Annotated in this window: 31 protein-coding genes, 2 pseudogenes and 1 riboswitch; of the genes and pseudogenes, 11 read left to right on the top strand and 22 right to left on the bottom strand. The window is 42.4% G+C overall.

All coding sequences use genetic code 11. From position 1 onward, the window contains the following. From DOT_RS01070 to DOT_RS28150, 9 genes and pseudogenes are all read right to left on the bottom strand, one after another. Positions 1–1,355: glutamine synthetase family protein (locus tag DOT_RS01070; protein ID WP_009612948.1), on the bottom strand; the 1,355-nt coding region annotated here is incomplete at its 3' end. A 23-nt stretch (positions 1,356–1,378) separates the two neighbouring features. Continuing rightward, positions 1,379–2,800, bottom strand: a complete 1,422-nt coding sequence (locus DOT_RS01065) for an APC family permease (protein WP_009612947.1) — start codon at positions 2,798–2,800, stop codon at positions 1,379–1,381. Between the two features lie 471 nt (positions 2,801–3,271). After that, a complete protein-coding gene (locus DOT_RS01060; protein ID WP_009612946.1) occupies positions 3,272–4,762 on the bottom strand; it encodes a hypothetical protein in 1,491 nt (496 codons plus the stop codon). A 161-nt stretch (positions 4,763–4,923) separates the two neighbouring features. Beyond that, the gene (locus tag DOT_RS27615) at positions 4,924–9,183 is read right to left on the bottom strand and encodes a cell wall-binding repeat-containing protein (protein WP_009612945.1); all 4,260 of its coding nucleotides are present in this window, start codon (positions 9,181–9,183) and stop codon (positions 4,924–4,926) included. A 243-nt stretch (positions 9,184–9,426) separates the two neighbouring features. Continuing rightward, entirely contained in the window at positions 9,427–11,697 is a 2,271-nt protein-coding gene (locus DOT_RS27610) for a cell wall-binding repeat-containing protein (protein WP_009612943.1), read from the bottom strand. Positions 11,698–12,163: 466 nt separating this feature from the next. Continuing rightward, the gene (locus tag DOT_RS29450; RefSeq protein WP_242833736.1) at positions 12,164–12,517 is read right to left on the bottom strand and encodes an antibiotic biosynthesis monooxygenase; all 354 of its coding nucleotides are present in this window, start codon (positions 12,515–12,517) and stop codon (positions 12,164–12,166) included. A gap of 198 nt (positions 12,518–12,715) precedes the next feature. After that, positions 12,716–13,897: a DUF5009 domain-containing protein gene (locus DOT_RS01040; RefSeq protein ID WP_083823879.1), complete on the bottom strand. Its 1,182-nt coding sequence runs from the start codon at positions 13,895–13,897 to the stop codon at positions 12,716–12,718. Between the two features lie 82 nt (positions 13,898–13,979). Continuing rightward, positions 13,980–14,123, bottom strand: a complete 144-nt coding sequence (locus DOT_RS30125) for a hypothetical protein (RefSeq protein WP_009612932.1) — start codon at positions 14,121–14,123, stop codon at positions 13,980–13,982. Positions 14,124–14,646: 523 nt separating this feature from the next. Then, positions 14,647–14,754 (bottom strand): annotated as a pseudogene (locus DOT_RS28150) (YjbQ family protein); the annotation flags it as partial. 228 nt (positions 14,755–14,982) lie between these two features. Between DOT_RS28150 and DOT_RS01035 the strand changes: the two are divergent. After that, positions 14,983–15,933 (top strand): PocR ligand-binding domain-containing protein, encoded by a 951-nt coding sequence (locus DOT_RS01035; protein ID WP_040410880.1) that lies wholly within the window; start codon positions 14,983–14,985, stop codon positions 15,931–15,933. Between the two features lie 87 nt (positions 15,934–16,020). Next, on the top strand, positions 16,021–17,187 hold the full coding sequence (locus DOT_RS01030) for a C4-dicarboxylate ABC transporter (RefSeq protein WP_009612928.1): 1,167 nt from the start codon (positions 16,021–16,023) through the stop codon (positions 17,185–17,187). A 263-nt stretch (positions 17,188–17,450) separates the two neighbouring features. Here the strand turns inward: DOT_RS01030 and DOT_RS01025 are convergent, their stop codons facing one another. The 4 genes from DOT_RS01025 to DOT_RS01010 all read right to left on the bottom strand — a co-directional run bounded on the left by DOT_RS01025 (position 17,451) and on the right by DOT_RS01010 (position 20,912). Then, entirely contained in the window at positions 17,451–17,849 is a 399-nt protein-coding gene (locus DOT_RS01025) for a nucleotidyltransferase substrate binding protein (protein ID WP_009612927.1), read from the bottom strand. Beyond that, complete coding sequence (locus DOT_RS01020) at positions 17,821–18,135, bottom strand: nucleotidyltransferase domain-containing protein (protein WP_009612926.1); 315 nt, start codon at positions 18,133–18,135, stop codon at positions 17,821–17,823. The genes DOT_RS01025 and DOT_RS01020 overlap by 29 nt, the downstream gene beginning before the upstream one ends. A 551-nt stretch (positions 18,136–18,686) precedes the next feature. Continuing rightward, complete coding sequence (locus DOT_RS01015; RefSeq protein WP_009612925.1) at positions 18,687–19,097, bottom strand: hypothetical protein; 411 nt, start codon at positions 19,095–19,097, stop codon at positions 18,687–18,689. Between the two features lie 294 nt (positions 19,098–19,391). Then, on the bottom strand, positions 19,392–20,912 hold the full coding sequence (locus DOT_RS01010; protein WP_009612924.1) for an L-lactate permease: 1,521 nt from the start codon (positions 20,910–20,912) through the stop codon (positions 19,392–19,394). Positions 20,913–21,678: 766 nt separating this feature from the next. Beyond that, positions 21,679–21,829: riboswitch (FMN riboswitch) on the top strand. Positions 21,830–21,992: 163 nt separating this feature from the next. Between DOT_RS01010 and DOT_RS01005 the strand changes: the two genes are divergently transcribed. Continuing rightward, on the top strand, positions 21,993–22,925 hold the full coding sequence (locus DOT_RS01005; RefSeq protein ID WP_242833737.1) for a DMT family transporter: 933 nt from the start codon (positions 21,993–21,995) through the stop codon (positions 22,923–22,925). A gap of 128 nt (positions 22,926–23,053) precedes the next feature. Here DOT_RS01005 and DOT_RS01000 read toward each other — a convergent pair whose 3' ends face one another. Further along, positions 23,054–24,334, bottom strand: a complete 1,281-nt coding sequence (locus tag DOT_RS01000; protein WP_009612921.1) for an amino acid permease — start codon at positions 24,332–24,334, stop codon at positions 23,054–23,056. 118 nt (positions 24,335–24,452) lie between these two features. Here DOT_RS01000 and DOT_RS00995 point away from each other — a divergent pair, with 118 nt between their 5' ends. Further along, positions 24,453–25,361, top strand: a complete 909-nt coding sequence (locus tag DOT_RS00995; protein WP_009612920.1) for a LysR family transcriptional regulator — start codon at positions 24,453–24,455, stop codon at positions 25,359–25,361. Here the strand turns inward: DOT_RS00995 and DOT_RS00990 are convergent. The 7 genes from DOT_RS00990 to DOT_RS00960 form a co-directional block, all read right to left on the bottom strand. Then, entirely contained in the window at positions 25,348–26,115 is a 768-nt protein-coding gene (locus tag DOT_RS00990; RefSeq protein ID WP_009612919.1) for an NRDE family protein, read from the bottom strand. The genes DOT_RS00995 and DOT_RS00990 overlap by 14 nt on opposite strands. A 1-nt stretch (position 26,116) precedes the next feature. Further along, positions 26,117–26,749 (bottom strand): hypothetical protein, encoded by a 633-nt coding sequence (locus tag DOT_RS00985; protein ID WP_242833735.1) that lies wholly within the window; start codon positions 26,747–26,749, stop codon positions 26,117–26,119. Next, the gene (locus DOT_RS00980) at positions 26,743–28,875 is read right to left on the bottom strand and encodes a DUF3160 domain-containing protein (protein ID WP_192807791.1); all 2,133 of its coding nucleotides are present in this window, start codon (positions 28,873–28,875) and stop codon (positions 26,743–26,745) included. The genes DOT_RS00985 and DOT_RS00980 overlap by 7 nt, the downstream gene beginning before the upstream one ends. A gap of 380 nt (positions 28,876–29,255) precedes the next feature. Beyond that, the gene (locus tag DOT_RS00975; RefSeq protein ID WP_009612916.1) at positions 29,256–30,215 is read right to left on the bottom strand and encodes a U32 family peptidase; all 960 of its coding nucleotides are present in this window, start codon (positions 30,213–30,215) and stop codon (positions 29,256–29,258) included. Positions 30,216–30,240: 25 nt separating this feature from the next. Further along, entirely contained in the window at positions 30,241–31,149 is a 909-nt protein-coding gene (locus DOT_RS00970) for a hypothetical protein (RefSeq protein ID WP_009612915.1), read from the bottom strand. A gap of 409 nt (positions 31,150–31,558) precedes the next feature. Continuing rightward, complete coding sequence (locus DOT_RS00965) at positions 31,559–31,738, bottom strand: aspartyl-phosphate phosphatase Spo0E family protein (protein WP_009612913.1); 180 nt, start codon at positions 31,736–31,738, stop codon at positions 31,559–31,561. A gap of 247 nt (positions 31,739–31,985) precedes the next feature. After that, positions 31,986–32,186: a helix-turn-helix transcriptional regulator gene (locus DOT_RS00960; protein ID WP_009612912.1), complete on the bottom strand. Its 201-nt coding sequence runs from the start codon at positions 32,184–32,186 to the stop codon at positions 31,986–31,988. Between the two features lie 158 nt (positions 32,187–32,344). Between DOT_RS00960 and DOT_RS00955 the strand changes: the two genes are divergently transcribed. From DOT_RS00955 to DOT_RS00925, 7 genes and pseudogenes are all read left to right on the top strand, one after another. Then, positions 32,345–32,911, top strand: coding sequence for a helix-turn-helix transcriptional regulator (locus DOT_RS00955; RefSeq protein WP_009612911.1), 567 nt, complete (start codon positions 32,345–32,347; stop codon positions 32,909–32,911). A 736-nt stretch (positions 32,912–33,647) separates the two neighbouring features. Continuing rightward, the gene (locus DOT_RS00950; RefSeq protein WP_009612910.1) at positions 33,648–34,499 is read left to right on the top strand and encodes an AraC family transcriptional regulator; all 852 of its coding nucleotides are present in this window, start codon (positions 33,648–33,650) and stop codon (positions 34,497–34,499) included. A 157-nt stretch (positions 34,500–34,656) separates the two neighbouring features. Further along, positions 34,657–35,067: a helix-turn-helix domain-containing protein gene (locus tag DOT_RS00945; RefSeq protein ID WP_009612909.1), complete on the top strand. Its 411-nt coding sequence runs from the start codon at positions 34,657–34,659 to the stop codon at positions 35,065–35,067. 438 nt (positions 35,068–35,505) lie between these two features. Beyond that, positions 35,506–35,978 (top strand): annotated as a pseudogene (locus tag DOT_RS00940) (DUF2975 domain-containing protein). Positions 35,979–35,988: 10 nt separating this feature from the next. Beyond that, positions 35,989–36,198 carry a helix-turn-helix transcriptional regulator gene (locus DOT_RS00935; RefSeq protein WP_009612906.1) on the top strand — a complete coding sequence of 70 codons (210 nt, stop codon included), beginning with the start codon at positions 35,989–35,991 and terminating at the stop codon, positions 36,196–36,198. 23 nt (positions 36,199–36,221) lie between these two features. Continuing rightward, positions 36,222–37,469 carry a DUF4153 domain-containing protein gene (locus tag DOT_RS00930; protein WP_009612905.1) on the top strand — a complete coding sequence of 416 codons (1,248 nt, stop codon included), beginning with the start codon at positions 36,222–36,224 and terminating at the stop codon, positions 37,467–37,469. A 534-nt stretch (positions 37,470–38,003) separates the two neighbouring features. Continuing rightward, positions 38,004–38,558 carry a hypothetical protein gene (locus tag DOT_RS00925; protein WP_009612904.1) on the top strand — a complete coding sequence of 185 codons (555 nt, stop codon included), beginning with the start codon at positions 38,004–38,006 and terminating at the stop codon, positions 38,556–38,558. A gap of 326 nt (positions 38,559–38,884) precedes the next feature. Here the strand turns inward: DOT_RS00925 and ppsA are convergent, their stop codons facing one another. Further along, on the bottom strand, positions 38,885–41,500 hold the full coding sequence (gene ppsA, locus DOT_RS00920; RefSeq protein ID WP_009612903.1) for a phosphoenolpyruvate synthase: 2,616 nt from the start codon (positions 41,498–41,500) through the stop codon (positions 38,885–38,887). Positions 41,501–41,569 lie beyond the last annotated feature (69 nt).

The following is a 41,569-nucleotide window of genomic DNA, read 5'->3' as shown; positions in this document are numbered from 1 at the left end:
TAGGAGTAAGTATCCCATTCCCAGTCAGTAACAAATTTGGCAAAACTGTCAACTTCTCGAGTTTTTAGATTCACAAAAATATCGATCAATTCATGATTTACACAATCACATAGCCATTGATCCTGTTGTAATAAGGCCAGCGCTCTAAACAAGCTCCTAGGCACTACCTCCTGTTGTCGTGCTTCATCGTGGTAAAGATCAGTGGTGATCACTTCCGGTGGTTCGATTTTGTTTTGAATTCCATCCAATCCTGCTGCAAGCATGCCGCCTAAAGCAAGATAGGGATTGGTTGCTGCGCTGGCAGCTCGGACCTCCACACGTGTGGACTTGCCTCGTTCCTGCGGTATCCGGATATAAGTGGTTCGGTTATCATAACCCCAGCCGATATAAATGGGGGCAAAGGAATCAGGCTGAAAACGTTTGTAGCAATTGACGGTGGGTGCCAGGAAGGCCGTTAAGGACAGGGCATGTTTGCAAATGCCGCCTATGAAATATTTCATAATCTCAGCGATACCATCGTCTTTGCTGGCATCACCAAATACGTTTTGGCCGGTTTCCAAATTATTAAGGGAGATATGAAAATGACATCCGCTGCCGCCGTCAGCAATCTTAGGTTTTCCCATAAAGGTAACCATCATATTGTTTGATTCAGCAATATCTTTACTAATACCCTTGAATAACGTTGTTTCATCAGCGCAGCGAAGTGCTTTAGCGTGTGACCAGTTATACTCGAACTGACTAGGATAATATTCATGGTTCATATAGAGCACATTAAAGTCCATTCTTGTAAACGTTTTAGTCAGTTTCGACAAGAAGTCGAGGGGGTCACTGCGTTTATTGCTCGTATAACAATTAGCCGGCTGGTTGGTGTATGGTTCAATACTGCCATCAGGCTGTTTCCTATAAACGAAAAACTCAAGTTCGCTGGCAGCGATCGGATCCAGACCTAGTTTGTGATATTCCTGGATTATGCGCTTGAGAAACGCCCTGGGCGATTGTTGCATTGGTTGACCGTGATAGTACATATCTCCCAGCAATAACGCGGTTCTTTTTTCATGGGGCAAAACAACAAAAGTCGATGGATCGGCAACAACCTTCATATCATCGATGGTTTCCAGAAATCCTTTGCTTAGGGAAACACTGTTATCAAATCCAATACATAGGCTGCCTGCACCAAAACTGATCCCATTCTCAAATACTTCGTCAATCATTTCCACGGGCATGAGTTTCCCACGGTTAATACCCAATATATCTGTGTATTCCAGGCGAATCATTTCAATATCGTTTTCTTTAATCAAATGTTTAATGTCCTCAAAGGTATGTATTATACTGCCGGTAAAACTATCGCGAGCCATAGAATCATCTCCTTTGAATTCAATCAAATTGCTTTAACAGTTGGCTGTACCAATTCCAGGGATTCTTCAGCGACCGGCCCGCCCTTGAGAACTTCCTCAATTGGCACTGCTTCGAAAATGCCTTTCTTCATCACGAACTTGACCCAGGCAACGGAATAGACCGTCAATATTAGGAGGGCAATACCGAAGATCTTAAAAATTAGCTTTTTAGCATCCGGATCCGAACTGATATTGGCGATCATGTACAGGCAACCGATTATTCCAAGCACTTGAGGTAACCCTAGCAACACGAGTTTTCGGTTTCTTTCCATGGCCGGGTATCGTTTGCGCAGAACCAATACATTGATGTGGGTAATGATGTAAGCAACCAGCCAGAAACAAGCACCAGTCAGAATCACAGTAACCAAATCACTCGATGAGCCCAGTCCAGATGACACGGTTGCTATGATTATAACGCTGAGCAGAATGATACCGGCGTAGGGAACATTATGCTTGTTTTCGACTGCAAATAAATCGGGAAGCATACCTCCTTGAGCCATTCCGGCCATGATTCTGGTGCAACTGGCCAGGACGGTATTCAGAGTACTGACAACTGCGAAAATTGTCACAAAGCCCATCCAATACTTTCCGACAGATCCCATAAGATTTTCAGCAAATAACATATGCGGCATGGGTGCGCTGGCCAGATCGGAGAGTACAACATAATGAGTCATACCTAAACCGAGAAACATCTGGACCACGAACAAGATAACCAAACCAATGACCATCGCGAGAAAAACATCTCGTTTGGGGTTCTTCAAGTCATTGGAAATCGGAATGACAAATTCGATCCCGATAAATAACCAGAATGCCAGAGCCGAAAGTCCGGCTAGTCCGGGAACATCGGTGATTGCTGGTGTTGTTTGGGCGGCAGCAGTTACCACTTGACCTGTACCTAAGTCGAAAAAGCTGATGAAGGCCATCACAACTAGTGACCCAACAAGCAGCACGACGGACAGGTTTTGGATTTTGGCAAACATGTCAATCCCCCGAATATTCGTAATCAGTAAAAGGATCGTTAAGACTGCGCTGGCCAACGCCGGGTTCAAACCGGGAAAAAATGTCTGGGTGAACACGATGCCAAACATAGCAGCTTCGGCACTCGCTGCAAAAGCCATGCAAAGTACGTAGGCAGAGACGTTGGAAATGATTGAAGGAACCGGTCCGAGCGCGGTTGCCGTATACTGACCGAGACCGCCCTCAACATTAGGCATCAGGGAATGAAGTTCCGTAAAGGAAAAAGCGACAAATACGTTTAAGATAACAGCGATTGCTAGAGGCAAGACAAAACCTGAACCTGCTAAACCTACTCCAGTTCCCAAAGATACGAGACAGCTTGTGGCGACAATCAAACCGATACCTGTTGCTGTAGCACTAAATAAACCTAATTTCTTTGTACTTCTCATCTCATTTTCCTCCCTTAAAAATACAAGGACGCAACCTGAATATTATTCAAATATCGCCCTTGTTATTTGGTAATCGAAGCGATCATGATCAAAGCGTTGAGCAAGAAGTAACCTTCATTTAATCTTCATAACCGTACCTCCTTTGCAGATAAAGAAAACTTGGCGGGCGCCCACGAAGACACTGTCTTCGCACGGATTAGCCTTCTTGTTAGCCTCGCGAAGGCAACCGCCTTAGTTGCACTTATGCTTCCAGAAAGTATTTAACGAAGTTACTTTCTGACTAGTATAAAGAAAACAAAGGCGCTATCTGAATCGACCGAAATCGATTCAAATAACGCCTTTGTCATTTGAAATGATGAACTAATTGCTATCATCTTAATATGTCGCCAATATTTTGTCAATAACAAATTCTATATTTAATTATGCCAACTTTTTGCCAATATAGGATTTCTCTTTCCTTCCCTTTAATAATTATTTGAGCATTTCGATTAACCGCTTAAACTGTTTATCCGTCCATTCTTTGCTCTTGCAAACAGGAGGTATCGCCTTCCATAATTCATCCATATAGGTGTAAAAGCCATTCACAACGACAATTTCACGACAATACATGCGGCGTGAATATTTTTCTGAGTTCCAGGCGACAACCAGGCTGTCATCCTGTACAATCATGCTGATCTGGGTTGTAATCAGACCTAACGAGGAAAATGAGGTTAAGGTAATCGAATAATCCTTGGTGTGTTCGATGCTGAGCAGATGTTCAAGTTGCAAACGCAAGTGTTTTTTAGATACTAGTATTTCTTTACCACAGATGACGGATAAATCATAATCAATTAGGCGTTCCTTATAAACCGCCGCTTCAATGGCATCTAAATCATAAATTTGGAGATATTGACACCGCTCTCGGATAGCTCGTGTTTTTCGATTGGCTTCGAGACAGATATTTATTATTTCTTCTTCTACCTGGTTTTCCCTGAGAATACTGGTTAACAATTCCACACTCATATTTCGAAATGTAGGGACAGGATTTAACATGTAGGTTAACTGTCTGGACTTCAAGTAACGATCCAGAATTTCAAGCATGTTCAAAACGTCAGAGCTATAAATTGTTTCAATCATTTTCTCTGATTTCATTAAGGTGGCCCGAACACTTTTTTCCCAAAAGCTGACGGTTGCTTTATCCTTGAAAAGGATATTCTGATGCTCGTCTGGATAAGAGTCGATGGCCAGGCTGTTTAAAACCATTTCATTGGGTAAAACAAACGTGCTCATTCTTGTTTCTCTCTTAAAGTAATCAGGAAAACGCCAGACCTCCACATTCTCAGACAGATACATCGGCAACCAACGGAAAATTGCCAGATAGGGCCTGGCCTCATCTGTAGCACAGTCAATGATTTTTATGGTATGTCCATACTTGGCAGCGTTAATAAATAACCTCATGAGGCGCTCAATTCTGGCCTGATCTTCGATGTCAAAGTTGATATCCCGGTAATCAGCAAGTAAAATTTCTTGACCAGGCGGAACTCGAAGTGTATACTTCCAGAATTCTTCCAGAGACTCCTCAATCCCTAGATACCCAGTATAGACGATTGACTGAGTTAGGTATCCGTTAACCGGATTTTGGCTGTTCAAAGGCTGCAGTTTTAGGATATCTGTTTCATCGGAATCTTGTTCCGTGAGCCAAATACGCAAGGCTTCGATGAGTTGCTGGGAACTATCGGTATTTAAATCCGGCATAGAAAGCCTGAGAAGTTCAATAATTTTGGTGTGTTTATTCTGCAAAGGGCTTTGCAAAAAATATTCAGCAATCTGACGGGAGTATTTTGATTTATAGGTTAACTTTCTTTGATTATTTTTCCACTTGCTAATATTGGTGATATCAATCACAAGCTCATTAGCAAGTTCCCTTCCCGAGATCTCCAACAACTTCATTAAATATCCCAGTCGTGATAGATTGGTTTCCATGAACGTACCTGTCCTTCTACCCCTAGGCGGTTAAACTATCAGTCGCGGTATTATGCCTTGATAACCGACCCACGTTTTTATTTTATATCTATTATAAAGGTATATTCTAGGCACAGCAAATGTTGAAGTTTAGAGAAGGCGCGGCGATAGTTCAAAGGTGATTAACGCACTGTAAACGTTGTCTCAGAAATTTGGCGATCAGCCGGAATAAAATTATAGCCTCCGATCGTTGCTTCAATTCCAAGCCTGTACGTGTGGCCCGTGGCCAGCATTGAACTGGGTATAGTTAAACTATTCCTGCCGATCTCATGATCTGAGAAACCATCTCCTGACTGATTAATTGTCAAATCTTTAAGAAGGTAACGATATGAAACAAGCAACATGCCATAACGGTCTTTCCAATTAGGGTTATCCCAGGTTATAGTTAAATCTTTTTTAGGTACAATTGCTTCGTTGGCAGGAGAAGTAATCGTAGGTGGCTGTAACGTATGAATCATCACGAGCACCCCGGATGAAGGGTAAAAACCTGCTTGAATATACCACTCCTTGTAACCAGGCGCCAAGCGATCAGTTCCAGTGGTTCCTGCAACCGATATGCGACAATCGTTTCCTTCAGTAAAAATTGACGCTGACAACGTGTAAGTGTTTACGTCACCAACATAAGCCCAGAAGACGACCCCGTTTTTGGAATCACTCACTCTGACAAGATAATTCGGAGTTGAAAGCGATGACCATTTAAGGGTTAAATCTTGCTTGGGATAAACGCAGTCGTCCCAGAGTTTATCCAAGGAACCCCCATTTTCATAGGGTCCTTTGAGACTGGGGTCGGGATTGGAAGCCCCTAAAATTTGTGGTTCGGTCACTGTTGGAACGTAAGCAGGGGGCATTGAAGGAATAGGCGCAACTGTCGGCGGAGAAGCATTCGGGATATGCATCGCAGGATGACTTGGATCCAAGGTATCCGCAATCGACTCCATCACTTTATCAGACACAACGCCCGTTCCCCCTAAAACCATCATTTCTCTAATCCGTCCGATATTAGATTTTAGAAAGTTATCAGCGACAGTCGGCAATACTTTGTTCACAAGGACAATCGGACTTTTAGTTCGAGCCGCCAAAGCTGAACCTGCTAAAGCGTCAGGAAAGTTCTCTCCTGTGGCCACAAATACCGTATTCAGATCGGCGTTCATACCTTTGGCAATGGCAATAGCCGTAGCATATTTATCCATGCCTGAGAAACGTTCCATCCCCGGGAGTTGGTTGGCAACCTCAGTACTAATAACGGCAGTTCCTCCAACGACCGTTGTCTTCGACACTTGCAACACTTGGAGGGCGTCCTGTGTAAAACTGGGCAGACTGTGCGTTTTAGTCAAGAGAATAGGAATATGCTGAAACGCTGCTAACGAGGACACCGCTAAGGCATCCGGAAAATTTTCACCATAGGCTACAACGGCTTTGCCGGGAGCAGCTAGGTTCTGTTCTTTTAAATAGCGGGCAATCATTGCCGCCGTTTCATATTGATCATAGCCGCCAATCCTGATAACGTTTTGATACTCAGCTTTTAACGTTTGCTCAATTTGCGCTGATACAACCGCCCGGCCTCCCAGGATGAAGATTGTCTTAGGCTTCAAGCGTTGCAGTTCATCAAGCGTTGCTGCTCTTAATTGTTGGGAGTTGGTCAGAAGAATAGGGGCATTGACAGCTGCGGCTAATACCGTCCCTGGCAACGCATCCGCATAAGATTTTTCATTGACCAGAATCGCTGCTTCTGCGCCATACGCCCAGCCAGTCTGGGCAATCTCCGAAGCGGTATCCGGCGCAGCCTGACCCGCTTTGCGGAAGTACTCCGGAGTTGGTGGGGATGATATTGCCTCTGGTATGGAAATGTGTTCGGTGATGCCCAGTCCTAATTGTCCAGACGCATTATAGCCCCAGGACCTCGTGCCCAGTGTACCACAGAGCGCATGATATCCACCGGCAGATATACTTTGGTCCACTACAGGCACGAGAGGCATATTTTTGATCTGTACAGGGGTCGACTCAAATTTTGCAGCGCTGCCATCGCCCAATTGATTAAAATCATTGCGTCCCCAGGCTTCTGCAACGCCTTGATTAGTCATGGCCAAACTGAATTGGTTCCCAGCAGAAATAGCCGTAACACCTGATAAGCCCTTAACTTGCGTGGGTACCGCACAATAAGCGTCAGCACTTCCTGTACCCAGGATACTCTGACTATTGTCACCCCAGGCCCATACCCCTCCGTCACTCTTAAGCGCCAGACAGTGAGTCCATCCGACAGAAACAGTGGTAACATCTGATAGTCCTGGCACGAGAACCGGTGTTGATTGGTTATTGGTTGTACCATCTCCCAGTTGACCGTCTTGATTATTACCCCAGGCCCAAACTTTGCCATCGGCTGTGATTGCCAGGCTGGTGTCTCCTCCGGCAGCAATCTTGGTCACCTGACTTAAACCTTTAACTTTTACTGGGGTAGAGCGTTCCTTCAATGTGCCATCCCCTAATTGTCCGGAACTGTTATCTCCCCACGCCCACACAGAACCATCGCTTTGGACAGCTAAGCTGTGCCGTTCTCCCGCTGCTATGCCGACGATATCGCTGAGTCCGTTCACCGTGGCCGCCGTATTGCGGTTTGTAAACGACCCGTCTCCAAGTTGACCGTGGTCATTATTGCCCCAAGCTGCCACACTTTTGTCCTGTAATAACGCCAGACTATGAGTCCCTCCTGCAGCAACCGAAGATGCCTGGCCTTTTAGCCCTTGAACACGGACCGGGGTCGATCTCTGAATATTGGTTCCATCCCCTAATTGTCCATAGGTATTGCTTCCCCAAGCCATGACATATTCCCCGGCAGACAAGCTATGCGAGTCCCCTGCGCTAACTCCCCCTTGAAAAGTATTGAAAGGAAGTGAGACTGTAAAATCGTAGGTATAGTCCGGCAAGGTTAAGCCATCAAGATCCATAAGGTTGGCAAGGTGCAAAGTATAATGCTGACCCAGTGACAAGGGTGCCACTGTCTTAATAAGCATTCTACCCAAGTCAGGACCTTCTTGGGTTAAATCTAGAGCGACTTCTTGGCCCTGATCATCTCTGAGGGTGACGTTACCCTGAGTGTTAAATGTCGATTGAAGCATAGGTTTTGTAAAACGAATCGTGATTGCATACGGCTCGCTGTAGAGTGTATTCACCAAGGATACATTACCAACCGTAGCCGCCATGGGGGTTTTATCTGCGAAATTTTGACTAGGCACGAAATGATTGTCCTTAGTACCATCGCCCAGTTCGCCATTCATGTTATTTCCCCAAGCCCAGACTGTGCCGTCCGTTTTGAGCGCGAGGTCGTACCAACCCAGACAAGCAACGGCACTATACGTTCCACTTAGCCCCTGCACTTGCACCGGTTGGGGAGTGACTGTATTCATAGACCCGTACCCAGGCAGCGCATTACCCCAAGTCCAGACGGTCTGATCCTGGAGTATCGCCATAAAATTGTTTTGTCCGGCAGCTGCTGACACAACATGGCTAAGCCCCGGTACTTGAACCAGAGTGTATTCAACATCATTGCTTACCGAGCCATTGACACTGAGCCCCAACTGCCATAATGAGCCATCCTGCTTGATCACAGTTAAAGAAAATCCCCCTGGAATTAGGGATTTGATATTACTAAGCCCCGTATTGATCGGCAACCATTGATCTTTGCTTAAACCATCTCCCAGCTGACCTTGATCATTCAAGCCCCAAGCCCACACAGTTCCATCGGACTTGATAGCATAACTGGAATGGTAATTAGCGGCAATGCTGACAACACCACTCAGTCCAGAAATTTGAACCGGAGTTTTTCTGTCGTCGGTAGTCCCATCTCCTAATGCTCCGTTCTGATTCGACCCCCAAGCCCACACCGTTCCGTCATTTTTGAGGGCCAAACAATAACTATAACCTGTCGCGATCGCAGAAATTCCGCTGAGACTTGGAACCGGCGCTGGGCTATTCCTGTTAGTAGTCGAGCCATCTCCTAGTTCACCATATTGATTAGATCCCCAGCTCCATACAGTCCCATCATTTTTGAGGGCGAGGGCGACATCACCCCCGGCACTAATCGCTATAACATCAGTCAAATTTTTTGCTTGAACAGGAACTAACGCCGAGTTTGAATCGGCGTCATTATTTCCCAAGGGACCAGTTCCCCATCCCCAAACCGTACCGTCGCTTTTCATAGCTAAGGCATAAGCCTCATTAGCGCTAATGGCGGTAATCTTGGCACCTGAAGCATAGGCCGTTTGCGGAAGAACCATGATGCTGGGTAGAGAAAGAGAACAAAGCAGTGCGACTATAGTCAAGACCGCCGTGAAACTGGCTTGAATTCTTCCATATCTGAAATCTTTGTCTTTGCTATTATGTTTCAAATTTTTCTTCCTCCTGCAGGCCGACGTCAACATGTGAACTCGTTCAACTAAAGTTGAACATCGAGTCTTCGGTGGGGGAGTCTACCTCCTTCGCCGCCAAGTGTTCCTATTGGGAAAAGGCGGCTCGGCGAAACCCTCCACTGGAGGCTTTCGTCACCGAAGCAGAGTACGGGGTACCACTCCCACTTGTAGAAGTGGGAGTCTCACTATTGGATGAAAATAAAAGGATAGAGTGAGCATTACCTATGGATTATAGATGATATCGACGGAACCTTGATACTGCGTAATGTCACCCGATTCACTGAGAGTCACAGTGACGTGATTAACTCCCGGAGTCAAGGCATTCATATCCTTTTGTATTGCCCTGTTTATATTTTCTCCGTTGTAATATCCCGAAGTATAACCTAGCGATGAAGTTATTCTAACATCAGCGTTTAGGAACGTAGCGAATTTGGGAACATTCCACTTTAGAATCACCGGTTCGTTCCCTGTTACTGTAATATTATTGGTGGGTGACACAATCTGAAGCGGTATGATGTTAAGAGGTGGCGGCGAAACGATACTCGGATCAGCTTTTGGGGCATTAACAGTAATTAGGTCTCCGTCTCGCAGGAGGTTATCAACCTCTGCTCGGACAAACATATGATATTGACCATCGGATAAAGGATAGAGTTGGAAGCTTGTCAAGGTACCGGTATGGAAAAAACCTACTCCTTGAGTTATAGAACCGTCTTCTCTATAGACACTGATACTGTAATCTGTCGCCCCCGCGACGGGTTTCCAAGTTACAGTAAGAGGATGGTTCGGGTCTATTGTTGAGCCGGTGCTTGGAGTCAAAATATCTGGGGTGTCGCTCATGGGCGAGCTTGGGATCATCGTTATATCCAGAGAGCCTTGATATAAAACAGCGTCGTCGCTCTTTAGGGAAACGGTGACATGGTTTTTTCCTTGATACAAATGTTGAGAGATATCCTGCCCGTTCTGGATGGGAAATTCAGTGATAATATTACCTTGAATTAGGACCTCAGCATTGAGTTTGCTGGCATCAGATGGATCGTTCCATTGGAGTGGAATTTGTGTCCCGAAGGAAAACGTGGCATCAGAGCCCGGGGAGGTTATGACCAAGGGGGAAATGTTAGGACTTTTTCCGATCTGAACCTGAATTGGAGGCATTGATCCCAATCCAGCAGAGCCAACATCGGGATCGATCGGCATTTCATAGTGAACTGTAATAACATAATGATGACCCGTAGTCGTAATACGGTATTTGGGTAAAGTAAACGTTTGAGTGCCAGCCGGTATATTTGTAACCCAATCGGCAAGGTAGGGCCAGGGATTGTCCAAATCATGGACTTCTACCGTATATCCGGTTGCCCCAGGAACTGCAGCCCATGTGACAGTTACCTCACCATCATAGTCCAATACCGCCCCATCCTGTGGTGCAGTAATCTTCAACGCAGGATTTTTGTTCTCATAAGACGACAACTGATCTAAAGTTTCCTGATTAACCACGGCTTTTCCACCTAAGGCAATGACATTTAGGGAAAGGTTTGTTTTGGCATAATTCAGGAGAGCGGGATCCATCGTTTTAGCGGTAAGAATGATTGGCGCCGCATCCAGAGCCGCTAAGGGAACCCCGGCTAGGGCGTCGACAAGGGTTTCGCCGTTAGCAATATAAACAACTTGGTTTTTTAGTTTATCGGCGCACTTTTTAAGGACGTCCAAATTAGTATCGTATTTCGTATTACCATAGTACCGTTGTTGATTGCCAGGGAGGCTGTTCTTGACCTCATCAGAAACCACGGCTGTCCCGCCAATTACATAGCTATTCGTAATTGAGCCACTGAGACTGTCCACATAGTCTTTCACCTTGGCGGGAAGTTCATTTTTCGTTGTAGTTAAAATTGGTGTTTGTTCGGAAGCAGCTATCGAACCGATCGAAAGTGCATCGGCAGGACTAACCCAACCGGCCACAACGTAGAGTTTCGTAAACTTATCTCCCAGCGACTGCATCTCTTTGGCAATATTCACAGCCGTTTCATACTGGTCATAGCCGCCTAATTCAACAGGCGTTACTCCCATCGATTTTAGTTCTTCCAGAACTGCCGGTTTAATGACGGCCAGTCCACTCGTTATATAAGCTTTTTGGGGTTTCAGGCGGGTGATTTCAGCCTTAGCAAAAGGGTTTAACTGATTTCCGCTGTCCGTTAAGACAAGGGGGGCCATTAGCATAGCCGCCAGGGGACCAGCCGACATAGCGTCAATAAGGTTGGGTTGCGTTCCAGCAGCAAGAACAACAGCATAACTAGTTCCCTTCCAACCGGCTTCAGCTATTTTAGCGGAAGTTTCATACTGGTCTATTCCCCCGAAACGGGAATCAGGTTTTCCTAAATCAGTAGCTTGCAACGTATTTGTATTCGTTTCGGCCAATACATTTACTGGTGCAAAAATTGTAAATAACATTAAACTAAGAACAATTAGGATCCCTAATTGTCTTCTGTTTGATCGTTTCACTACCTTCCTCCTCGTTATGAATCATTATTGCAATCACAACGAATTAATTCGATTTTTTGTTTTACTTTTCCTTTGTACTCTAGATGGTAATACTTGTTAAATCAATCGCCAGGAAAGGTCTCAACAAAAACGCTTCGTTACGCATAACGTAGTCTCACACATCAATTCACCTTTTTCATATTTCCAATCCATGTCTTTCCTCCTAATCAACATCAACAGCCTGAAAACAGGCTGAAAAGTCCTCGCGATCCATAATATATAGAAAGTATAGCTAGGAGGTTGCATTCGGCGAAAAACGCAAACTAGAACAATCAGAATTTAATTAATGAGTCCATACATAAAGTGAACCGAAACTGAAAACTATATCCTCACACAACATGAAAGAGCCCTCCCATAGTAGAGTAAATTTCTACTTTGGGAGGGCAACCATTTTTCTGCCAGAAAAATAAACATTAGGCCATACGTGTCAGTTTAAAGGACGGAGTCTTGAAAATTTACACAATGTATTATTTAAAGTAATCGGAGGCTTCAACGCACGAAAGCTTCTATTACATTTTGTATGTCTAACATTGCCGCCACTGCCGATTAAACTTCCCAGGGCTTTGAAAGCCTCTTTATCCTTGTACTTTTCAAAGAAGACTATTTCAGTTGGGTCATTCATGACCACATGGGGTATGTACATCAAACAATCCTCTTCGTTAGAAAGAACCTTCTTGGCAATTGAGTACAAATTTCGGTCACTACGGCCTCTTTGCCAGGCTTTACTTTTAAGGTTGCCAGTAAAGTAAACAATTCCACACAACTCCTTTGTTTTTTTCACTCGGAACACTGAGTATCCGCCTTCGAAACGCCGATTTATGAATTTACTCTTCTTTGTAGATATTCAACACGAGGCAATTTTTCTTTCTAAAGAAAAAATAATTACCACATTTAACCACGTACCTATGAATTCTCCAGAAATTAGCATGAGCGATTAGGACGTGAGCATCATGGGTGAAAGTTTCTGAGCGGGAGGGGCTTACAATTTAATATAGGAATTCTTTCTAGATGAACTGCTCACTATCTTTATCCACAAAATGGTGTAAAACAAGGAGAAATAGAAGGAATCTAATCGATCACCAGCCCAAGGAGTAAAAAACCGTGTCGTAATCCATACATTTAAGTTCATGGAATCACCGGTTGTTAAATTCACCATGGGAATAAGCCAAAGCGTTTTACAGACTATTTGAAAGCCTACATAAACAAAGATTGGGTTACTTCCTAGAATCATTAAGGGCTTAAATAACGCCTTAAATCCAGCCACATCGATGACCAGAAATAACATAGAAATCGTTAGATATGCTATCCCGGCAGTGATTAAAACATAGGAGCTCGACCATAGATTTTTATTATAAGGAAACCATCGTTGGATTATTGAAGCAACGATTATTGTGACAACCCCATAAATGAAAATAGTGATAAATTTCTTACGAGCCTTATTATCTCGGTTGAACAAGATGTTACCAGCAATTGAACCGAAAATTGCCGTAGCGATGGATGAAAATGTCGTTAAAATGCCTTCAGGATCCCAATCCGGGGTATATAAATGCCCTTTCAAAAAATATAAATCAATAGTCTGGACGAGGTTCTTATAGTCTGGAAATGAGTACTTAATCAAGAGTACTGAATAGACGGAAATAATGCTGAGTGCTAAACTGCTCTCAACAATTATTTGTAGGTAACTCTTTTTCACAGTGGCCTTGACGATTAACTCTATAATCCCGGTGCAAAGATAAGCAATCGCTATCCGCTGTAGAACTCCGGGTATTCGTATTATGGATAAATCATATACTGGAAACCCGTTTAACAAAATCCCAATACAGAATAAACCGATACTTCTGATGAGTATATGGTTGAAAATGCTTAAGTTTGACTTTCCCTCTTTGATACGCTTATCAACAGCATAAGGGATAACCATCCCCATGATTAACATAAAGAAGGGAAATGCTAAATCTGCGACAGTATATCCATTCCAGGCTGCGTGTCTTAATTGTGGGTAGTTACGTAGGGGGTTTCCCGGATTAGTGACAATGAGCATAATTGCGACTGCGATACCTCTGAAGACATCAATACAATTTAAGCGACCAAATTTGCCCTTTTCTTCAGGGGCAATTGAATTTTCCATGTCATTAAGTCCTCCGCTTTCTGTAATTATTTCCATTTTAAGGGCTATAGGGACTATATAACCGTTCTATCAATTGTTCTTTGGAAGGGCGAACCGACCTTTTCAGCAGGATCAACCTTTATGCTAGGCTCTCTTCCGGCAATGCTAATGGTTCATAAACTGCTAATGATTCTCCTGTAGTGGATCCCTTGGAAGACAGTTGAATCCTTTGTTTCTTTTCGTCTTCCACAATAAAATTGCCTACTATGATATACTGCTTCAATATATCGCCCCCTTGTCTGTGTTATAGACTTAATACGAACTTGTTAGCTTAAACCTCCTTTATTGGCACATGGAAGTCATTCTCCAGCAATGAATATTTACCTTTATTTTGAGTCCGATAACGTCATAGACATTATTAACACTTGTACTTTTGTGATTCCGCATTTACCAAGATCAGGATTCATAGCCTAGTTGGTAATCGCAAACCTACACTTTGGATAATCGTTATACCCTTAAAATCTCGCGCTTGATCTGGACCAAAGGCATCACAAAAGAGCTCATCAAAGAGATCTTCGGATACTACAAAGGCTTCCCTTCTGCTAAATCTTTTTCTGTCAATTTGATTCAACCCCTCAATCGTCGATAACCTTCTTTAAGCAGCAGTTTATCTCGGAAAGCCCCTCTCTTTTCAATTATCAAATTTTTCAAATTATTCTCTTCGGCAAATAAAACAACAAAAAAATGTTGCAGCTATTACATAAAATAGATCCCTTCTTCTAAGTCAAGAAAGAATCTATTGTCTATTACTTAAGAATTTTCACATAATACTTACACGTCCTAGGACCGTCAAACTCACAAAAATAAATACCCTGCCAGCAGCCTAGGAACAATTGGCCGTCATAAACAATGACAATTCCGTAAGGAAGCCACGAACAAGGCTGTAACAAAAAATTGTACCTTATCCAATTATCCTAAGAATTATATCCTTCGAAAATACTCCTTCTGGCAAATTACCGTTTATGTTAAACTTAAGATTATCAAGATACCACCAACACCCTATATAGCAAATATCATTCGAGTACAGGTGAGAAAGAATATCAATTTCCGTAAAAATTTTAAATAAGATGGAGATGACGAGCTTGGATTCAAGTCAAACAGTTCTCCTACGCCAAAACTTTGACACAATCCAACCAGTACTGGACAACTTTAGCGCCCTACATCAGCTTTGGTTAAAATTTGTCAGCTGCAGCGGAGATTATATCCTTACACCAAAAACTAAACCTCAAAACAATTTCTGCCGACTGATTCGTGCTCACCCAGAAGGTCTGCAAAGATGTAGGGCTTCCGTGCGTCAGTGCGTGCATCTCGACCCGTATCAAGCCCATCTTTTTCCTTGCCATGCGGGCTTGTATATACTCGCAGTTCCCCTTCATGGTGAGCGGGAATTCCTTGGAGCCCTAGCGACAGGAGAAATCAGGATTAATAACATGTTAAATGATAGCAGAGAAATCTTAAAGAGAGTCCGAGACATGAATTTGAATGAGGTAAAACTGCTACAATTTTACGAACAGATGCCTATCAAAAAGCATGAAGAAATGCTGATTCTTGGTACAGCCCTTCATACCATCAGTAACAATTTTCTTAAATTAGGGATTACACACGGTAATAACCTCATTACGCAGAATCATTCCGGAGAAAGAGCCAGAACCGAGTGTTCTTTTAAGGATTATCCGTTATCCCGGTCTAGTCAGTTGGTTCAACAGGCAATGGTATATATTTTACAAAATTATGTTCAACAACTTACTCTTGAAGAAGTAGCCAGGCAGGTTCATCTGAGCCCAACTTATTTTTCTTATCTCTTTAGTAAAGAACAGAAACAAACCTTTTCGAATTTCTTAATAACAACCAGGTTAGAAAAAGCCAAGGAACTTTTAAAACAAAATCCTTCCGTATCTATATCTGAAATATCCCAGCAAATTGGATTTAAGGACGCCAACTATTTTTCCAGGGTTTTCAAGGAAATAATCGGTATCCCTCCTGGCCTCTACCGAAAAAACTTATTGGAAAATGAATCTCGGCAAACTTCGTAATAATATCGGCCTTAGGGACCGGTATTTTTCTTTAATTAATATTCAAAAAGTAATCCAGAATAATAGAAATAATGTGCAGAGAAAGAAATGACAAAACCAGTTAAAATACTTTGCAGGGGCAAAATTTATATTCGAGAAATGGCCAAACAAAGCCCCAAGGAAGGTGTTATAACGATGAATATACCGCTCACAACGAATAAATTCCCAGGGGTAATAAAGAATTTTTCCCCTACCTGGTTTGCTTCCGTCATGGGAACGGGAATCTTCGCTGTCACAAGTAAATACTACGCCTGTTATTGGTCATTGCTGAACAACGTTGCGGTATTTCTATGGATCATCAATATCGTTCTCTTTCTCGTCCTCATAGTCCCCTGGACCTTGCGCTGGATAATATTTTACGACAACGCACTCAGGGATCTCAAGCACCCCGTTACTGGGCAATTTTACGCCACCTTGCCCATCGCCTGCTTAGTCTTGGCGGCAGACTTTCTTTTGCTGGGATCAGGTTATATTGGAGCGGCTTTAGTGGTGAAAATTGCTCAAGGTTTATGGATTACTGGAGGAGTTCTCTCTCTAGCCACAGCTTTCATCATTCCGATTCTTAATGTCTTGAATACAATAACTATTGAAGACATTAATCCGGCGTGGTTTATGCCCCCGGTGAGTTTAATTGTGGTTCCCATTGCCGGAGCTAAACTGATTCCGTACTGGCCACAGTCCTTTCAAAAGTCATTGCTCATACTTAATTATGCATCTTGGGGATCTGGTTTTTTCCTCTTTATGTTGATTGCGGTCATTTGCATCTATCGATTTTTCGTGGTTCCTCCCCTGCCCGGCTCTTTAATTCCTACTATTTGGATTTATCTGGGTCCAATCGGGGCGGGGACAATGTCACTGCTGAACTTAGGGTCCGTTAGTGCACCCTTTTTAGGCAGTCTGGTAACACCCACTCTTAATCTTTTCGGATTGCTTTACTGGAGCTTTGGTTTTTGGTGGCTGATTGCAGCTGGTGTGATTACTATTATGTACATCCTTAAAAAGAACCTGCCCTATGCTTTATCGTGGTGGGCCTTCACCTTTCCCCTCGGCGCTTATACAGGTGCTACCTATTTAATTTCTGTTCTTTTTCAGTCCGAGGCTGTCAGGCTCTTTGGTTTCCTTTGTTATTGGTTACTGGCATTTTGCTGGATCATGGTATTCAGTAATACCTTTGTTCGAGTCTGTACCGGTGCGCTTGATTTAAAAGAGCCGTAAGTTTTAATATTGAATATCCTGCGATTCGTATCTTGCCATAATCCCGCTTGCAGCAACAGTTTGTTAAGTTCATTAAGGTATTCCATTTCATAATTAAGTTTTCGTTTATGCCCAAATTGTAACAATCTTGTAATAAAGGGACATGAAAAAAAGCCTATACCATTTTGGTACAGGCATAAACTTTTATAGGTTTTTGATCTATATAATAAGAAACATGTGATCTATAGTACCTAAAGAATTATGATCATTATATTCCATCCAGATTAGTCACTAAGCCTCTTTTCAATTTTCTCAAGCAAATTCTCAAGTGCGATGATATATTTTTCTTGTATGTTATAACATATCTCAATAGCCAGATGTTCATTGTAGATGTGTGCAGTTGAATTTCTGTCATTAAGCATGGCCAGCCACAATTCATCCTCTTTAATAAGCTCTGCCGCAAAGGCCTCTCGTAATACCATCTTCGGAGAATTTAAACCTATTAATCCCTCATCTTCAAAGACTGCCTTTAAGGTTTTCCAGGCAAGCTCAAAGGTAAACTCAAAACGCTGTATTACCCCATCTCTTAATAGATCATCAGTTCCATTATATTTGACGATCCCTTCTTTCAATCTGGAAAGTGCATTCTTGAAATTATTGACTTTTATGTTTGGTTCGCTCATATAGAAGTACACCTTCTTTTTTGATATTCTCCAATAATTTAGGGTCAATGTTTTCATTAATAAATATGGTGTCTATTTTAAAGAGTGTATTAAGATCTTCAATATCACTGGTCAATCGCCCAGTGCAATTAGACTCTGGCAATAACAAAACCGCTAGATCAATATCGCTTACAGGCTTATGATCCCCTCTTGCACGTGACCCAAAAAGAACGATCTGTTCTACGGCATAATTTCGACCAATTTCTCGGATGCTTCGAATTAACCCTTCGTCTATATTAAAAGCCATTCATGAGCCTCCTCAAAAAGCGTTCATTTGTTCACCATATTATACCACGGTATTGAGGGCAATCAAACGTTCAATGCACACTATATGACCCTTAACTCCATTTTGTCCGCCTTCTTTAAACTCGGAGAAAAAATACAGATCCTTTCTTATCAGACTAGAAAGGACCTTTTCATAACTGATATTTTGATTTCTGCAGCATTTTGTTAAATCCTACCTGAAGGCTGGACAAAAAATGAAAACCCAAGTGAAATAGCCTGTGATTATAGCGTTAATTAACAATATTAATTTTTAGGGAGGGTAAGATGAGAGTAAAGAGAAAAACCACGACATGATCTATGTTATCACGTCGTGGTTAAAAGTAACTTAAAACAAATAAAATAAATGTTGTTTCTTCTTGATTGTGATTTACATCTGAGTAAACAGGTTGAATATTGTTTCCATTCGTTCCTTTTCGTTGTTTGTTGTTTGCTTCGTTGATTTAGAATAATCATTTTGTGGCGGAGTATTAAACAGTGAATTGTCACCAATCTTAGCGGCAGTGAGGATTGGTGCTAACCAAAAGCAAAATGAGAAATCATATATGAGAGATTACTCCAAGCATCTTTTGGTTTTACCTTGTTACTACTTAAACCACTAAGAATAGTTGTGATGATTGAACCAAATGTAGCTCCAAAAAATAAACCCTTGGGAACTAGTTTATCTCGTCCAAAAGTAGTTAACAGTTTTACCACGGATACTCCACCGACCATGCTTAATCCGATATTCATCATTACTCCAAGTATTTGTCCTGGCCATTTATCAGCTTGTCTACGGGAAGATAGCCACACTCCTGCTCCTGTCGTTCGAAAAGATCGTTGTGAAATCTTCACCCTTGATGAGATAACATCAAGGATGGTTAAAGCTATGAAGCCGACAATACCAGATATCATGCCAAGATAAATGCGATTGTTTATTTTCCTCATTAAATATCACACTCCCTTCTCTACAATTTGCTTTAATATAAATTAAGATACTGGGAAGTTATGTTATTAAAGTTGTGAAATATCACTATACGTGATAACAGAGACATACGCCATGTGAATTAGTCTCGGAAATATAATGAAATCGGCAGGAGAAATATCATGTAGTCCCCACGTGAAATACCTCGATTATTAAAGTTTTGTACTCCAAAATGTAACGGCCTGATTCAGCAGATGCTTTAAGTTCGATCAAGCTAGTGGAGATTAAATCAAGAGATGAGCAGATTTATACAAATATTACATTCCAAAGAATCGAGCTCCAAGGTATACAACCATTCCCAAGAAGAAAACATACGCAAAACAGAATTTTAGAGTGGCCTTTAATATTTTGCCTTCAGATCCAACAATTCCAGTTGCTGCAGTAGCAACAGCAATACTTTGGGGAGAGATCATCTTACCGGCTGTAGCCCCACCAGTATTTGCTGCTGCTAACCAGTAAGGACTCATGTGCAAATTGTTTGCCACTTGAACCTGTAAGGGACCAAACAAGATATTTGCCGATGTGTCACTGCCTGTAACAAAAGTTGCTAGGGCACCCATGACAGGGGCAATGATAGGGTAGAAACTTCCTGTGGCTGTTACAAGCACTACTGCAATGGAAGCAATCATTCCGCTATAACTCATAACCTTCGCCAGAGCTACAATCCCCAAGATGGTTATGGCAGATTTTATCATCTGCTTACAAGTTTTGAGTAGTACATTAAAGATTTCAAGAAACTTTGCACCTTGAATTAAGCCACCAATAAACGTTGCAATAATGATAAGGGTTCCAGGATTTGCGATCCACAAAAATGAATCCGGTTTAGCGTGAGGACCTGTGTATATTTTAAATGTTGTTTCAATGGAGGATAATGGTCCTTCTATGCCCGGGAATAAGGAGCTTGTGAGCAGAACAAACAAAAGTACCAGCATGAAAGGCACCCAAGCAAGGAAGCCTTGTTTTAATGAAATGTGCTCTATTTCTGAAGTAGTATTCTTATAAAATACTTTTGCTATCACGACCGTCACTATAATACAGATAACTGAGCCGAGGAGTGCCGGAAGCGCTGCACCCATATAACGAGCTATTAGAACTTCGGGAATTGCAAAGGCTAACCCAGAAGCAAGCGAAATAAAGAAAACACCCTTTACAGCTTTGACACTTTTACCAGTGAGCATTACTAATATTATGGGTAATATGATAATAAAACCAGCTAATTGAATCCCTACTGAGTAGCTTAAGGTTGATGCATTAAGTCCTGCTACCTGAGCTAATGTTGTTACAGGTAAACCGATGGCCCCAAATGCGGTTGGGGTAGTATTGGCAATCAGACATATAATTGCCGCAAATACCGGATCGAAGCCTAGCGCAGCCATAATACTTGCAGGTATTGCAACTGCAGTACCAAAACCTGCTATCGCTTCAAGAAATCCTCCGAAACCCCAAGCCAGAATCAAGACAAGAATTCGTTTATCGGTAGTAATACTTGTCATCATTTTCTTGATGACTTCCATACTTCCTGTATAAAGCGAGAGATTGTATGTAAACACTGCTGCTATGATGACGATAATAATCGGCCAAAAGGCTATAGCAAATCCTTCAAGAGTAGCGGTAAGAGCTTGATTAATGGGCATCTTCCAAACTAAAACAGCGAGCAGGATGGTTATGAATAATGTAATTGTGCAGGTTTTATGACTTGGCAATTTCATAACCCCAAGCGAAATCATTAGCCATACTATTGGGATTAGAGCCGTGAAAAATAGTACATATAAGTTCATAGTATTTCTCCCTTTATTTCAGTTTAAAAGTCTCATTTCGTATTTTCTAGAATAATTAGAGGATATACACTTAGCTTAAAATTTAAATTATTCACTTTTTCTTGACAAATTAACTGTTCATTGAATCCCCCCAAACATTTAACATTAAGCTAATAGCAGGTCTGACCATCATACCAATTTAAATAATAGCACGCGACTCGCACTTGTTCAAATTTATTAATTTACTGTTATTTACGAGCCTCCATAATTGGCAAAAATCTTAACATTCAAAATAAAAACTACATTTGGTGTAAACAAACAACCCAAAGACTGTCCTCAATCATCATATTCCTCTCTATTTAAGCTTTTTCATTATCTATGGGTGCTTAGAAGAAAAAGATTTGCTGCATTTCTACGACATAGGCCAAAATCGATAACAGAATAGACAGAAGAAGAGGCTACCATACAATGGTCATCTCTTCGTCTGTCTATTGCTATTGAACTTTCCTCCTATTTCTCTGCATTCTTTGAGTAAGCCAATTGAAAATTTCTTTAGCACAGTTTACACATAACATAATCCTGCTTTTTTCTGCCAAACCCTGCCAGCAGTTATTCTATTTGTATAAATGATAGCAAACAAAAGATTGCAAAACCTGCGATAAAATTCACTCTCACGAATGCGGATAAAAAAACGCCAACCGAGTCTTTCAAGTCGGGCTAGGCGGGCCATGCTCCAGATATATGCTACCACTGTCTTCTATATTATGTTATACTTCATTAACTGAATATGAACCTTCGGGGCAGGGTGAGATTCCCTACCGGCGGTGACGATTGCCCGTGCAATTCAGCCCGCGACTCGACGTAACCATTATTGTTGCGCCGATTGACTTGGTGAAATTCCAAGGCCGACGGTATAGTCCGGATGAGAGAAGGAACAAACTGGGTTAGACTAAGAGGTCTTTCCTAGTTGAACTTGTTGCCTCGAGAAACTTCTCGAGGCCTTCTTCATGCACACCGTTCCGTTCGTATTATGGGTTCAATTCAAATATCAGATCAGTAATGGAGGTTTTTCAATTGGTCCAGAAAAAACAAACATTCCACATGGGCATATGGTGGATCGCCCTTGGATCTGCTATGTGGGGACTCGACGGTGTCTTTATCGTGACGTTGCTAAACTATGTGACCTCTTCCCAGATTGTCTGGCTAGAGCACATATTATTGTTGCTCTTCGCAGCGCCCGTGCTCATCTGGAAGCGCCATGAGCTCAAGTGCCTGAATCGCGGCGACTGGTTAGCCGTCCTGCTCATCGCATGGGGCGGATCGGCTCTGGCCTCCATCCTGTTTACTGCCGGATTTACGTACGGTAATCCGAACGTGGTGCTTATCCTGCAAAAGGTGCAACCCGTTTTCACGGTTCTTCTCGCCGCCTGGATACTCAGAGAGCGCATGGTGAAGGCTTTCTGGATGATGTTGGTTGTGGTGCTCATCGGTGCCTACCTACTCACCTTCGGCCTGCACATTCCAGCTACCGGCGATAGCAAGCAGCTCATGGGATCGTTGTATGCCATAGGAGCCGCAGCTCTGTGGGGAGGTTCGACTGTTATGGGCAAACGCCTCGTTGGCAAAGTGTCGTTTAGCACCGTAACGGCACTAAGATTTGCTGTTGCACTGCCGCTGTTGACTCTCATCATCTTACTACAACACCCGAACTGGCACAGCCTCGGCCAGGCACTAAGCTTGGCACCGGTTTGGGCAAACCTACTGTTCCAAACCATCGTGCCAAGTCTATTGAGTCTACTGCTATATTACCGAGGGTTGAATGGAGTCAAGGCCTCTCATGCAACTATTGCAGAGCTCGCATTCCCTGCAACTGGCCTGCTCCTCAACTGGCTTATATTACATCAGACCATCGACCTTGGCCAATGGATCGGTTTTGCCATCATCTGGATGGCCGTACTACATTTATCGCGATTGCGCAATGAATCGGAGCTACCGCAGACGTCCACTTCTCACCTTTCCGATATAGCATGCTAGGTGCCTTTCATTGAACAATGACCAACAAAGACCGATCACCTCATTTGTGATCGGTCTTTGTTAAGTTGCAAATGTATTTGAGTGTCAGAGCAAAGCAAAGATATCTTCGAGGACTTGGGATAATGTAGTTACTCAGAGATATTTCGAAAATACTGGGTTCTACTTCTTATTTGCCTGCTTATCCAAAACCCTGCTGTGATGACAAGCGGATAAAGAACCGCCCAACCAACAAACGGGAAAACAATAATCGTTGAAAGAAAAGACAACCAACAAATACCGACTCCCCAAACGCTCCCTTTGAGCAGTCGTATTCCTGCTGCACAACCACCTAGATAGGTTAAAATAAACGTCGCATTGGGTAGTTGAATGAGGGTAGTCAGGGACACTGATCCGCTATAATACAGAGATAGCACGACTATAAAACAGAAGGTAAGAAAGCCTAATCCTCCGATTGGTGTGCTGTATCGTTTAGATAAAATACCCATCTGGCGGGGAGCATCTCCCTGTCTTGCCAAAGCAAAGGCCAGACGTGAAGCTGCACCCACATAAGCGATAATGGTTGCCGTGCAAATAAAGACACTGGTTAAGCCGGCAATCATTGCTCCCGTTTCTCCAAACAGTTTCCTGATCAGTAGTACAAGTGAAACGTCCGAGCCAGATTCCTGGTAACTATGTGTTCCAACAGTGACAAAAGCCGTTAGAAAATAAAGCAGACCAATGATCACAGCTGTTATGAGTACTCCTTTTATCGCTGCTCTTTGTGGGTCGAGAAATTCTTCTGATAAATGGGAAACAGCTTCCCAGCCAATAAAACACCAGAAAAGAATTGCTGCTGTCTGACCAACACTCATCCAACCATGAGGCATAAACGGTCTAAAATTTGCGGATTTGATATAAGGCATAGCCCCAATAATGGCGATCACTAACACCGCAATGATGACCACTTCAACAACAATTTGCACTTGCCCTGCTACCTTCATGCCGATAAGATTGATCAATAACCCAACGACAAGCATCCCTGCCGCCAGTGCTACCCGGAGACCGTTACCCCATCCCATAGCTGCCGTCATATAACCTGCCCCTGTCAAGGCAACCACGGGAGCGCCGATGGGTACGGACATTAGGAAAAACCAACCCACAAGTGATCCAGCCTTAGCTCCGAAAGCCTGTGTAACAAAATAGGAAACACCACCCGCGTTCGGATACTTAGCAGATAGTAATCCCATGGACAGGGCTAGAGGGATTACTAGCAAGGTCATGAGACCCCAGGCCAACAAAGAAGCTGGACCTGAGATCTCTGCTGCAATACCAGGCACAATAAGTACGCCGGAACCTAACACAGCTCCGATATATAGGGCTATGGCCTGCGGTAAACCAATGGTTCTTTTCAATTCATTGTGATGATTCATCATTCTCTCTCCAGTCCTTGTATTTTCCCTAATTGTATCAGATAATTATGCTATCAGAAAAACGGAAGATTTCGATTGCATTGATCGATATATCCGATAATAAGAGGGGAAATTGGGAATGGAATTACGGAATTTAAATACGTTTATTGTCGTAGTCGAGACTGGTAGTTTTACGCGCGCCGCCACTAAGCTCGGTTATGCTCAGTCCAGTGTAACCGCCCAAATCCAAGCCCTGGAATCTGAGCTTGGATTTCCTTTGTTTAACAGGCTCGGTAAAACGATTTCTCTAACTGATCCGGGAGAACGCCTTCTCCCGTACGCCCAGGAGATCACTAGAATGCATACTTTGGCTAAAGATGCACTCCGATCAGAGATTTCGTTTGCTGGAACACTGATGATTGGGGCTCCTGAATCCTTGGCTGCCTTTCGTTTGCCTAGGATTATTCGTGAATTCAGAAACAAATTCCCGGAAGTCAAAATCATATTGAAGCCCGGTGTGTGCTGGGAATTTCCTGACCTTATCCGTACAGGGGATCTAGATCTGGCCTTCCTTCTCCAACCGGAGATCAAAGATCGGGATCTCTACATTAAAACTCTTGTCCAGGAAAAAATGGCACTCATAGCGCCACCAGATCATCCGCTTGTTAATTATGCTCATGTCGAACCTGAGCATTTAAAAGATGAGACCATACTTCACACGGAACATGGCTGCAGCTATCGTGTTTTATTTGAACAACAGCTCAACAGCCACGGAATTTTCCCCAATCCTTGTCTTGAGTTTTGGAGCATTGAAGCTATTAAAAATTGTGTAATGTCCGGGCTTGGCCTTTCTTTTCTTCCCCTGATCACTGTGGAAAAAGAAGTACAAGAAGGCAAACTTAAACTATTAGCTTGGGATGAGCGACCACAACGTCTTACTACGCAAGTCGTATATCACAGAAAAAAGTGGCTCTCCCCAGCGCTTCGTGAATTCTTGTCTCTTGTTGAATTGCATGCAGCACAGTGGCCGGAAGCTATATTAGATTAAACTCATAACTAACTTCGGATAAATGTTCCTGACTTTTAATAAAACTTCTTTCCGTAAAAATCACATGATTATGACGATCTATTAGGATAACCGTGGAAGATCTTGTTCCATAATCAGTCCCAGGGATAAATATAGAGGATAACAGTCTTTCTCGCTCTTGACTTAGCCCAGTTTCAGGCAAGTCGCGATCCTGAGCCTGTTCAATATCCGCTAAAATCTCAAAGAGACTGTGCGGTTTCAAAAATGGCTGCTTTGCCAGATAATTCGCCAAGGCTTCTTTGCTTTTTTGAACTTTTGGCCAAGGCGTATTTAAAAAATGATTGCTAAGACCATAAATTCCTGGTTTAAGTACTTCTGCTGAAGCTGAAAGTTTATTGAAGTATACGAGACTTTTTAAATCACCAACTAATAGGTTAAAGCCGTTGTAGAAAGTCCGGTTATTGACAACCTCTAACATATACTCCTTGGGTGATTCCGTATTACATAGGAAGTTACTAACTAAAAACCCACGGGATTTTGCACTCAGGATCTGTGAAGAAGGATCACGATAGTTCGTTAAAGCTGCCAAACGGCCTGTGCTCGTAATTCCCATCCAAGTTCCTAACATTTCCAAATCTCTACCGGCTAAAACTGAAGGGCACGACGTCCAGAAATGGGCTGCTTCTGTAGGCCGTTCATAATACTCATCTCTATTTGCGGCCAATACTAAGCGATAGTTCGGATGACATTCGTACGCCAAAGTAACCAAACACATATTACATTCCCCTTTCTGAAGCTGAGGGACGAGTTCCCATCATCCTGCTATAGGATAAACTAAACCCCCATTCGTCCCACCGCCAGACAGTAGTTCGGACTAGGGCCTTTGTATCTAGGATGTAATGTTCTTCATCTATCTTCTGGTACTGCCCTTCCTTGACAACTAACTCATTCAGACCGTCACCATCGTAATCCTCAATCATAAAAGAGATTATGGGGCGATCCAGGTCGGACGAACACCAAACCTGCTTCATGGCCTTGTCCATTAATCGGTAAACAAAAAGGTGGTTTTTGTAGTCGTCATCCTCACTGGTCAGCCAGAAAGGTTTGACCGATCCAAAACTGCCTTTTTTCCACAAGGTTATCACCATGTTGATCGTCCCATCATTGTCGGCATCACCCAAGGCAAAGTTGTCAATGCGCCAGTCATTGGGTGACCGCCAAAGCTCCTGGTCTCCTTCCCTAATAGTAAGGCAGTGATCGTCTAAGTTGTATGCCTCTGTAATCCCGTCACCATCCAGGTCACCCACAGCATGAACTTGGAAGCCGGACCCTCTTGTTGCTGGAAACGACCCGAAAACGGCCAAGAGCACAAAAATAACCCCGCAACAGAGCCCCATTCTGTTTACCACGCTGGTACTGAATACGCCTGCATCCAGGATGGTTGATCAACCTTCTCGACGCTCTCCAGCATTTCCTTCCACTTCTGGTCGGTCAGTCGATCGCTAGCAGGCCAAGGAAACTCGTAGTAGGAGTAGACCGCTCCCTTAGCAATACGCAGCTTACCTTCCACAGGAACTACCGCATAGATATCACTGACAAACCCAGTGGCCTCCTCAAGTACCTGTCCGTTGGGATCCGTTGCCACATCGGCAATCAGGGCGGCAGAATTCTCCTCGATGGCCGAAGGATGATCAACGCCCTCGTCACGCAACGCTTCAAGCCAAAAATGCTCCAACTGCCCGCCAAAGCCCCGGATCAGCTCGTAGTCCTGGTCGTCGAGGAGCTGGTTGGTCAATTCTTTATCCGCAATATTATTGAGTTTTAAAGCCAATTCCTCCAACCGTTCGAGGGAAGTCTGATCGCTTTCATTCAGTAAGCCTCTGGTGTTTAGACCTTCAATGGTCATCCTCGTCAGTGCGGCCAGGCGCGCATAAACCACCGGGTTAGGTTCAACATAGCCCCGATCATCAAGCGGTATCTCTCCCCCACCACATTCAGCATAGACCTGCTTGGCATAGAGGATGGTATCATGCTTGAGCTCAGTCCAGCTTCCAAGAAAGGTCTCCAATTGCTTGCGTGTCCAGGCCTGGTTGTTCATGAACGCTGGATACCCATCGCCTTTTGGTTCTGTCAGGGGTGCCAAGGTGTGCAGCCAGGACCAATACAGGTTTTGTGTCCAGGCTGCACTATCCGACGTAGCGAAATGACTCTGGATCTTCTTCATATTCTCAGGGTACTTCTCGTACCCGGTCTCACCCAGAACATCCAGGATAGCATAAGCTTCTTGAGAACCCATAGAAGCAGGGATATCTAGACCTTTCGGCAGCATTCGACGCTGCCCTTTGTTGTTCTCCTCAACTTCCCGATACACGAGGTTCTGGAAAACTGCAGCGTCAACGGTAAATCGCTGGCCCATAAAACGAAAACCCTTTATTTCCTTGTCGCGGTCAGGTTGGAGAGTCTTGTCAAAGATAGGCATCGAGTTGATTGCCGGAGACTCCAGTTTGGCAAGTCCATCACCAAAAGCCTTCCATTTATCCACATTCCCAGTCAGTTCATTCAGGTCAATTATCTCGCCATAGGTTTTCATTAAAAGCTCGTAATATTGACTAAAACCGAGGTCGTCGCTCTTCCCGACGAAGAAATTAGTCGGCTCAAAAATGTTGTTCCAGTGATCATAAACCTGTTGGCGGCTGAGTAACAGGGTAACTAGGGCAGCTGACTTCGTTTCATCCTCGTTCTTGGCACGGAAGGTCATTCGCCCGTACCACATCATAGCCTGGAAATAGGTCTTCAGCTCATCTGATTTGGCATAATGCCCGCGAGGATTATACTGGGTATAGTCTTCTTTTAAGGCTTCTGCTAAACCAATGTTAGAATTTCCGATATTCATGACCGGCGACGGTATAAAAATTTCTTGGTGATCCGTAATAAGCTGAAGTTCGTTATCTACCTCCTTGCTCACGTAGGAAGGAACATCAGCCTTTGGATCAAGCAGCCGGGCAGCCACGGCAAAATAAGCCACGTTGCGTGTCGCTGCGTCTTCCCAATCCGTTCCCTTAAGGGCCTTGTACTGTTTTTGACTTTCAGTTAACATCAATCCAGTCAAGGTATTCAACTCACCGCGCAGTTTGTCTTTCTCCAACGTCCGCAGCAGGTGATCAAAATACAGATGATAATTGTGCAGCATAGCGTCGGTTGTGATGAAGTTGGGAGTTGAATCATAACGATTGTTTTCGTAGCTACTGAAAAACTCACGGTAGGGACCTGGGACCACGACAAAACCATTTTTACTCAAGATGTTTTCTGCTTGGGGAGAGAATTTATAGCGATCTCTGTTCGTGATGTTCTGCAGATCAGCCGCGATCTGGTAGCGCTTTACCGACGGCTTGATGCTAAGCGGGATCTCGTTATACGGCGCAAAAGCAGCGCTCGACCGCGCCAACGAGCCGAGGGGTACAGCAGTCTGTTGCGGCAGAGCATCTGGGGAAGAAGATTGACAACCTGTGAGACTTGCCAGTAGTACAATAACCATAGAAATGCACAGAACAGTGCTAGATCTTCTGACTTTCAATTTAACAGCTCCCTTCTTGAATTAAGAGATAAGTCTTTCTGCCTTTCAATATTAACAACCTAGTTCTGCACTGTTTTGATAAATCCTTCCAAACAGAATGATTTTTGTATTAAATAACTGGTCTTAATCGAATACCGTACAGCAGGAGGCAGCCCACGCTGTTAAAACAAGGTGCTCCGCGCTCAACACGCGAAACACCTTGTTCTTATATGTTCTGGTGGCAAGAGTAAAACAATACTGATTGGCGCAGAACCATCATAATTTGCCAGTTCACCGGTAGTAACACATATACCCACTTTCACACAAACCTTTAACTCCCTTGACCGATTTAGCCTTCAGCCTTACCTCTTCAGGAGAATGACCCGCTGCGATAAAATCCAGCATTTCCTTAACAAGCTTGACACTTGCTGCCTTTTTTTTAAGGGGGCCTCACGACCGACAATTTTTAGAGATTCAACACCGATTTCTTTTAATTGAGTCAAAGCACATAGCCCACACATCCCTAAAGGGTATCCCTTTGGGCCAGGCATCTCACCCCGATTTTTTATTCCGATCCAAAGCCAGCGCCGATATTCGTCCATGTGCTCCCCAAACGTTTCCTTATTAACTCGAAGCAGCCTCTCCCTTGGGCATTTTTGATCGGCGTTCCCTTCTTCCTTGATCTTAATTGGCTTATAGACCCAAGCTGGGTTATGGCAAAATGCCCCTCCAAAGGCATGACTGACATGGCAGTATCCTTCTTCAAAAACGCAGCCATCATTTAGAATAAAGGCTTCATACTCGAGATGATCTCCGCCCCGCTCAATAATAGATTTCATCGTTTCTATCTGAACATAACGAGGGAAAATTATCCGTTTTACACCCAGCTGACTAAAAAAAGAGACCGCGGCACTGTTCAAGACTGCAGCTAAGCTGCTAACATGAATAACTACAGCAGGCAAGGCTTCTTTCAGCAAACGAATAAGCCCCGGATCTGCCACTATAAAGGCATCAACGCCGCAATATTCCTGAGCCTGACGAACTGTCGTAAGAATATCCGTGTAAAGTTCCGGGGCATATCCCGGCTGATTCAACGTAAGAAATACCTGTGAGCCCGCTCTATGGGCGACAACCACTAACTCTTTTAATTCTTCTAGACTCCCCACATTGGCTTTTCCGAGTTCTCGACGATTTAACCAAAATTCTTGTCCTTGGCTTTTGCGCCAAGCTTCAGGACTTAAACCACAATAAAGCTCCTCTGCCCCTAGGTTTACTAGAGTCTCAGCCTCGTGTACCGAATTAACCGGGACCAAAATCTTCATCGTATAGTCACCTCAGTTCTTTACCCTATATCGGTTCCCGTTGGATAACCAAACGCGAAATACCAACCCTTGTCGCTTTGTCTAATCCCTCTTTCAGAAACTCCTTTTGCTCCCGGTAGAAAATGGTATTTCCCTTTTGCAAGATTACCCAGTCCTTACTTTTCCTCACCTGGTGACTGGGATCGGACATTTTCAGCCAGTAGAAGCGGCACTTGCGGTCACATCCGCCGGAAAACGGCTTAAACTTCTGGTGTTCTTCAAGCCCCCAGGAATGAAGCAAACAAATTCGTCCAGTCATTATGACGGCATAAGGCAGATAAAGAGACAATCGATATCCCCAATCCGTCAGATGATTATCTAGCCCTTGTGGAGAAAGATCCAGTTCAATTCGCCGGACTTTATACTGATCAAGTAAGACCTGCATAGGTGTCCCTGCTAAGCTACACGTGCGGAAACGCACCAACGCCTCCTCTTCTGGCTCCTTGCGCTGAGTCATTATTCTAGGATCTCTCAACAGTTTATTAAGTAAACGACCTAATACAGGGGTTAATGTTGGGCAATCATCAGCTATGGTCTGAAGTACACCCCAATCATTAACTACGACCTCCGCTCGTGGTTGCACCTGCATCAGCTGCTGGAGTAAAACCTTAACTGCTTCAAGTCCCGTTTCAGTCACATAAGGTGTGACCAAAGTAAAGTTCATCCCCAGCTGCTCGGCCAAAGCCAAGGCCTCATCTAGTTCCTTTTGGCTCGGGAGTGCTTTTTCACAAAACTCCTGACCAAAATACATCCTGGTAAACTTTATTGAACCAAACCGCCCCTCACATACCTCTCTGACATCCGCCAGAAAACCAGGACCGGTCCCCTTGGCATCCCACGGCTCGTCTATACACGCTAACGCCTGCCCCCGGGGGATTGACAGTGCCCATTCCATCACCGTCACCTCCATACATTGCCATAATAGTCTATGCTCAGGCCTGATAGGCGTTCCTTTAGGTTGATCTGTCGGCACGTAAGGCAAAAAAAGGGTAAGCGCGATCTGATAATTTTCATCAGGTCGCGCTTACCCTTTTTTTTGCCTATTATATCGGTAATCTGCAGGAACCCTCTTTACAGAGAAATTATTCCCATTCACCACAAAACTCGATTCCTTTTTGTTTGACACACTTTACCATAACATCTTGAGCCTCTTCCCCCGGCAATAGCTTTCCCTGAAAGAGAGCTCCTCTTTTGCTTCTCATAAACTAGCAATAGGTTCAGCAGAGTTTAAACTGTTGAACCTATTGCTAATTGTAAATTTTCTCTTACCCAGTGTCTGTTCAGATGTAGTTCATCGGCTATTATTAAGCATTTGTTGGAACCGCTTTTTTCATTAGCATCTCTTGATACCTGTCTAAAACATCATCCAACTCTTGACTTGCAGCTACAACTACCGGATCCGTATAGGCTCTTCCCTCTTTTGTCTTAATCATGTTCAGACGTAATTCTTCAATTCGCTTTATTAATTCGTTGATCTCAGACATACTATCCTCCGTTAATTTTTATTTGGGGATTAGTGCGCCCAAAAATTAAATCCCCGGCAATACCGAGGACTCTATATTATGTCTTATAGTTGAAAGAAGAATAAACAAATAGGGGTAGAGCTTAGGACAGCCCTCCTCCAATATTTTTTGCGTTCTTCATCATTAACTCCAGTTCAACCTATACTCGGTTAGTTTAGATGAGTTTTTAGTTCAATATTATGAGAACCTTCACTTTGATACATAATTCTCATGATTTATAAAAAATAGTCCAATCAAACATTAAAACGCTGCTAAGTCTTTTAGCAGTTTTAACACCAGGGTTTTTGTTGCCTGACTCTATTTCTGCATAATATGATCTACTTATTCCTGCTTTATTTGCAACTTGTTGCTGTGTTAAATCTCCCCGATATTTTATTAGCCACAGCCTCGTCTTGCCAAATTCAGCCACATTTCCCCCCCTTTATTTCGTTGCATAACGCGACTTGAATTTACCTTAATAATACAGTCGCAGTTCGCGACTGTCAATGTTTTTGTTGAGATTTGCAACACTTATTTTAAATGTCGCTTATTGCGACTATACTATATTGGAGAGGAGGTATGTTTGTAATGTTAGGGAAAAGGCTACTATATCTAAGAAATAAACTCGAACTCACACAAGAGGAACTAGCAAAAATACTTTGTATGTCCCGAAGTACATATGCACAGTATGAAGTCGATAGGCGAAAACCTGATTATGATACTCTACAAAGAATTGCGGATTATTTTAAAGTCTCTACTGATTTCTTATTAGGACGGACTGAACATTCTGTCATTGCAGAAAATAATTTTCCAAGCAGGCTAAAGATGATTCGTGAACTAAATAGTATTTCACTAAACCAATTAGCTGAAAATCTTAACATATCTCCAACCGACGTATCTCAATTTGAAACAGGTGAAAAATATCCCGACCCCTCGACTTTAAACGTTTTGGCAGAAAGCCTCAATTGTTCTCTTGACTTTCTACTCGGGCGAATCACTGACCCAAGACCTTATCTACTTGAAAGCCAACAAGGTTACACTACTTCAGCTGCCCACCCTTCAGACGACCCAATGGAGAATCTTCCAGAAGAAGCGAAAAAATCCCTTGAAGAATTCAAAGAGTTCATTCTTAATAAATACCGTAAAGACAATTAGGGAGCGTAGACGTCACTGCATTTTAGGCCTTGAAACGCAAGACCTCAAAACCTCAAACAGAAATAAAGAGAAGGTTTTACTGACCATATCTGTTAAGTAAAGGTAAATACTGGTATAATGATCTTAGGGATGGTGGAAAACGTCAAATTTCTCCAGATTTAGTCTATAATATTATTCATGACAATCTTGAAGACTTCAATCAATATCTCAAACAAATTGCGCTCTATATAACTAAAAATAAGCTCTGAAACCCGCAAAAAAAGTATAATACATTATTTAAAAGTGACAGCCCCTAATGCCGTTCTGGTATTAGGGGCTAAATATTGGTTGACAATTATGCTCTGAAACCTGAATTCGGTCATTTCCGGTATCTTATCTGCAATGTAGATAAGTAGGAGTAAGACCCCTCTTCACTTCTTCAAGTGTTTCATTACATGCGCCGTGTTGTCCTGCCGTGTGGGTAACAATTCCCAAATGTAATCCTGGGCTTGTAGTTCTCATTTCCAGCGCATGTTGTAGGTGCGCCCTATAAAGCACAGGAAGCCACAGAAATCAAGAGCATCCGGATTACTCCAGCGAAGGGATATGAACCATAGAAGCTGGCGCAAGAGCGAGTAATCGACTTTGCTGCGAGAAATTAGATAAAACTATATAATTCAAACCTGTCATCAGGACGCATTTAAAGACAGGAAAAGTAAGTAGAAACCATTTAATATAGAAATAAAGGAGGGGCTTTATGGATTGGCTTGACGCAATGAACAGGGCAGTAGAATATCTAGAGGCTAACCTTACTGAAAAGTTGGATATTGAGAAGGTGGCGAAAATTGCCTTGTCATCCCCGTTTCACTTTCAGCGTATGTACCATATGATAACCGGTGTTACTATAGCTGAATATGTGCGTAGAAGAAGGCTTACACTCGCTGCGCAGGATATTTTATCCGGTAAAAAGATCATCGATGTAGCATATAGGTATGGCTATGAAACGCCCGAAGCCTTCACCAAAGCTTTTGGAAAAATGCATGGAATATGCCCTTCGGCTGCGCGCGAGCTGGGAGCAAATCTCAAGGCATATCCAAAACTCTCCTTTCACATTTCAATAAAAGGAGATAAAGATATGAATTATAAGATTGTTGATAAAGGAAGCTTCACAGTAGTAGGTAAACAAAGAAGGATAAGTTTAGTGGACGGAGAAAACTTTATACAGGGGGCTAAATTCTGGGACGATTGCGTGAAGGATGGTTCATACCAGTGGATCAGCTCAAAGGCAGGCAAGCTTGGTGTCCTTGGTGTATTTAAGGATTTCGGTAAAGATGACTTTAATTATATAATTGGAGTTGAGGAAATCAAAGATACCCTTCCGAAAGGATATGTTTCGGCAACTATACCTGCTGCAACCTGGGCTGTATTTGAATCAGTTGGAGCACTGCCTGAAGCTTTAGTGGATATAATCCGAAGGATATATTCAGAGTGGTTCCCAGCTACAGGATATCAGCATGATTGTTGCACACCAGGGCTTGAGGTTTATCCTGAAGGTAATAAACACTCTCCAAATTACAGATGTGAGTATTGGGTTCCGGTTAAGAAGTAATTATTTTGTATAAATTTTTAAAATCGTCATTTCCTCTACCCTCATTCCGCTCTTCAGTGCGCAAAAACAAAATGCGTTGGTGTGAGAACTTCTATCCTTGGTATGCTACCCCCAGACAGGACAGTGAAATAAAAAACTGTACAGTCTGGGGGTTATTATGTCACAACAGAGAAAAATACCAGTAGAAGAGATGACACGAATAGTTGAATTGTATCTCTCGGGGAAAATGGGATATACATCAGCATATCAGGAAGCAGGCGTATCTGAAGAGACATTCAGGAAGTGGCTCTTTCGATACAAAACAGACGGACCATCAGGATTTCTGCCGAAGGAACACAACAAAAGATATACAAAAGAGACCAAGCTCTCAGCTGTTCTGGATTATCTGGCAGGAAAAGGGTCGAAATGGGAGATCTGTGAGAGATACGGGGTCAGGGATAAAAGGGTGCTTGAGCATTGGCTGAAGGGGTATAATCGTCATAAGGATTTCCGAATACAGACAGGAGGAAGCCGAATGACGAAAGGCCGAAATACGACCGGACAAGAGACGAACCAACTAATGGTTTAAACCCTGCAGGAATTTAGGAAATATTCTTTCAGAAATTGCACAGATTTCATCGCATCCATGAAGCAAGTTGTTCGATGAGTTTTCACTTGAACAATTTAAACTCGTAAGCGAACATTTAATCGAGCTTAGCTTCTCTAACCTCCAAAGAACTGTAAACTTACTCAATACCCAATTCAGTGCTACATGTCTTGTGAAGGACCATGAGATCATTCAGCTACCTGCCGATCTAGTGCAACCGGAAATCATCAATAATTACTGATCGATAGAGTACCATTAAGCCAAGTCTGAGACTTGGTTTTGTTTTTTGGGGACAACAAACAAATGCGTTAAATAATATTATTGTATTGCAATAATAAAATACTAAATATCAATAATAAATTATTGAAAATCGATAAATAATACATTACAATCAACTCAGCAAATAGTGAGGTGATTTTTATGAAACGAGAAACACTGTTTTTAAAGGTCGTTGTTCTTCTTCTGGGAATTCCGGTTCTTGCGTTGTGTCTATTTGGGTTGCCATCGATTGCGCTTGAAGCAGCCGAGCATTATCCGGTGTATTGGGTGTATCCCGTTATGATCGGTATGTATGTAGCGGCATTCCCTTTTACGGTGCTCTGTATCAGGCTTTTAAACTTTTAAGCTATATTGACAAGAACATAGCTTTCTCGGAATTATCGATAAAGGCTTTAAAGACTATAAAATACTGTGCAATCTCAATCAGTCTATTGTATTTTATAGACATGCCGTTCTTTTATCTCGTGGGAGAGAAAGACGATGCCCCTGGTCTCATATTACTCGGATTGGTCATTACTTTTGCTCCAACTGTAATTGCCGTTTTTGCTGCTGTTCTTGAAAAGCTATTAAAAGATGCTATTGATATTAAATCCGAAAATGATCTGACGGTTTGAGGCGAGTAATATGGCGATTATTGTCAATCTTGATGTGATGTTGGCCAAAAGGAAAATGAGCCTCACAGAACTTTCCGAGAGGGTTGGGATTACAATAGCTAATCTTTCTGTCTTAAAAACCGGAAAAGCCAAGGCGGTTAGATTATCGACTTTAGAGGCTATCTGTAAGGCTTTAGAATGTCAACCGGGTGATATTCTTGAATACAGCAAAAACCATTAAATTATTGGAGGGAATAGGGAATTATGAAAAATCTCATTTTTGAAAACCTTAAACAGCCAGCCGAGTTGGAAAGGCTTTATCGGCAGGAACCCGAGAAATTTATTAGAGCCTTCCCCGAGGTATTTAATGAAAATCAGAATCTAACCATCCTGAAAGTTTGGCATGAAAGGCTGTATTTTGATCTGTCAAGGAATGAAAAGATGGAAGCTGATACTAAGTGGAAAGACCTTCTGTTAGTCATTGTCATTTCGTTGCTGGCCGGAACAATTGCCAGGTTTTTGTTTCCATCCATTGAAAAAGAATTAATTAATCCGGCAAATATTGGTTTTTCTGTTTTCCCTTTGCTTTCCTTTTATTTTCTTTTAAAGAACCGCCCTTCGAAAAAGTTTATTCTGTTACTTTGCCTATCCTACCTGGCAGCCTTGATTTACCTGAACTTTCTACCTGTAAAAAACTCAGACAGTATCATTTTGGCTAATCTGCATTTGCTCTATTTCTTATGGTCCTTAGTGGCAATCTCTTTTATGGGAGACTATCGCCTGCAGCCGGGAAAAGTATTGGAATATCTGAAGTACAATGGTGAGCTTTTAATTAGTACGGGTCTATTACTCATTTGCGGTGTCTTTTTAACCGCTTTGACCATTGGTTTATTTAAGGCAATTCAAGTCAATATAGAACATTTTTATACAAACAACATTGTGATATATGGAGTTGCTGCTTCACCCTTCGTCGGCACTTATTTAGCGAAAGCCAGGGGCATAACCAAAAACATTGCGCCTTATTTAGCAAAGGTTTTTAGTCCTTTAGTTTTAATAACCTTGGGTGTCTATTTAGCTACAATCATCGTAACGCAGAAGAATCCTTATACCGATAGAGAGTTCTTATTAACTTTTAACTTAATGCTGCTCTTAGTCTTAGCGATCACGATTTTTTCCGTCGCAGGAAGAGAGACTCGCTCAAAAATAGTTTTTAATGATCGAATAATCTTCGCCTTGTTAACCGTTGCGATAGTGATTGACTGCGTGGCATTATCGGCTATTTTGTTCAGGGTAACTTCTTATGGCATAACTCCAAACCGGTTGGCCGTTTTAGGTATGAATCTTATTGTGTTTGTCCACTTAATAAGAATTACGGTTAATTATTTCCGGTTTCTATTGGGTAAAGTTAAAGTGGAGATGATTGAGGCTGCGGTTACGCGATATTTGCCGATTTATTCACTTTGGGCGCTGATGGTTACCATTTTCTTTCCGATAATTTTTGCTTTCAAGTAAAATTCAAGTTACTGAATGCTGGTTGTTACATTGACTTCTATTTTCAGGCATTATAACCACCTCATTGGGTCATAAGTGATAGCCCCTAAGGCCGTTCTGGTATTAGGGGCTAAATATTGGTTGACAATTATGCTCTGATTGGTTCTGACAAATGACGCCTCGCTACCACTATTGGCGTTAATTATCCTTTTTTCCAAAGGCCTCTTCTATTTCATGGGCGGCAGGGGCTTAGTTCCCTTAGCCCATATTACACCATCACTTCTTAAATATCTTATTTATTGTTTTTTGTTTAATCACTATTTACTTATAATACTATTCATATTATAATTATTATAATTATTAGATTGTTTTATCCTTTCCCTTGTATACAAAACATTTTACTGTGGAATCCGAGGAGACTTACTTTATAATTACAGAGTCACCAATATTTAACAAGTGTACTAGTCAACACTTGTTTATAAATAAACTTGTATTCTCTTTAAATTTAACCTTATGACAGAAAAAATCCATAACAATATTAGAGGAGGGGATTTTATGGCATCGTATTTTGAAGCTGTAAAAACACATTTTAAAGATCGGAAAGTGGCTTTTTTAGTGATCATCTTCACTGTAGCAAGACTAATTTATGGATGGGCATGGGTAGAATCTGCATCGCACAAATTAGTTTGGTTCTCTGATGGTAAACTTAATTCGGCTGGGAAAATTGAAAGTCTCGTTACTAACATAGCAGGGCCAAACGTCTCTAGTTTTGACCCACTCTACATTAACAAAGGATTTTCTTGGATTGCACAAAATATCTTTCTGGGTATGCCGGGAGTGACTGATACCTTAGTAGTGATTTTTGAAATTTTAGTGGGTCTATCAATGCTGCTAGGATTTCGAATATTCTGGTTTGCTCTTATAGCAACGTTTATGAATGTACAGTTCCTAGCTGGTGGATCGTTTAATAATTTCGGCTATATTTGGACTAATTTAGGATTTTTGAAATTTGCTCAATATGCTGAGCTTCTAGGAGTAGGTGGATTCCTCAAATATAAGCAACATAAGGAATTATTAAGCGAAGGTAAGCGAGAATTATCAACTACTTAAGGGATGTAAATAACCTATCTAGCGGTGAGCCTTACAAGAACTCAAATACTGTTGTCGCCACTCGTTTCAACCCTGCTGTTTCAATTTATCAGAGCCATAGGACTATTACAAGCCACCGTTTTACTCTGACCGGTGGCTTGTTGTTTTCACTTTTAATCCCACAACAGTAAAATGCTCCGATAGTCGTTAACTAATGAGGCTGTGGTGGTAGGCTTCAGCCCCACAGTGGCCAGTATTTGCAGTTTAACAAAATTTGTTCGTTCTATCGGATTTGCCCAGTAAAAGTCCCAGTAATCATACTAATTAAATCTGGACGTATTCAGCAATTACAATACTTCGATGTACCCTTCTGTTCCATGCACGCGAATTTGTTGCCCATCTTTTATCAGTTTGGTAGCATTTTCTACTCCGACAACTGCTGGTAAGCCATATTCACGTGCGATAACTGCTCCATGGGTCATCAGTCCTCCAACTTCGGTGACTAGGCCTTTTATGGATACAAACAATGGTGTCCAACTAGGGTCCGTAAAGGAGGTGACTAATATATCTCCAGCTTCTAGATTAGCATTTTCCATGTTTAAGATGACACGTGCTCGTCCCTCGATAACTCCGGAAGAAACGGGTAGACCGACAAGCGCGACCGCTGGAAGATTTTCTCGTTTGTACTTACCTGTAATGATTTCACCATCAGACGTGATAACCCGTGGCGGAGTTAGTTTTTTATATAATTTGTACTCGTCTTTTCGTTTGCCGATTATCTGGTAATCCAGTTTATTTGTGCGTACGACTTCGTGAAGCTCTTCAAACGTGAGATAGTAGATATCTTCCTTTTCATGAATAACGCCCACTTGTACAAGTTGTTCGGCTTCTTTCAGTAAAGCCTGCTTATAAACGAAGTATCGATTAACTATGCCGTATTTTGGATATTCACGATAACCGATGAAATTCCGGATGAGGTCGATCATTTGTTTTGTTTCTTTGGCTTTTTGTTCACCATCCGGTAATTGATTCAATCGCTCTAATAACTCATGTTCTTTTTGCAAAGCAAGACGCCGCCCTTGCTCAAATTTCCGATGTCCGGCATCAGGTTCAAAGTTTTTGATATTACTGAGTATCAAGGAGACAAGTGTCGTTGGTTTTTCGCTCCAACGCGTTTTCGTAATATCGATTTCACCGGCACAGCGCATTCCGTATTTGTTGAGATAAGCATAGATAGCGTCTTGGATTTCTTGTCCACCCTCAAACTTAACCAGTTTCTCCAAAAAGTTATCATCGTTTACATGTTGTAAATAATCAATGACTTCCGGATAAGGACGAATCACATCTGCGACATCCAATAAGTCCAGACCCATCTCCGAAGTAATATTGTTTGGTACAGATTGAGAAAGCGTGTCTGCTACGTTTTTTTCACCTAACCACTTGTTCATATTTTCATTGATCCAGACGCTAGCATCTATAGCAGCCATAAACACAGCAAAACTTTGTGGGTCAAATAAAATCTTCTTTAATATCTGGATATCTTCCAGAATAAAATCAAATAAATCCGATCCTGATGCCCTTTGGATGTTATGTTTTAACTCTTCTATTGATGTTTGGCTACTCTTAATCAATTCAGTAACGATAGTCGGATCATTTTCGATTTTTGCTTGAGGCCCCGAAGACGATATACCTTTGTTGCTTTTATTGGGACTCTGTTCTTTCTTATCATTTGGTAACGGTTTTATAAAATCTCCTCGCTCTATTATGGTCATAAGTGCGTCTTTCATGAGCGGATCGTGTTGTTCCATATTATCTAATAGCGTTTTTCTGCTGTCAGGGGAAGCCAGCATATGAGTAACATCAACGAACAATCTTCCACCAGATTTAAACCTGGGTCCAAAAGATGTTAACTGAAATATTGACATTCCCAATGGTTTCAAGGGATCGGTCATCATTTGTTGATGACCGACAGATACGTAAACGTGATTTTCTTCATCGTTCGCTTCAGGGATCGGGTATAAAGTAGTGATTGGCCGACTCTGGACAATATAAAATGTATCATCAACCAAACACCATTCGATATCTTGTGGGCAACCAAAATAAGCTTCTATCTGTCTTCCTATGCGTGCTAGTTGTAAAATTTGTTGTTCAGTAAGTGTTTGAGTCTTTTGCTGATCAGGATCGATCTGCTGTGTCTCTGTTCCACCTTCTTTTAGTCCATAGATAGCCAATTTTTTGGTTGCTATCATCTTATCGACGATTTCCTCTTCCTGTACTTTATAACAATCGGCAGATACCAAGCCAGAGACCAGTGCTTCTCCAAGTCCAAAACTGGCATCGATTGCTAGCAGCTTTCGGTTAGAAGTAATCGGATCAGCGGTAAATAAAATCCCTGAAGCCTGTGGGAAAACCATCCTTTGAACGATAACGGATAAATAAACTTGGCTGTGGTCAAATCTGTTTTGCATTCGGTAGATTACCGCACGATCCGTAAATAGGGAAGCCCAACATTTGCTGATATGCTTTAGGATTTCCTCCTTTCCGATAATGTTCAAATACGTATCCTGCTGGCCTGCAAAGGAGGCCGTCGGTAAATCCTCTGCAGTTGCGCTGGATCGTACTGCATAGGCATTTTTTTCATCAAACCTGGAGAGGAGGCGGGTGATCTCTTCATTAATGTCTTGAGGGATGGCTATCCCTTCGATGACCCTGCGAATCTCACCGCTAAGTTCACCGATTTTATCCCTGTCTTCCACCTTTAGAAGTGATAACTGATCAAGTAATTCGCTAATCAACGACGTTTCCTCAATGATTCTTTTAAAGGCTTCGGTAGAAATACAAAAGCCATCTGGTACGCGTATTCCTTCAATCTTGGAAAGTTCCCCCAAGTTCGCGCCTTTACCCCCAACAACCATGAGTTTTGTTTTATCAATATCCTGAAAACCAAGCACAATGGAACTCATACGTTTCCCTCCTCCTCTAAGGCTGCTTTTTCTGCATTTAGTTTTTGTTTCTGGAATCATATTAATTCC

This window comes from Desulfosporosinus sp. OT, assembly GCF_000224515.1.
Classification (GTDB): Bacteria; Bacillota; Desulfitobacteriia; order Desulfitobacteriales; family Desulfitobacteriaceae; genus Desulfosporosinus.
The sequence above is the reverse complement of the archived record's forward strand: the minus strand, read 5'-3'. Positions and strand labels throughout refer to the sequence as shown.

Excerpts from the sequence above, each read along its gene's own strand:
- DOT_RS01060 (WP_009612946.1), bottom strand. The coding sequence starts at position 4,762 with ATGGAAACCAATCTATCACGACTGGGATATTTAATGAAGTTGTTGGAG.
- DOT_RS01000 (WP_009612921.1), bottom strand. The coding sequence starts at position 24,334 with ATGAATCATCACAATGAATTGAAAAGAACCATTGGTTTACCGCAGGCC.
- DOT_RS00995 (WP_009612920.1), top strand. The coding sequence starts at position 24,453 with ATGGAATTACGGAATTTAAATACGTTTATTGTCGTAGTCGAGACTGGT.
- DOT_RS00935 (WP_009612906.1), top strand. The coding sequence starts at position 35,989 with ATGGCGATTATTGTCAATCTTGATGTGATGTTGGCCAAAAGGAAAATG.
- DOT_RS01040 (WP_083823879.1), bottom strand. The coding sequence starts at position 13,897 with ATGGAAATAATTACAGAAAGCGGAGGACTTAATGACATGGAAAATTCA.
- DOT_RS00930 (WP_009612905.1), top strand. The coding sequence starts at position 36,222 with ATGAAAAATCTCATTTTTGAAAACCTTAAACAGCCAGCCGAGTTGGAA.
- DOT_RS01005 (WP_242833737.1), top strand. The coding sequence starts at position 21,993 with ATGGGCATATGGTGGATCGCCCTTGGATCTGCTATGTGGGGACTCGAC.
- DOT_RS01025 (WP_009612927.1), bottom strand. The coding sequence starts at position 17,849 with ATGAGCGAACCAAACATAAAAGTCAATAATTTCAAGAATGCACTTTCC.
- DOT_RS00965 (WP_009612913.1), bottom strand. The coding sequence starts at position 31,738 with ATGTCTGAGATCAACGAATTAATAAAGCGAATTGAAGAATTACGTCTG.
- DOT_RS00925 (WP_009612904.1), top strand. The coding sequence starts at position 38,004 with ATGGCATCGTATTTTGAAGCTGTAAAAACACATTTTAAAGATCGGAAA.
- DOT_RS00975 (WP_009612916.1), bottom strand. The coding sequence starts at position 30,215 with ATGAAGATTTTGGTCCCGGTTAATTCGGTACACGAGGCTGAGACTCTA.
- DOT_RS00945 (WP_009612909.1), top strand. The coding sequence starts at position 34,657 with ATGTCACAACAGAGAAAAATACCAGTAGAAGAGATGACACGAATAGTT.
- DOT_RS01030 (WP_009612928.1), top strand. The coding sequence starts at position 16,021 with ATGACAAAACCAGTTAAAATACTTTGCAGGGGCAAAATTTATATTCGA.
- DOT_RS00970 (WP_009612915.1), bottom strand. The coding sequence starts at position 31,149 with ATGGAATGGGCACTGTCAATCCCCCGGGGGCAGGCGTTAGCGTGTATA.
- DOT_RS01015 (WP_009612925.1), bottom strand. The coding sequence starts at position 19,097 with ATGAGGAAAATAAACAATCGCATTTATCTTGGCATGATATCTGGTATT.
- DOT_RS00990 (WP_009612919.1), bottom strand. The coding sequence starts at position 26,115 with ATGTGTTTGGTTACTTTGGCGTACGAATGTCATCCGAACTATCGCTTA.
- DOT_RS00955 (WP_009612911.1), top strand. The coding sequence starts at position 32,345 with ATGTTAGGGAAAAGGCTACTATATCTAAGAAATAAACTCGAACTCACA.
- DOT_RS01065 (WP_009612947.1), bottom strand. The coding sequence starts at position 2,800 with ATGAGAAGTACAAAGAAATTAGGTTTATTTAGTGCTACAGCAACAGGT.
- DOT_RS00950 (WP_009612910.1), top strand. The coding sequence starts at position 33,648 with ATGGATTGGCTTGACGCAATGAACAGGGCAGTAGAATATCTAGAGGCT.
- ppsA (WP_009612903.1), bottom strand. The coding sequence starts at position 41,500 with ATGAGTTCCATTGTGCTTGGTTTTCAGGATATTGATAAAACAAAACTC.
- DOT_RS01020 (WP_009612926.1), bottom strand. The coding sequence starts at position 18,135 with ATGGCTTTTAATATAGACGAAGGGTTAATTCGAAGCATCCGAGAAATT.
- DOT_RS00980 (WP_192807791.1), bottom strand. The coding sequence starts at position 28,875 with ATGGTTATTGTACTACTGGCAAGTCTCACAGGTTGTCAATCTTCTTCC.
- DOT_RS01010 (WP_009612924.1), bottom strand. The coding sequence starts at position 20,912 with ATGAACTTATATGTACTATTTTTCACGGCTCTAATCCCAATAGTATGG.